The sequence below is a fragment of the Streptomyces sp. NPDC057939 genome (assembly GCF_042887545.1).
Taxonomy (GTDB): Bacteria; Actinomycetota; Actinomycetes; order Streptomycetales; family Streptomycetaceae; genus Streptomyces.
In genome coordinates this window covers 113347-169711 of sequence record NZ_JBHVPG010000001.1, presented here as the reverse complement: position 1 = coordinate 169711, position 56365 = coordinate 113347, and the positions used below count along the sequence as shown (strand labels likewise).

Below are 56365 nucleotides of genomic sequence, written 5' to 3'. Positions count from 1 at the left end.
CGGTCCGGGGCCGCCGCGACCAGGTGATCCTGTCGACCAAGGCCGGCCTGCCGACGGGCGACGGCCCCATGGACGCCGGCACCTCCCGCTCCCGCCTGATCAAGGCGACCGAGGACGCCCTGCGCCGACTCGGCACCGACCACCTCGACCTCTTCCAACTGCACGCCTTCGATGCCGCCACCCCCGTGGAGGAGGTGCTCTCCGCCCTCGACCAACTCGTGCGCGCGGGCAAGATCCGGTACGTGGGCGTGTCCAACTTCGCGGGGTGGCAGCTGATGAAGTCCCTGTCCGCCTCCGAACGCCACGGCTTCCCCCGCTACGTGGCCCACCAGGTCTACTACTCCCTCGTCGGCCGCGACTACGAGTGGGAACTCATGCCCCTGGGCCGCGACCAGGGCGTGGGCGCACTCGTGTGGAGCCCGCTGGGCTGGGGCCGGCTGACCGGCAAGCTGCGCCGGGGCCGTCCGCTGCCGCCCGGCAGTCGGCTGCACGACACCGCCGACTACGGTCCGCCGGTCGACGACGAGCGCCTCTACGACGTGGTCGACGCCCTCGACGAGGTGGCGCTGGAGACGGGCCGGACCGTCCCGCAGGTGGCCATCAACTGGCTGCTGCAACGCCCCACCGTCTCGTCCGTCATCATCGGCGCGCGCAACGAGGAGCAGCTCCGGCAGAACATCGGCGCGGTCGGCTGGTCCCTGACGCCCGAGCAGACGGCCCGTCTCGACGCCGCGAGCCACCGTCCGGCGCCGTACCCGTACTTCCCGTACGAGCGCCAAGAGGGCTTCGCCCGGCTCAACCCCCCGCTGCTCACGCCCCCGCCGGCCCCGGCCGCGCCCGCCTCCGCGGCACCCGTCGAGGCCCCGGCCGTCGCGGCCCCGGCGGTGTGAGCCGGAGCCGCTGGGTCCTGTCGGGCGGGGGCGCCCGACTCCGAAGGCCCGTCCCGCCGGGCCCCGGGTCAGCCGGCGAGGACCGCGCTCAGGTCGATCAGCGCGAGCCGCTCGGGGTCGGTGAGGATGTCCAGCGCGGTGATCCGGCCGTCCCGGATGGTGAACGCCATGACCGACAGCGGCTTGCCGTCCGCCATCGACACCACCCCGGGCGTGCCGTTGACCAGCGCCGGGTGGGCGGACTCGGCGAACCGGGCGAAGGTGATCGCCTGCGACGCCACGTCGGCCGCGCCGCGCCGCAGCAGGCTGGGCAGCACGGACCCGCCGTCGGAGCGGGCCACGATCTCCGGGTCGAGGAGGGCGACCAGGGCCTCGAAGTCCCCGCCGCGCGAGGCGGCGAGGAAGGCGTCCACGACCTTCCGGCGCCGGGTCGGGTCGCCGTCCGGGGCGGGCGCCACGCCCTGGACGCGGCGCCGGGCGCGGCTGGCGAGTTGGCGGGTCGTCGCGGGCGTTCGGCCGAGGATCGGCGCGATCTCCTCGAAGGTCACCGCGAACATGTCGTGCAGGACGAACGCGAGCCGCTCGGCCGGGGACAGGGTCTCCAGGACGACCATCAGGGCGATGCCCACCGAGTCGGCGAGGAGCACCTCCTGCTCGGGGTCGAGCCGGTGGGGACCGCTGACGACCGGGTCGGGCAGCCGCACCGGCGCCTCACCCACCTCCAGGGGTTCCTCGCGCCGGGTGGTGCGGGAGCGCAGCAGGTCCAGGCAGATCCGCCCGGTGACGGTGGTCAGCCAGCCGCCGAGGTTGTCGACGGCGCCGACGTCGGACCGGCTCAGCCGCAGCCACGTCTCCTGTACGGCGTCCTCGGCGTCGCCGAGCGATCCCAGCATGCGGTAGCCCACCGCCCGCAGGTGGGCGCGGTGTTCCTCGAAGCGCAGCGCCAGAAGGTCGTCCCGCTCGTCCCTCTCGGCCCGGCCGCTCCTGTCGCCGCGCTCGCCCTGCTCGGTCGCGCCGACCCGGTCGCCCCGTTCGGTCGCGTCGGCCCGGTCGTTCAGTTCCGTCCTGTCGTCCCGTTCGTCCTGGTTCATCGGTCACATCCCCGTGGTGATCCGTCGCTCGGTCGGCCCGTCGGCCGTCGCCCCGTACGGGGCGTCCGGGCGACGGTAACCGGCGGTCCGCGCGACAGGTGGCGCGAATGTGCCGAACGACCGCCCGGAGCCGGGCGGTCGCGCGATGTCGGGGACGCGGGGTGGCGGAGGGGCCCGCGGGGGGGGGTCAGCCGGTGTCGTCGTCCGGTCGTCCCGCCGCCCGCCGGTACTCGGCGTTGATGCGCTGGGCCTCTTCCAGCTGGTCCTCCAGGATGACGATGCGGCAGGCCGCTTCGACCGGAGTGCCCTGGTCGACGAGTTCCCGGGCCCGGGCGGCGATCCGCAGCTGGTAGCGCGAGTAGCGGCGGTGGCCGCCCTCGGAGCGCAGCGGGGTGATCAGCCGGGCCTCACCGATGGCGCGGAGGAACCCGGGCGTGGTGCCGAGCATCTCGGCCGCCCTCCCCATCGTGTAGGCGGGGTAGTCGTCGTCTTCCAGTCGGTCGCCGAGCGGGTTGTCCGCCGTCATCCGCACCTCCTCGGGGAACGTGTCGGGGCCCCGGCGCCGTACGGCACCGGGGCCCCGAAGGAAATTCAACACCATCCACAGGTCCCGTCGTCGCCCCACCCTCGGGGCAACGCCGGCGTCCCCACCTGCGGGCGGGTTCGGTGGGTCAGGCGGACACCGGCGTTCCGAGTGCCGCCGCGGCCCGCTGGAGGGGGGTGAGGGCGGGTGCGGGCGCGGGTGCGGGCTCGACGGGGAGGGTGCGGCAGGTGAAACCGAGCTGGGTCATGGCCCGGATGACCTCGGCGGCGCTGAAGTCGCGGCGGTCCTGCCGGGTGACGACCTCGCCCACCTGCTTCACGGGGTAGGTGCGGCGTCCGATGATCACGGAGTCACCGGTGACCGGCTCGGGCTTGACGCCCTTCATCTTTTCCAGCACGCCGCTCTTGGTCAGGTCGAAGGGGAAGCGGGCGATGACGCAGCGCATGGGACCTCACAGGGAATAGCAGGGGAGGAAGGGGACGGCCCGGTGGTCGGACCCCGGCCGGTGCCGGGCCCCGGACCGGGGGCCTCGGGGCCGCGGGCCCCTGGCCCCACCGTAGGGCCCGGAGCCCGGGGGCTCACACCGCGGACCTCACGGTGTGGACCCCGCGGGTCGGGCCGGGGACGGGTCGCGGACCTTACGCGGCGGCGTCGAGCGCGGACTGCGCGCGGGCCGGGCGACGCCGGGCCTGCGAAGGGCGGCCGCGTCCGCCGCGGGAGGTGGCGCTGCGCGAGGTGCGCTCGGCGGGCGGCGCGGTGATGACGACCGGCACGCCCGAGGGGGTGCGGGCGCCCGTGATGCGCTGCAGTTCGGCCTCGCCGGAGCGGACCTGGGTGACCGTGGGGCTGATGCCGGCGTCCGACATCAGGCGGGTCATGGCGCGCCGCTGCTGCGGCGTGACCAGGGTGACGACGCTGCCCGACTCACCGGCGCGGGCGGTGCGGCCGCCGCGGTGCAGGTAGTCCTTGTGGTCGGTGGGCGGATCCACGTTGACGACCAGGTCGAGGTTGTCGACGTGGATGCCGCGCGCGGCGACGTTCGTGGCGACCAGCACGGTGACGTGCCCGGTCTTGAACTGCGCGAGGGTGCGGGTGCGCTGCGGCTGGGACTTCCCGCCGTGCAGCGCGGCGGCCCGTACGCCGCTGTTGAGCAGGTCCTGGGTCAGCCGGTCCACCGCGTGCTTGGTGTCCAGGAACATGATCACGCGGCCCTCGCGGGCGGCGATCTCGGTGGTCGTGGCCTGCTTGTCCGTGCCGTGGACGTGCAGCACGTGGTGCTCCATCGTGGTGACGGCGCCCGCGGACGGGTCGACGGAGTGCACGACCGGGTCGTGCAGGTAGCGGCGCACGAGCAGGTCGACGTTGCGGTCGAGGGTCGCGGAGAACAGCATCCGCTGGCCGCCGGGGCGGACCTGGTCGAGCAGGGCGGTGACCTGCGGCATGAAGCCCATGTCGGCCATCTGGTCGGCCTCGTCCAGGACGGTGATGTCCACCTGGTCGAGCCGGCAGTCACCGCGGTCGATGAGGTCCTTGAGGCGGCCCGGCGTCGCGACGACGACCTCGGCGCCGCCGCGCAGCGCGGAGGCCTGCCGGCCGATGGACATGCCGCCGACGACGGTCGCCAGCCGCAGCCGGACGGCGCGGGCGTACGGAGTGAGCGCGTCGGTGACCTGCTGCGCGAGCTCGCGGGTCGGTACGAGGACCAGCGCGAGCGGCTGGCGGGGCTCGGCGCGTCGACCCGCGGTGCGGGAGAGCAGCGCGAGGCCGAAGGCGAGGGTCTTGCCGGAGCCGGTACGTCCGCGGCCGAGGGCGTCACGGCCCGCGAGGGTGTTCGGCAGGGTCGCGGCCTGGATCGGGAACGGAACGGTCACGCCCCCGGCCACGAGGGCCGCGAGGATCGGCTGCGGCATGCCGAGGTCGGCGAACGCCTCGACGGCGGGCAGCGCCGGGGTGATCGTCTCGGGCAGCGCGAACTCCCCCTGCTGGGCGGCGGGCCGACGGCCGTAACCGCCGCTCGGACGGCCGTAGCCGCCGGACCGTCCCTGGCCACCGCCACCGCCGGAGCGGGAGGGGGCGGCCGAACGGGTGGAGGAGGACCAGGAGCCGCCGCCGGAGCGGCCGCGGGAGGATCGTTCATTCGTACGTGTGCGGTTCATGGGGAACCTTCCTTGATGCGGCGCGTATCAAGGAATTCCCGCAGCGAAACGCACCGCGCGGAGAATAGCGAGAACGGGCCGGATGAAAAAACGGAACGGGGTGGGCCGAACGATGCGGCCGGGCGGGCCGCGGAGGCTCTTACGGAATTCCATTCCGGAGCCGTGGGCCACTGCCCCCCGTGTGGAAAAAAGGACGAGCCGGGGCCCGCACCCCAAGGTGCGGGACCCGGCTCGTCCTGCGCTTGCGTCAGGCGGAGACGATGTTCTCGGCCGTCGGGCCCTTCTGGCCCTGCGCGATGTCGAAGTTCACCTTCTGGCCTTCCTGGAGCTCGCGGAAGCCCTGGGAAGCGATGTTCGAGTAGTGGGCGAACACGTCGGGGCCGCCACCGTCCTGCTCGATGAAGCCGAAGCCCTTTTCAGCGTTGAACCACTTCACGGTGCCAGATGCCATTTTAAATCTCCTTCGGGGGCAAAGCCCGGAGTCCGCACTGTGCCGACTCCGTGTCGCCGCGATGATTGCCCCGTCCGGAAAATGCACCGGAAATACAGAAGTGCTTCCACCCGAAAGAATCCGGTGGAGGCACTTGGAGTTTTGGGAACCACAACTGCAACTGGTATCGACAGTAGCACGGTGGGGGCCGTTCCGTGGGATGAATAATTCGGGCCCACCGTATGTGTGAGAAATGTTTACCGGGCCTCGTGGTTAATTCTCACTTCGCGGCGACAGATATCGGAGGCCCCCGGGGGGAGGGTTCGGGCGGCGTGCGGCGCGCCCCGGCGCCGGGGGTGTGTCGGGGCGCGCGCCGGGGGCCGCCGCGGCTCGTGGCGGGGCGACTCCGAACGGAGGGTGTCCGGGTGCGTCACGTGTCGATCGATGCGGATTTAGGCATATGTACTGATAAATCTCGTGCGTCCGCCCTGTCTGGTCCCCCCTGGTCGAGGAAGGCCCCTCCATGAAGCGTTTCCCGGTGATCGCCACGCTGTGCGTCAGCGTGGTGTTCGGTCTGAGCGCCTGCTCGGACGACAGCGACAGTTCGCCCTCCGACGAGGCGAGCAAGGCCACCCAGGCCGCAGCCGACCTCTGCACCGACCTGGCCGCGCTGAAGGCCGACAACGCCAAGCTGAAGGCCCTGAGCCCCGCGAACGCCACCAAGGACCAGGTCAAGGACGCCTACGACGCCGTCCAGAAGGACTGGGCCGGCGTGAAGGAGAACACCGCCGCCCTCAAGGAGGCGGAGCGCAACGCGGTGCAGGCCGCCGCCGACGACCTCAAGAAGGCCTACGAGGGCCTGCCGGGCGACACCACCGGCAAGGACGCCCTGACCCAGCTCCAGCCGAAGATCCAGACCCTCGACGAGGCCACGACGGCCGCCTCCGCCGGCCTCAAGTGCTGACGAGGCCGCCGCACCGTCACGTCCCGCCGGCCGGCGCCGGTGCCGGGCGCCCCGCGGGCAGCAGCTCCGTGACGACGAAGGCGACCACGGCCGCCAGGATCACGACGGGCATCATCGCGGCGCTGCCGAGCAGCAGGACGACGAGGATCACGCTGCTCACCGGCAGCCGCAGCATGGTGGCCGTGGCCGCCGCCATCCCCGCCGCCATCGCGGGGGCGATCCCCAGTCCCGGCAGGGGGGCGAGGAGCACGCCCGCCGCCGCGCCGAGGAACAGCCCGGGGAAGACGGGGCCGCCCCGCAGGCTGCCCAGGCACAACGCGTAGGCGATGCCCTTGAACAGCAGGAGGGCGAGCAGCGCGCCGACGCCCCAGGCGTACGGGTCCGCGGCCAGCGAGCCGAGGGCCGCCTGCCCCGACAACGCGGCCTCGGCCGGCGACCGGCCGGTGATCAGGGCGTAGAGGGCGGCGCAGGCCGCCGCGCCGAGGGCGCACAGCACGGTCCGGGCGAAGGGGCGCCGCGTGACGTAGTCGGCGACCGCCCGGGCCCCGACCGACACGGGGTGCAGGGCGACGGCGAAGACCGCTCCGATGGCCACCGCCCAGAACACGTCCGGCGCGTCCAGCCGGGGGAGCGGCGCGTACAGCTTCAGGGACAGGTCACCGGTGCCCAGCCCCGTCCAGCGCCCCAGCCCCGTGAACACCAGGGAGCCGATGCCGCTCGACAGCAGGGCGGGCAGCATCACGGCGAACAACTGGGGCCCGCCCACGCCCGCCACCTCGATCAGCAGGACCGCGGCGACGAGCGGGTTCCCGAAGATCGCGGCGATGGCCGCGGCGGACCCGGCCGCGCCCAGCAGCGCCAGGCCGCGCGGGGTCGCCGGCGCCCTCGACAGGTCCCGGAACAGCAGGGCCAGGCCGCCGCCCAGGGCGATCAGCGGCGCCTCCGGACCCAGGACCGCCCCGAACGGCAGGCAGGCCGCGGCCGCGAGCAGGATCCCGGGCAGCGCCGCCGACGAGGCGACCCCCGTGTGCAGTCCGGCCCCCGGGACGTCACCGCCCGCGCCGGGCAGGTGCCTCGCGATCAGGCCGACGACGGTTCCGGCGAAGAGCAGCAGCGGGAACGGCCACCACCAGGGCGGGTCCGTCAGGCCCACGGCCGAGGGGAGGTCGGCCCACAGGACGTGCTCCAGCTCGTGCAGGGCCACCAGGAACCAGAACGCGGCCAGGGAGACCGGGATGCCGATGAGGGCGCACAGGACGAGTGTCTTCAGGTAGCCGGGGCTGCGGAGGATGTGCCGCAGGACGTCGGCCTCCTGCGGTTGTCCGCCGCCCTGCGCGGACTCGGAAGGGGTGCGCGGCTCCGCCATGGATCACTTCCTTTCCCGCTTCCTCGATGGTCCACCCGGGTGGCGTCCCGCGCCGCCGGAACCGTCGTCCGGGTCCGTGGGCCCGTGGGCCGCGCGCCGGCGCATCCCGATCTTGACCGCGCCGAACAGCACCTTGGCGATCAGCCCGACCACGATCAGGTCGGCGATCATCTGCATCGTGGTCAGCGCGCGGCCGGTCTGGCTGGTGGGGACGATGTCCCCGAAGCCCACTGTCGCGAACACGGTGACCGTGAAGTACAAGGCGTCGGTCCGGTTCAGCGGCTCGGAGAACGACGGGGGGTCGTTCAGGGAGAGCACGAAGTACGTCACGGAGAAGAGCAGCAGGAACAGCGGGACGGCGGTCGCCAGCGCCTCCACGGCCCGCAGCCGGGGGTGCTTCGCGTGGGTGATGGCGAACACCTGCCAGATGACGAGCGCCCCGAACAGACCGAGCCCGAGGATCAGCAGCAGCACGGTCGTGATCCCGGCCTCGCGGTCCAGCGGCGCCACGTAGAACAGCCAGGTGAGCAGTCCGGCCGAGGCCACCGAGCGGGACAGGGGCGCCAGCAGCATGCGGCGCATCTGCCGGGTGGTGGGGACCTCGTCCGGTGGCGCGGATGCCTCGGGTTCCATGGCTTCAGGAGAAGGCGCCGGCGCGCTCCGCGCGACCCGGGCGACCCGGGCGTCCGCTACGGAGCCGTGGGGGCCGCCCACACCAGCGGATGGGCCCCGGCGCCCGTGCGGTCGACCCGGCGCAGGCGCTCCCGTACGACCGCGCGCCGCTCGGCGGGGCAGCGGGCCTCCAGCCGGGCCAGTAGGTCGCGGAGCCTGCGCAGGGCCATCGGCGAGCCCGCGGCGGCGAACGAGAGCTCGTCGACCGCGGTGGCGACGTACTGCTCCCAGTCGGGGACCGGGACCGTCACCCGCAGCCGGCCCGCCCCGTCGGGGAACCGTCCGATGTCGAGCTCGCGGTCGGCCAGGCGGGTCAGCAGGTCCTCCGTCCGGTCCATGCTCTCGACCGCCGTCGCCGGATCGTTGACGGCCGGGGACAGCGCCCGCAGCGCGATGTCGGCGAGCAGCCGGAACGGCAGGTCGGGGTCCTGGTCGAAGGTGCGCTCGGACCCGGTGGCCACGGCGGCGAGCAGCGCCGACGCGGGCGGCCCGCCGGCGCCCGACACCTCGGCGAGCACCGTGCCCCGCCACACGGGCGTGCCGGGGGTGACGCGGAACGCGATCGCGCAGTCGTGTTCCTCCGCGAGGGCGACCAGGGCGCGCACGTCGATCCGCCGGACCACGGCCGCCGGCCCCGACCAGCGCACGGGTGTGCCCCCGGCGCCGTGCACCGGCGGGGGCCGCGCCTCCCGGCCGGGGTCGTACGGCCGCTCGTACAGGTCGTCGAACAGGAGGTGGGCGCGGTCGCAGATGGCGGTCAGCGAGTGGCCGAGCTGGATCGAGCCGAACGCCTTCATCTGGAGCGTCCGCATGAGACCGATCGCGATCAGCGAGGACAGCATGGCGAGGCAGGGGACGAGGGCGGAGACGCTGTCGCTGACGCCGATGGACAGCCCCGAGGTGACGCAGAAGACGAACACGCCGACGGTGAAGGCGAAGGCGCGCCAGACGATCGGCTCGTCCCGGAACAGCGCCAGGCGCGGGGTGAACGCGCCGGCCGAGAACTGCACGACCAGGAACAGCATCGAGTAGATGATGCTGACCAGGCTGATCACGCCGAACCCGATCGTGAACAGCAGGTTCGCCGCGCGTCCGGCGTCGACCCGGGGCCCCGCCGACATCATCGGCGTCACCAGCCCCAGCAGCAGTCCGAGGACCGCGCACACCAGCTGCGACAGGTCCCGGCGGACCGCGCGCGCGGGCCGCTGGAACAGCGACCCGCGCCCGCGCCGGTCAGGGGCCCGCACGGGCCGCACCCCCGTCCGCCGGCCCTCGCGGGTTCCCCTCGGCGGCCCGGCCCGTGGCGGCCAGCAGGGCGAGCACGGCGAGGACCGCGAGCAGGACCAGCACCAACAGCAGCACCGTGAGCACCGTCGGGTGGTTCCACAGCGCGAACACGAGGGCGAGGACGGTCACGACCACCGCGGTGACCCAGCGCCGGTTCGCCTCGATCCAGGTACCGGCGCGCCCGCCGTGCACGCCGTGGGCGGCGCCCCAGCGGGCGGTGGAGTCGGCGGTGCGTTCCGCCCGGCCGCGGACGCCGCGCGGCAGCCGGCCGGGCCCCGTCAGGTACGCGCCGAGCGCGACGACGACCCCGAGCACCACGGCGGTCCGCAGGGCGACCCGCAGGAATCGCACGAGCGTGTCGAAGACCGCCGCCGCGGCCGCCGGGGACTGCACCTGCGCGGGCAGGTGGTCGAGGTACTGGTGGCGTACGACGACCAGCGCGATGCCGACCAGGACGCAGGCGGCCGCGGCGCAGAGCGCGGTGGTCACCAGGGCCCGGCGGCGGCGCCGGGCGAGCAGCACGCCGGCCGCCGCGAGGGCCACGGTGAGCACGGGCAGCCAGTTGCCGACGACGTCGAGGAGGCGGACCGCGCCCCTGATCTTCTTCAGCTCGTCGGAGTGGAAGAGGACCATCTGCTTGTCGACGTCCGGGATCTTCGCGGCCGGGGAGAGCCCGGCGTCGACGAGTTCCTTCTTGACGGTCTCCACGGCGGTGCCCAGGTCGAGGGTGACGGTGCCGCCGTCGACCTCGATCGCGCCGCGGCCGTGGCCGGTGAGCGCGCGCACCACGGCCCCGTGGGCGAGGCGGTTGGCGTCGGTCCAGAGGGACTCGAACCGGTCGCTCTCGACGAAGCGGGTAGCGACCTTCGAGACGGCCTCGTCGGCGGCTGAGTCGAGGGAGGGTCCGAGCGCCTTGACGGCCGTACCCACCCTCGGCGGCAGCCCCTGCTTCTCCAGCCATTCGGCCAGGTCGGCGGTGATGCGGGCCCCGTCGACCCGTACGTCCGCCGCCTCGCCGATCCGGTGCACGGCGGCCGCCTCGATCGCCGGGTTCGAGGCGAGGGGCGCGACGGTGGACACGTAGCGGCCGGTGTCCAGCACGATGTCGTGCACCCAGACGGTGATCAGGGACAGCGGGACGAACAGGCAGGCGAGGGTGATCATGACCGCCGAGAACGCGCTCCGCACGACGCGCCGCGGCCGGCCCGGCTCGGGCGGTCGGCCCGGCTCGGGCGGTCGCGGCGGGTCCGGCGGGTCCGGCGGGTCCGGCGGCGCGGGCGGGTCGGACGGCAGGGTCATGGCACTCCCGGGAACGGCTGGGGCGGAATGCAGCCTCCTGCCATTGGGCACGTGCCGCCCCGCGCCGCGCACGTCCGGTTGGGCCCATCGGGTGCACGCCCGCCCGCGCCGCCCCGTACTGCCGCGTGCCGGCCGCGCGGTCCGGGCTACGACATGCCCTGGTCGGTGACGGTGGGCAGCGAGAGGCCGTAGACCTGGTTGAGGACGGTGGGCAGCAGGGCGTTGGCCGTCGTCCTGCCGTCGGGCGACAGGGTCAGGTTCGTCCAGATGACGAGCGTGACGTCGTTGACCGGGTCGTGGCCGATGAAGGAATTGAAGCCGGGCAGTTCGCCGCCGTGGTAGTACATCGCGGCGTCCGGGGCGAAGCGCTGGTAGGAGATGCCGTACCCGTACTTCTGCCCGTCGGGCGCGGCCGGGTCCTCGGCCCGCGGGCTGTCGAGCCACTGCTTCTGGACGGCCGGGTCGAGGACCTCGCCCCTGACCAGGGCCCGGATCCAGGTGCCCAGGTCGTCGGCGGTGGAGATGGCGCCGCCGGCGGCGGAGGCGTAGGAGGGGTTCTGGTGGGTGTAGTCGACCGGCTTGAGCTTCCCGGAGCGCGCCGCCGCCGTCAGTTCGGCGGGGTACGGCTCGTCCACCAGCGCGTACGCCGATCCGCCGTACATGTAGCCGTGCGCGTACGGGCTCGGCAGTGCGGTGTCGTCGGCGGCGGGCAGCGAGGTGCCCGCCAGCCCGAGCGGCGCGTACAGCCGGTCGTGGAGCTGCCGGGCCAACGGTCCGCCGCCCGCCTTCTCGGCGACCAGGCCCAGCAGGACGTAATTGGTGTTGCTGTACTCGTAGGACGCGTCGGGCGCGAAGTTCGGGCCGTGCCGGAACGCGATGTCGAGCATCTCGCGCGGTGTCACGGCCCTGCCCGGGTCGGAGTCCATCCGCGCCGCGAGCTCGGGCGCGTCGGTGTGGTTGTGGAGCCCGCTGCGCATCCTCAGCAGGTCGGCGACGGTGATGTGCTCGCCGTTCGGCACGCCGGGGACGTACGCGGACACCGGATCGTCGAGCTTCAGCTTCCCGTCCTGCGCCAGCAGCATGATCAGGGCGGCGGTCATGGTCTTGGTGTTGGATGCGATCCGGAAGTGGTCCGCCGTCGTGGGGCGGTCGGAGGCGCCCAGCTCGGTCGTGCCGACGGTCGTCCGGACCGTGCCCTGCGGGGTGCGGAGCAGCACGACCGCACCCGGCACCATCAACTTCCTCGCCGCCGCCTCGACGGCGGACCTCAGTGCGGCCGGATCGACCGGCTCCGTCGCCCCCGGGAGCCCGGTGCCGGGCTCCGTCGCGCCCGCCGTCGCCGCGGGCCCGGCCGCGCCGCGGTCCGCCGCCGACGCGGCGCCCGCCCCGGGCGGGGCGCCGCCCACGATCAGCACCACCGCGCAGGGGGCGACCACAGCGGTACGGAGAAGGCGGCGGTACGGGGTGCCGTCGGACCGGGGGTTCCTCATGCCGGCATCACAGCCCTCGTGCACGGCGGTCCGGCGCCCCGAACGCGGCCCTCTCGCAGGAGCCCTTCAAAGAGCCCGAATCGCCCGAATGTGGGGCAATCAACTATTCCACAACCGGCGGCGCCCCGTCCGTACCCGTACCGGCATTGGTACCCGCACCCGCACCCGCACCCGCACCCGCACCCGCACCCGCACCCGCACCCGCACCCGCACCCGCACCCGTGTCCGTATCGGTGACGAGATCGGTCCGCAGGCGCTCCAGCAGCGCTCCGGCAGCCGGTCCGGTCGGTCCGGCGGCCCGCCAGGCGAGGGCGACCCGGGCGCGCGGCCGCGGCTCGGCGAAGGCCAGGATCCGCAGGCCCAGGGCCTCGGCGAGGTCCGCCGGAACCCCGGGTACGGCGGCCACCCCGAGCCCCCGGGCGGCCAACTGGCACAGGAACCGCGGATCGGCCGCTTCGAACACCACGCGCGGCCGGAACCCCGCCCGCGCGCAGGCGCGTTCCAGCACGCCGCGGCTGCCGGTGCCGCGGGGCAGGGCGATCACCGGCCGGTCGCGCAGCGCCTCCAGCGGAAGGCCGCGGCCGTCGGTGTCGGCGGCGAGGGCGATCAGGGGGTCGTCGGGGGCGACGGCGGCGACCAACGGCTCGTCGATCAGGACCTTGAGACGGACCCCGGCCGGTGGTTCCTCGTCCGCGAGCCCGATCAGCGCGAGGTCGAGCAGACCTTCCCGCAGTGCGTCGAGCATCCGCTCCGACGAGTCCTCCGTCACCGCGACCTCGATGTGCGGGTGCCGTTCGTGGAACGACGCCAGGACGGCGGCCAGGTCGAACTCGTGGACGGCGGCCCCGGAAAGCACCCCGATGGTGACCCGCCCGCGCAGCAGCCCGCCGAACGCGTCCGCCACCTGCCGGGCCCCCTCGACGGCGGCGAGCGCGGCCCGCGCGTACGGCAGCAGGGCCCGGCCCACCTCCGTCGGCGTCACCGACCGGCCCGACCGGTCCAGCAGCGGCTGCCCGAGTTCCCGTTCCAGTTGCCGTATCTGCGCGCTGATCCCCGGCTGGGCCAGGTGCAGTCGGGCGGCGGCCCGTGTGAAGCCCGCCTCCTCCACCACCGCGACGAAGTACTGCAACTGCCGAAGCTCCATAACCAACGATTCTAGGAACCAGCACAACAGGCTCTTGGACTTCCACCCGCCCCCGCGGTCACCCTGGACGCATGGCGGACACCATGGAACTCGCAGCGGCCATCGCAGCCGAACGCCGGGAGCTGGCAGACCTGTTGGACGGGCTCCCGGCCGGGAGCTGGGACGCCCCCAGCCTGTGCGCGGGCTGGCGGGTGCGTGAGGTCGCGGCCCACATGACGACGGGATTCCGGTACTCCCTCGCGAAGACGGCGCGGGAACTCGTCAGGGCGGGCGGGCGCCTCCACCGGATGACCGACGCGTGCGCACGCCGCGACGCGGCCGCGTACCCGCCCCGCCAACTCGCCTCGTTCCTGCGGGACAACGCGGACCGCCCGTGGACCCCGCCGGTCGGCGGCCTGCCGATGGCGCTGGCCCACGACGTCGTGCACGGTCTGGACGTCACGGTCGCGCTCGGCCTCGACCGCCGGGTGCCCGAGGACCGCCTGCGCGCCCTGCTCGCCCGCGTCGACGCCCGAACCCTCAGGTTCTTCCGCACCGACCTCGGCGGCATCGAACTGCGCGCCACCGACCTCGACTGGTCCTTCGGCGCCGGCGCCCCCCTCCACGGCGCCGCCCAGGACCTCCTCCTCGTCGCCCACGGCCGCAAACTCCCCCCGGGCCGGCTCGCGGAATCCCCCCTGACCACCCGCTTCACCCGCCGCTGAAAGCAGCCGAACGCTCCTCGAACGCCCCTGAACCACGCGGAATGAGATCGTCCCTTTAAGGCATCCCGTTTCGCGCCTCGCACTTCGGACGACTGCCTTCCGTTTTATGTCTCCTCCGCCTTCTCCGCTTTCTCCCTCTTCCGCCTTCGGGCGCATACCCTTCGGGCGTACGGCGAGTTCACGCCGATCCGGGTGAATACCCGTTCTGCGGAGATTGGTTACGCTGCCCTCACGGCGCCCGGTCACCGCCCCGCGCCCGCCCCGCTCCCGCCGCGTGCCACCCCGCCCGCCGCCCCGGGCGCCGCGGCGCGGCGGGCCCCGGCGGAGCCCGCAGCACGGTGACACCAAGGTGCCAGACCCCAAGCTGCCAGCCACATCCCTTGGGCCGCCGCAGTTCCTCGTGCAGGATCGCCACAAGGGGAAAACAGGCCGGAATGTTCTTCGAACCGGCCGACTGCAGTGAGAAAAAACGGGGGAAGTTTCACATGAATTACGTCAAGAATGCCGTCGCTGTCTTTGCCGCACTCGCCGCCATTGCGCTCGGTACGGCCGATTTCGGAGTGAACGGCGAGGGGGCGTCCGCCGCGGTCGGGACCACGGCCGCCGGAGCCGCCATCCCGCTGAGCCTCAACTGGGACTGAACCGGCGCATCGCGCGAACGAGTAGGGAGAAGCAAATGAATGTCTTGGTGTGCCGCTGGGACCGGGTCACGCTGGAGGCCGTCCTCGACCGGGGCGCCTCGGTCACCCTGGTCTTCGACGAGTGGGAGGCCGCCAACCGCGGCGTCGACCCGAAGCTGCTGGAGCGGGTCGACCGTCACTACGTGATCCGCAGCTTCGACGCCATCGACGAGCTGGCGCAGCTGGCCGTGGACATCCGCACTCGCGGTGTGAAGATCGACCGGCTGCTCAGCCTCTCCGAGTTCAGTCAGTTCGGCGCCGCCTACCTGGCCCAGCTGCTCGGGCTGGAGCTGCCCGCCGTGGAGACCTCCGTGCTCATGCGGGACAAGCGTGCGATGAAGGACCGCGCCCGACAGGCCGGCATCCGCTGCGCCCGCTACGTCTCCCTGTCCACCGGGGACGTCGAGGGCTCGGTTCGGCAGGTCGAGCAGGAACTCGGTTTCCCGGTCATCGTGAAGCCCGCCGCCGGTCTCGGCTCGGTCGACACGTCCAAGGTGGAGGACGCGGCCGGGCTCACCGCCGTGCTCCAGGAGGCGGGCCGGGACGCGACGGTCAAGTTCCTGATGGCCGAGGAGGTCCTGGACGGGGACGAGTTCCACGTGGACGCGGTCTGGGCGGAGGGCAAGCCGCGGGTCTTCGGCGTCAGCCGCTACCTCCGTCCGCGGATGACCGTCACGACCCCGGGCCGCGACAACGGTTCGATCCTCCTGCCGCGCGACCGCGAGGCCGCGCTGTACGAGGAGGTCGAGCAGCTGCACGAGCGCATCAACACGGCGTTCGGCATCACCGACGAGATCACCCACCTGGAGATCTTCCGCCGGGCGGACGGCGAGCTGTGGTTCTCCGAGATCGCCACCCGGTTCGCCGGCGGCGCCATCCCGGAGAGCTTCGGCCCGCAGGGTGCCGACCTGCGGGAGCTGTGGATCGCCGCCGCCCTGGGCGGGCCCGGTGCGGAACTGCCGGCCAAGCAGGCGCCGTACCCCTACATCGGCTGGATCAACATCGCGCCCGCCGAGACCGGCCGGATCCTGGAGGAGCCCTCCGACGAGCTGATCTCCCGGTTCCCGTACGTCCTGCGGACGGTACGGAGCCGCCCGGCCGGCTCCGAGATCGGCGAACTGCACCCGTCCGTCTGGTGCACGCTGCTGGTCCTCGGTGCGGACAGCGAGGCCGAGTTCCGCGAGCGGGCGGCCGAACTGGAGGCCGCGCTGCTGCCGGCCTACGTGATGGGGCAGTGAACCGGATGGGCACGGAGCCGCTCGGCTTCGGCCGGCACTTCACCGGGCACATGGCGCTGGCGCGCTGGACGCCCGAGGCCGGCTGGTCCGACGTCGAGCTGAGCGCGCACGCCCCGCTCGCGCTTTCGCCCGCGGCGATGACGTTGCACTACGGACAGGCGATCTTCGAAGGCCTCAAGGCGTACCCGCGGGCCGACGGTTCGCTATCGCTGTTCCGACCCGGGGCCAACGCCGAGCGGTTCAACCTCAGTGCCGCCCGCCTGGCCATGCCCGAGCTGCCCCCGGCGGTGTTCGTCGAGGCCTGCGAGCTGGTCGCCTCGGCCGATGCCGACCAGGTGCCGCGCGGGCCGGGGCAGAGCTTGTACCTGCGCCCGTTCATGATCGCCACGGAACCGTCGCTGGGGGTCCGGCCGGCCCTGGAGTACCTGTTCGCCGTCATCGGCTCGCCCGTCGACCACTTCTTCGCCGACGGCCACCAGGCCATCGACGTGTGGTGTTCCAGCGACCGGATCCGCGCGGCGCGCGGTGGCACCGGGGCGGCCAAGTGCGCCGGAAATTACGCGGGCAGCCTGGCCGTCAAGGCCGAGGCCGTGGCGCAGGGCTGCCACGAGGTGCTGTGGTTGGACGCGGAGGAGCGGCGCTGGGTCGAGGAACTGGGCGCGATGAACTTCTTCTGCGTCACTCGGGACGAGGGCGGTGCACCGCTGCTGGTCACCCCGCCGCTCTCCGGGACGATCCTGGCCGGCAACACCCGTGACAGCCTGCTGCGCATCGCGTCCGACCTCGGGGTGCGGGTCGCCGAACGGCCTGTTTCCCTGGTCGAGTTGACCGCCGGGGACGGCAGGGTCACGGAGGCCTTCGCCTGCGGGACCGCCGCGTCCGTGGTGCCCATCGGAGCGGTGACGACGAAGGAGCGGCGCGTCCGGATCGGCGACGGCCACCCGGGGAAGATCACCACCCGGCTGCGGGACGAGCTGGCCGCCATCCAGTACGGCCTCCAGCCGGACCCGTACGGATGGACGCACCCGGTCCCGGGGGCCACCCCGGCGCCGGTCGGACCGTCCGTCTGACGTGTCGGGCCCCGGTCGAGGCCCGGGGCCCTTCCGATCAGAGCCAGCCGTACTCCACGGCGCGCACTCCCGCCTCGAAGCGGCTGCGCGCCTCCAGGCGGGTCATCAGGTCCGCCATGATCCGTCGGACGCTGCGCAGGGAGAGCCCCAGCCGCTTGCCCGCCGCCTCGTCCGTCAACCCGGAGGCCAGGATGCGCAGGAGTTCGCGCTCCTGGGCGGTGAGTCCCTGGCCGTCGCGCTGGCCCGAGGTGCCGAGGGGGAGACCCGATTCCCAGAGCCGCTCGAAGAGGGTGACGAGGGCGTCGATGACGCTCGCCTCGCGGACGAGCAGCGCCCCGGCGCGGCTGTCCTTGGGATCGATGGGCAGGATCGCCGTCCTGCGGTCGATCACGATGATGCGCATCGGCAGGGTGGGCACCGTCCTGATCTCACCGCCCAGGTCGGTGAGCCAGACCGCGTACTGCTGGGTCGAGGGGTGGTTGCGGACGCTGTCGAGGTACATGGTGCGCAGTGACACCCCGCGGGCGAGCACCTCGCCGTCCAGTTTCTGGCTGGCCTCCATGCTCTCCGGCGAGAGCCCTGCCTTGGGGATCAGGGCGAGGATCTCCGTCTGCACGTCCTTGGACAGCTCGGCGATGCGGTTCCTCGTCGAATCGAGGCTGCGCAGGTACTCGATCCGGCCGCCTTCGCGGGTGCCGAGGGTCGCCTCGTGCTCCCGTATGAGGGACATCATGGAGGTGCGGGCCCGTTGCAGCTCGTGCTGCTCCTTGAGGAGCGCGGCCTCCCGCTGCGATATGAGTGAGCCGAGTCCCAGTTTCGGCTGGACGGCCACCACCCGGTCGGGATTCTCGTGCGACGGCCAGACGAGGCCCAGGCCCGTCAACTCCGCGCGGCCCGTCTCCACGGCGTCCGGCGTGGCGCCGAGCTCCTCGGCCAGTTTGGGCACGTCCCATTCGGGGTGCAGGAGCATCAGCTGGTACAGCGACTCCGCGAGCCGGGTCATGCCGAGGCAGTCGAGCGCCGATTCCGCCGCATCGCTGACGGCGAGCTTCGCGTCCATCGCATTTCACTTTCTTCATTCTCGGCGCCAACCCCGCTGACTCGGACCGTAGTTGGCAGGTTCGAGTCGGTTCCGGGGAGGGCCGAACCGCCGTCTGTTGCAGCGGATTGAATACGTGCGCCCACCGAATTTCGGGACGGGATGGCAGGAGCGTAGCGATCGGGAACCGAGGGTGTCCAGCCCTGTCACGGAACGTGACGTCTCTTGATCGTAGCGATGTCGACCGCGCGAAATGGCTGGTCAAGGCGGCTGGTGGGGGAGGGATTCGGTCGCAGTGCGCCGTGACATCAAGGTGCCGGGCGTCAAGCTGCCGGACGGATCGATTGAGTTCGGAGTGGCCCCGCCGCGAGAATTGTCCTTGAAATGAGTATCCGTTGGGGCGGAAATGCGTGAATTTATCGGATGGATTTCCTCCGGTTTCCGGTCGACGCCTCCCGGCCCAATTCTCGGCATGTGCGTTCCCGTCCGGAAGAAACTGGCGGCGCCGCCCCGACAAGATTTTGAGAGGTGTTTTCGTGCGATTCCTGGTCTGCCGTTGGGAAGTCGGTGCCATCGAGGCCCTGCTGTCCCGTGGCGCGCAAGTCGTCCTGCTCATCGACGCATGGGAGTCCGAACACCGCCACCTCGACCCCGAGGTGGTCGGCCGGCTGGAGCGGCTGATCCGCATCGACAGCTTCGACGCGATGGACGAACTGGCCGTACTGGTCACCGGCCTCCAGGAGGAGGGCCTGACCTTCGACCGGGTGGTCAGCGTCTGCGAGCGCGGCCAGTTCGCGGCGGCCTACCTCGCCGCCCTGCTGGGCCTGGGGCGGCCCACCATCGCCCAGAGCGTCCAGGTCAGGGACAAGCGCGCGATGAAGGCCGCGGTCCGCCGGCTCGGCGTGCCCACGGCGGGCTTCACGACGGTCCCGCCCGGCGACCCCGCTGCCGCCGCCCGCCACGTCGAGCGGGCGGTCGGGTTCCCGGCCGTCGTGAAGCCCGTGGCCGGCGCCGGGGTGGTCAGCACCGCCCGGGTGGAAACGGCCGCCGAACTCGCGTCCTGGCTCACGGAGAACGCCGCCGACGGCCCCTTCATGGCGGAGCAGATGATCGCAGGCGAGGAGTTCCACGTCGACGCGGTCTGGGTGGCCGGCGAGCCCTGGGAGTTCGCCGTCAGCAAGTACCTGCGCCCCAGGATCGAACTCGACGACCCCGGCCACCTCAACGGAGCGATCCAGCTTCCCCCCGCGCGCGAGCCGGAGCTCCACAAGGCCGTCGAGGAGCTCCACCGCCGGGTGAACGAGGCCTTGGACATCACCGACGGCATCACGCACACCGAACTGTTCCGGTCCCCGGACGGCAGCCTCTGGTTCTCCGAGATCGCCACCCGCCCCGGCGGGGGCGGTACCACCCAGGCGTTCCGGGCGCGCGGCGCCGACCTGCGCGAGGTGTGGGCCGAGTCCCTGGTCTCGGCGGACCGCACGTCACAGCCGCTGCCCGCGCCGCCCCACCCCTACATCGGTTGGGTCATGCTGACACCCCACACGCCGGGCCGCATCACCAGCGAGCCGAGCGACGCCGAGATCGAGGCCTTCCCGTACGTCCTTGACGTCGATCGGACCGCTCGTGTCGGCGACACCGTATGGACGAACAGCCTCGCGCCCGGAGTGACGCTGGTCATCGGCGCCGACAGCGAGGCCCAGTTCACCGAGCGGGTCCTCGCCCTCGAAGCGGCGCTCGTCTTCGAGACCGCTTCCGACAGGACCGACAGCGACGCGGACGACGCCGGCGCGGACGACGCCGGGATCGACGCCGATGGGATCGACTCCGACGTGGAGACCGCCGCATGACGGTCGTGCGGGACTTCCGGGAGCTGCCGGCCGCGGCGAAGCTGCTGCTGCTGGCCGGTGGCGTCAGCGCCTTCGGGTCCGGACTCGTGCTGCCGCTGCTCGTCCTCTACCTCGTCCAGGGGCACGGCTTCGGCATATCCGTCGCCACCAACGCGATGGCCGTCACCTCCGTGACCGCCGTCGTCGGCGGTCTGACCGCGGGCTGGGCGGCCGACCGGTTCGGCAGCGTGCGTACGGTGGGCACCGCGATGCTCTTCGCCTCGACCGGCACCGGCCTGTACGCGTGGGTGTCCCAGCCGTGGCACGCCACCGTCGCCGCCGCGGCCTTCGGACTCGGCGTGGGCGGCGCGGGCGTCGCCCAGGGGCTGCTAGCCGAGGTGGTGGCGCCCGACCGTCGCCCGGTCGCCTTCGGATTCAACTTCGGTGTGGCGAACGCCGCGTTGGGACTCGGCGGAGTGCTGTCCGGCCTCGTCGTCAGCAGCGAACACCTGTGGACCTTCCGGGCGGTGTACCTGGCCGACGCCCTCACCTTCGTACTCGCCGCCCTGATCACCGTCGTCGCGGCCAAGAGCCTGCCCACGACCGCGCACCGGGCGAAGGAGGGCGCGCCCCGCGTCTCCTACGTCCGCGTGCTGGCGAACGGGCCGCTGCTCGCGGCGCTGCTCGTCGCCTTCCTGATGTTCGCCATCGGCTACTCGCAGCTGGAGTCGGGCATTCCGGCCGTACTGCTCGCCGTCTCCGACGTCCGGCCGTCCGATCTGGCGATGATGTTCCTGGCCGACACCGCCTTCGCGGTGATCGCGCAGGTCGCCCTGATGCCGGTGATCAAGCGGACCCCGCACCGGGTGTCCTTGGCGATCGCCGCGTCGACCTGGCTGGTGTTCTGGGGCCTGCTGTTCACGGCGATCAACGTCACGTCCAAGCCGCTGATGCTCACGCTGATCTGCGCGGGCGTGGCGCTGGCCTCCGTCGGCGCGGCCTTCTACTCCATGTCGATGCCGACCCTGGTCAACGCCGCCGCGACCAGCGCCGACCGGGGGCGCGCGAACGCCGTACTGGGCATCGCCACCTCGTTCGGGTTCACCGTCGGACCGTTCGCCGCGGGCCTGTTCGCCGATCACGGCCTGGCCCGACTCTTCGTACTGCTGGCCATGGCCGTGACGGCGGCCACCGCGCTGCTGGTCCTGCTGCTGAGGCTGCCCGTCACGGAGGTGACCGAGGTGCCTCGGGATCCGGAGGCATCGGGGGAGTCGAAGGAGAGCGTCACCGAGTTGGTCGCGTAGGGGAGGCGCCCCCGGGGGCGGAGGAAGGAGGACGGCCGGGGAGCCCGCGGGTGCGGGACTCCCCGGCCGTCCTCGTCGTTCATCGCGTCGCGCCGGCATCGGGATCCGAGGCCAGGCGCTCAAGCGCTTCGCCGACCGCGCCCGCCAGTTGGCCCAGGCCCCGTGCGTCGATCCGGGACGGGTCCGCGGTGAACAACAACCGCCGCCCTCCGTAGGGCCGGTCGGCGCGCAGGAGTTCCGCCGTGAGGTCGACCGCGGGCGCCGAACGGAGCATCCGCGCGGGCGCCAGCAGCGCCGGACCGAGACGCAGCGGCCTGGCCGGCGTGCCCGGTTCCACGCACAGGGACGCCTGGACCGGCGGAGCGCCCCCGATGTCGGGCCGTGAGCCGGGCGAGTCGGTCGTCCCGGACCACCAGCCGTGGTCGGCCGAGAGGAGCACCTGGCGGTCGCACCGCCGCAGCAGCGTGACCAGCGGCTCACCGGGCACGGCGCGCACGCGGACCCGCAGCGTGAGCTCCCGGCGCCCGAGTGCCGTCTCCTGCCACGGCTCCACCCGGCCCGACACCGTCAGACCGACGAGGAACTCCGGCCGGCCGGTGAACTCGGCCAGACCGCGGGCGTACGCGGTGAACACGAGCGAGGTCAGGGACACACCCAGGTCGCGGGCCGCGCTGCGGAGCCGGGTCAGGAGCGCTTCGTCCACGGGCAGCACGGACTCGACCGCCGCGTCGTCGCGGCCGTCGGGGTCGTGCGGACGCGCCCGGGCGGGCCAGGCGATGGGGGGCGGCGCGGCGGGCCGGACCTGCCGGTCGGATGCCATGGGGAGCCCGTACGACGGGCCGGCCGCCGGTCCGCGGGCGTCCTCCGGCCGCGGACCCGTGCCGTCGGCATCCACAACGTCCCCGGGGTGGGCTGCGGCGTAGCCGCGCTCCAACTCCCTCTCGAACGCGTCCAAGGACCAGGGGTCGAGCACGCCGCGGTGCAGGTGGACGGCCAGCAGTCGACCGCCGCCCCAGGTGTAGAGGGTGCAGCGCGCCAAAGGCCCGCGCTCGGTGTCGAACTCCTCCCGGGCCGCGCGCGCGGCGAGGTCGAGCGCCTCCTGGAGCGCCTCCCAGCCGGTGTCAGGGACGGGCACGAGGTCGACGTCCAGCAGGCCCCAGTCCGGCAGCCCGCCCGGAGGGCGGGCGGGGCTCCCCGCCCCGATGGGCCGGGTGCGCAGTACGGCCTGACGGGCGGCCAGTCCGCGCAGTGCGGAGGTGAGTCGGGCCGGGGAGATCTCGGAGTCGCCGGTAGCCGTGTAGAGGAGGGACACGCCCTCGGTGGGACGCCCGGCGCCGCCCGGGGCGCCGTCGTCCCAAGCGGTTGAGGGGACGCCGGGGCCGCCGGCGAGGTCGATCCGGCCTGTGATCGGGCTCGTCCCCCGCCCCAGCAGAGCGGCCGCGATGCCGATCGGCGTGCGCCCCGCGTAGACGCCGGCGACGGACAGCGGCAGCCCGAACTCCTGGTACGCGTGCGCCGCCAGCCGGATCGCCCCGCTCGGTTCGAGCCCGACATCCGCCAGATCGGTCGTCACGGCGACCGGGAACTCCAACACCTCGAAGGCCAACTCCGCAATGCTGGAGGCGAGTTCATCGACCCCCCATGCGGTCGTGCGGACCCGGCCGGATGCGTGCGCACCTTCCGTCGCGACGCCCCCCGTGTGGTCCCGGGCGAGCCGGGACCACACGAGCGGTCGCGTCACGGGGTGAGCGCCACGCCGTTGAGGCGGGGGGCGAGCTGGAGTTCGCGGATGTCCTTGTGGTTGAGCACCCACATGAACCAGCGCTCGACGCCCAGGCCGAAGCCCGAGGTGTGCATCGGCGTCTCCTGCTTCATGCGCACGTACCAGTCGTAGGACTCCTCCGGCACGTTGTGGTGCTCCAGTGCGGCCCGGGTCTGCGCGCCGTCCACGTGGCGCTCACCGCAGCCGACCGTTTCGCCGATGCCGAACAGCAGGTCGGCGTTGAGGGCGGTGCGCCGGTCCGCGTCGCCGTAGGCCTGGTAGAAGGGCACCGACAGGTGGTCGTAGTGGGTGACCCACAGGACCGGGCTGATCTCCTGCATCAGCCGGCGCTCGCCGTGCCGGGTCAGGGTCCGCCAGCCGTCGTGCTGCTCCACCGCGTACGGGTCGCCGTCCAGGTGGGCGACCGCCTCGTCGAAGGTCAGGCGGGGGAAGGTGTCCAGGGCGAGCATCTGCTCGATGTGCGCCGTGCTGCCGGCGAGTTCGCGCACCTCGTCGGCGAGGTTGTCCATGACGCCCTGGGCGAGGGAGCGGATGTAGGCGTCCACGACGTCCATGCAGTGGTCGAGGCCGCCGGGCAGCTCGGCCTCGCTGTGGAAGAACTGGTTGAGGTGCGACTCGTCCGCGTCCTCGCCGCGGAAGCTCGGCATCAGGTACCACGCACCGCCGCGGCTGAGCCGGCAGCCGTACTCCAACATGAACTGCATCGAGTCGGCGAGGAAGGTGCGCTCGCCGAACAGGTCGATCTCCACCGGCAGGGAGTCGCTGCCCAGGCCCATCGGGCTGGAGATGCTGTTCGTCGTGATCGGCAGGTGCACCGACTTGACGCCGCGCTCGCTCCAGAAGGATGCCGTCCGCGTGGTCACCAGGTCCTGGAGGTCGACCAGGGTCCGGTACAGCGGCTGGTCCACGATTTCGAGGAACCGGTCCGAGGAGGGACGCCATCCGCCGTGCGAGAAGTCGTTCTTGAGGCTCATTGTTTCTTCCTGTTCGGGTGGCGGAACGGCTGCCGGTGGTTCGAGTGGGTTCTCCGGTGCCGGTCCGCGGCCTATGTGCTGATGGGGAGGAAGAATCGCGAACGCATGTCACGAATGGTCCCGGAAATCGGGATGGGATGATTCCCCCGCCCCACCAATATGACTTCACGGGACACCGGTCACCAAGGACTGCGGCTGGCAGCTACGTTCGTGGCAGCTTGGTGCCCGCCGGTGGTCGCCATTGATCGTTGATGGGCGAAGGTGTCCGGGGCTACAGTCCCGTCATCATCCCTCGGCAAGGCCTTCTTCGGCCGGTTCGCCGAATTCCCGTGTGCCCTTGTGCTCCATGCCGGAGCACGAATGTGTCGCACCGCGTTCACAGGAGATTCCACTTCATGACCGAGACCCTGCTCGCCGACGTCCAGGATTACTTTTCCGTGAAGGCCGACGCCTACGACGACGTCGATCTGCAGCCGTACTGGATGCTGTCCGACCGGCTGTTGGCCGCCGCGCTGAAGGACGAGGTCCTGTCGAAGCTGCCCGAGGGCTTCCGCTTCCTGGACGCCGGCTGCGGCACCGGCCGTTGGACCACGTTCTTCGCCGAGCAGGCCCCGGCCAGCCGCGGTACGTCCTTCGACCTGACCGCCGAGATGCTGGCCGTCGCCGAGGAGAAGGCCGAACGTCGTGGCTTCGCCGACCGCGTCTCGTTCGTCCGCGGTGATCTGGCCGACGTCTCCGAGACCCTCGCCGGCCAGACCTTCGACCTGGCGTTCAACTTCCACAACGTGCTCGGTTTCGTCGCCGACCCCGAGAAGGTCATCGCGGACATCGCGGGCCTGCTCAACCCGGGTGGCCTGCTCGTCTCGTTCCTGCCGAGCGTCTGGCACACCGCGTTCTTCAACATCAGCGTCGGCAACCTGGACGAGGCCGAGAAGGCCCTCGCCGGCCGCGGCCGCTTCACCACGTCGATGCCGGACATGCACCTGTTCGACATCGAGCGCATCGAGCGGATGCACGCGGCCGCCGGACTGGAACTGGACGTGGTCTCCGGCTTCCCGAACGTGATCTATCCGGGCTACCAGGAGACCCAGCTGCACGGCTCCACCGAGAAGCTCGTCGGCATCCTGGCCGGCGAGAACGCCGACCGGATCTTCGAGATGGAGAACGCGCTGCGCAAGACGCCGGGCATCGCCCCGCGCAGCAACAACCTCTTCGTCGTCAGCCGTCGCCCGGCCTGAGCACCCGGTATCGAGCCGAACATGCAAGCGACCATGCAGGTGGACCTGCTGTCCGAGGACTTCGCCCTCGACCCCCACCCCCACTACCGGCGCCTGCGCGAGGAGGCGCCGGTGTGGTGGGACGCGCGGACGGAGTGCTGGTACGTGACCAGCTACCGCGAAGTGAACACCCTGCTGCGGGACTCCCGGCTCTCGGCCCGGATCGGGTCGGGCTTCTTCGGGGAGCTCGACCCGTCCGTCCGGGCGGGAGTCCAGGACGTGGTGGCCTTCTTCGATTCGTGGCCGATGTTCACGGATCCCCCCGCCCACACGCGGGTGCGGGCCGCGGCGGGTCCCGGGTACCGGCCCGGCAGCGTCAGCCCCCTGCGCGACTGGGTCGCCGCGCAGGCGCGGGGGCTGCTGGCCGACTGCGATCCGTACGACGCCGACCTGCTGGGGCGGTTCGTCCATCCCCTCGCCGTGTCGGTGACGTGCCGGTTGCTGGGCATCGACGAGGAACACCGCGAGTCGGTCCTCTCCTGGTCCCGCGACATCATCGAGTTCATCGGTGTCCCGCAGTGCGAGCCGGACCGGGCGCCGCGTTCGCGTGCGGCGATCCGCGAGCTCCAGGACTACCTGCGCACGGTGATCCTGCCCATGGCCCGTGCCGGGCAGGGTCCCCCGCAGATCCGCGCCTTCCTCGACCTCGGGCCGGAACAGGGTGCGGCGCTGTACGCGCAGCTCCTCACCGGCGGCATCGAACCGGTCGCGGCGAGCCTCGGCTCCGCGCTGGTCGGCCTGCTCGACGGGTCCGAGAACGTACTCGACGCCCTGCACGTCGGGCGCGTCGACGCCGCGCAGGTCGCCGAGGAGGCGTTGCGCCACGACGCCCCGTTCCACTTCGTGCCGCGCAGCGCCACCGGACCGATCGAGGTGGCGGGGGAGACCATCCGCGCCGGCGACCGGGTGGCGCTCGTGGTGGCCGCCGCCAACCGGGACCCCGCCGTGTTCGCGGCGGCGGACCGCTTCCGGATCCTGCCGGAGGGGGACCGGGACCGGCCGCACCTGTCCTTCGGGGCCGGGCACCACTTCTGCCTGGGCGCGGGCATCGCCAGGGTGACGCTGACCGAGGCCATCGCGGCGTTCGCCGAGTGGACCGAGGGGCGTCCGGCGGGGCGGCTGACCGCGGACCGGTCGGCCGCGTTCTGCCGCACGGTGTGGGAACGGGTGGCCGTCGGGTTCTGACCCGGCCCCGCCCCCGATCGGGGCGGCCCGTTCGTCGCGAGGGTCCCGGTGGTCCGCCGTCTTCATCGGCGAACCACCGGGGCCCTCGCTTCGCGCGTTCCGGAAGCCGTCGGCTCCACCCGGTCGGCCCCAGGGCGGCGAAGGGCCTCCCACCCGTGTCACGGGTGGGAGGCCCTTCCTCGCAGCGGCGCCGGCCGGCCCACCTCGTACGACCGGCCCGCCGACCGGCCGTACGAGGGTGACCGTCAGACCGAGGCGCCCTCCAGCACCGAGCCCGCGGCGGCGGCCACCTCGGCGAGGGGAGCGGTGATGCCACCGCCCTGTGCGAACCGGGCACTGCCGCCGCCGCGGCCACCGGTGACCGCCAGCACCCGCTCCAACAGGTCCTTGGCGGTGCCCCGCGCGCTCAGCGCGGCGGGCACGCCCACACCGATGCGGGACGAGCCCGTCCCGTCAGGTACGAGGAACAGCACCACGGCGCCCAGTTCGTCGCCTAGCCGGGCGGCCTCGTCCGCCAGTTGCTTGGGGTCCAGGGGCGGATCGACGACCACGACGTGGCGCAGCCCGGACACCGACTCCCGGACCTCCCCGGCCAGCGACTCGGCGCTGATCCGGGCCTGCCGGGCCGGCTTCTGCTCCTTGGCGGTCAGCGCCTCGATCCGGGCGGGCAACTGCTCCGCGGAGACCCGCAGCCGGCCGGAGACCTGCTTGAGGGTCCGGTCGCGGTCCAGGGTGTAGGCCAGCGCGCCCTCGCCGGTGACCGCCTCGATGCGGCGGACGCCTGCGCCGACGCTGCCCTCGCCGACGATCCGGAAGAGGCCGATCTCGGCAGTGGTCGACACGTGCGTGCCGCCGCAGAGTTCGCTGCTGACGCCGGCGAAGGACACGACGCGCACGTCGTCCCCGTACTTGTCGCCGAAGAACGCGATCGCCCCGTCGCGCACCGCCTCCTGGTACGGCTTCACCTGTACGTTCCGGCCCGCGTTGGCCAGTACCCGGGCGTTGACCAGGCGCTCGACGCGGTCCGTCTCGTCCTCGGTGAGGGCCTGGGGGTGCTCGAAGTCGAACCGCAGCCGGTCGGGGGCGACCAGCGACCCGGCCTGGCGCACCTGTTCGCCGAGCACTTCGCGCAGCACCGCGTGCAGCAGGTGGGTCGCGGAGTGGTTGCGCATCGTGGCCCGTCGGCGGTCCGCGTCCACGGACACGCGCAGGGTGTCCCCGGTCCGCAGCACGCCGTTGTCGACCCGGACGAAGTGCACGTGGTGCCCGTCGATCCGGCGGGTGTCCGTCACCTCGGCCGTCAGGTCGGTGCCGGTGATCCGGCCGGTGTCCCCGACCTGGCCGCCCCCTTCCGGGTAGCAGGGCGAGCGGTCGAGGACCACGAGGCCCTCCTCGCCCGTGGCGAGGCTGTCGGCGGGCCCGTCCGGGCCCGAGACGGACAGGACCCGCGCCGAGGCCTCCAGTTCCTCGTAGCCGAGGAACTCCGTGCCGGCGGCGCCGATGGCGGCGACGACCTCGGGTGCGAGGGTCCGCGCGGCGGGCTTCGCGGCGCCGGGCTCGGCCTTGCCCGTGCCTCCCCGGGACAGCTCGCGGTGCTCCGAGAACAGCTCCGTGAAGCGCGCGTCGTCCACGGAGCCGCCCTGCTCCGTCGCGAAGTCACGGATGAGGTCGACCGGCATGCCATGGGTGGCGTACAGGTTGAAGGCCTCCTCACCGGAGATCCGGAACCCGGGCCCCGTGGCCAGCCCGGACAGCTGGTCGAGGCCGCGCCGGACGACCCGGCCGAAGTCCCGCTGCTCCCGGGCGAGGAGTTCCAGCGTGCGGTCGCGGTTGGTGCCCAGCCGGGGGTAGGCGCCCTTCAGGCGGTCGATCACGACGTCGGCCAGCTCGGGTACGTCGATGTCCTGGAAGCCGCTGCGGGTCGCCACGGCGATCGTCTTGCGCAGCAGCCGCCGCGGGATGTAGCCGCGCCCCTCGTTGGAGGGGGCGACGCCCTCGCTCAGCATGAAGGTCGAGGAGCGGATGTGGTCGGAGATGATCCGGACGTCCCGTTCGGAGGCCGCCGCTCCGCCCAGGCCCTCGCGCACCGCCCGGACGACCGGTGCGAGCAGGTCCGTCTCGTACGCCGAGTCGTGGCCCTGGAGCACCATGGCCATGCGCTCCAGACCGGAGCCGGTGTCGACGCTGGGGAACCGGAGGCGCTCGAAGCGGCCGTCCGGTCGCTTGTCGAACTCCATGAAGACGCCGGCGTTCCAGATCTCGATGTACCGGCTCGTGGTGTCGAACTCCCCTCCGGGCCGGTACGTCTCGCCGTGCTCGCTGCCGGTGTCGTAGAACACCTCGGTGCACGGGCCGCAGGGGCCGGTGTCGCCGGTGGACCAGAAGTTGTCCTCGCCGAGGTACACGATGTGGTCGCGGGCCATCCCGACTCGTTCCCAGGCGGCGGCCGAGACGTCGTCCGGGGGCAGCCCGAGCTCCGCGTTGCCCCGGTAGACGGTGACGTACAGCTTGTCCTTGGGGAACCCGAACCGTTCGGTGAGCAGCTCGAAGGCGAGCTCGACGGCGCGTTCCTTGAAGTAGTTGTCGATCGACCAGCTGCCGAGCATTTCGAAGAAGGTCAGGTGGTGGCGGTCGCCCACATCGGTGATGTCATTCGTGCGCACGCACGGCTGGACGTTGCAGAGGTCCGCTGCGGGCGGAATGGCCTCGCCGAGGAAATAGCGCTTCAGCGGAGCCATTCCCGCATTGACGAAGAGGAGCGAGGGATCGTTCACGGGAACGATCGACGCGGAATCGATCCTCGTGTGGTTCTTCTTCACGAAGAACTCCAGGAACGTGTCCCGTATCTCGTCGCTGGTGAATGTTCGGATCATGTGGTCTGCCTGATTCCTGGGGAATGATGCGTACAGGTGGTGGGGCAGGCACGGGACCCGGCCGGGGATCGGCGGCGGGAGGGTCCGAGGAGGATTCGGAGGAATGCGCCGGTGCCCGCGCGGCGCGTGCACCGCACGGGGTGCGCGAACTCCATGAATTGCGCGGCTCGATTGCGTGGAGCGCAGTCCGCGCACCCGCGCGTTCCGGGTGCGCGCGAAGTCCGCCACCCGTCCGCCCGCTCGTGCCGTCCGGCTTCCGTCGGTCCGTCCCACGGTGTGGAGTCCCCCGCCACCGTGGCACCCGACTGCCGTGCCCGCTCGCCACATGATGGCACAACGCGCTGGTTGAAATGGGTAGTTGTTCCCATTTTGCCGCAGCTCGTGGGGTGGTGCGCGACGGGCACCAAGCTGCCAGGCGGGTACGTGCCACAGCGGAGCGCTGTCCGCCGCCCGGCCCGCCGGCGATGCTGGACCGGCCGGGGGATCGAACGATCCCGGCCCGCGACCCGAGTCCCCGGGCGGGGCCCCGGCGCCAAGCGCTCTCTTCAGGGTGGATCACCGACCAAGGAAGACGAACATGATCGACGTCGCCCCCCATCCGATGCGAACCGCGCCGCGGGAACGTGAGCCGGCGATCCGTCAACACATGTTCGCGACGGCTTCGTCGGTCGGCGCGAGCCCGGTGAGCCAGGCCGTGGTGACGGCGTTCCTGGACACCCTGACGGCCCGCGGCTACGAACTGACGCCCGCTGCCCGACTCACCGAGGCGGACTCGTCGGTGACCTTCGTCAACGCGACCATCACGCCGCACAAGGCGGCCCTGGCCCGCGGGGGCCGCATCGGCTCCCTCTGCCACTACCAGCCCTGCTTCCGGGCGCACGGCGAACACCCCTGGCTGTTCGCCTTCGGCATGGTCGGCCTGCTCGCGGACATCGAGGAAGCCGCCGACCTCGACCGGATCGCCGACGACACCCACGAGGCGACCCTGGCCGCGCTCGGCCACCCCCCGGCCGACCGGCTCCACGTCCTCGTCGACAGCCGCGACACCGACCTCCAGGAATCCGTGGGCAGGGCGGCCGCGCGCCACGGCGGAACCCTGCACGTCCTCCCGGACTCGACCGTCAGCACCCGTTGGACGTACGGGGACGACAGCCCGCTCACCGGTCGCGGCATCACCTACTACTACCGGCGACCGGACGTGGGCTGCGAACCCGAGTGCCGGCCTGACTGCCGCTGCCCGCGCTGGCAGCCCCTGTCGAACCTCATAGTCGTCCACAACGGCGAACGGGAGTACGCCGAGGTCGGCCTCGGCGTCGAGGTCACGGCCGCGATCCCGCACGGCCCCAACGCCTTCGCCCTCCCCGAGATCGCCGACCGGGTCACCATCGCCGTCCGGGCGGGCCTGTCACCGGAGGCCGCCGCCGACGCGGTGAACCTGTTCCGCGCCGTCACCATGCTCGTCGAGGACGGCGCCCGCCTCGCCGGCAAGGGCCCCGGCTCGGTGGTCCGCAAGTTCGTCCTGCGGACCCTCGACCTGCTCGACAGCGCGCTCGGCGTCGACGGCGGGGAGCAACTCCTACGCCGCTTCGGAGCCACCAGGCAACTGCTCGACGTCCTGCGCGCTGAACGGCAGCGTCGGGAGCGGGCCCTCGCCGACAACCTGCGCGCGGCCCTCACCCTGCTGGACCGCCACCCGCACACCACCGACGCCGAACTCCGTTCCACCTACGGCGTGTCCGAGGGACAGGCCCGCAGACTGCGAGCGACTCGCCTGCGCCCGCCGCGGCTGAAGGTCGGCGACACGCTCACGGTGATCTCCCCGTCATGGCGGGGCGCGGAGGTCTTCCCGGAGCGCGCCGCACGCGGCATGGCCGAGCTCGCGGCCCGCACCGGCCTCGACGTCGTGACCGCCCCCGGCCGACCCGGCGTCTTCCCGGAGACCCGCGCGGCCCGCGCCGAGGAGTTCAACCGGGCCGTACGGGATCCCTCCACCCAGGGCATCCTGTGGATGATCGGCGGCCTGACCGCCGCCGAACTCCTGCCCCTGATCGACTACGAGGCGTTCGGCGCGCACCCCAAGGTCATGTGCGGCTACTCGGACGCGACGGTGCTGCACCACGCCCTGTACGCACGAACCGGCGCCACCACCTTCTACGGACCGGCCCTGCTGTCACAGTTCGCGGAGAACGGCGGCGTCCCGGAGCTCACCCTCCGCTCCTTCACCGACCTGACCATGCGCGGCTGGACGGGCCGCTTCCCCTCGGAAGCCGAGGTGATCGAGGAGTTCCTCGACTGGTCCGACGACAGCCGCCCGCGCGAAGCCGTGCCGGCCCGCCCCCGCAAGGCCCTGCGCCCGGGCCTCGCCCAGGGCCCCCTGCTCACCGGATGCGTTCCCAGCGCCCTGCAACTGCTCGGTACGCCCTGGCTGCCGGACTACCGGGGCCACGTCCTCGCCTTCGAGTTCACCGACGACAACGGCTACGGCCCGGGACAGGCGGCCCGGGACCTGTGGCAGCTGCGCCACGCGGGCCTCCTCGACGGGGTGAACGGGCTCGTACTGGGCCGCCCGCGCCAGTGGACGGACGAGCAGCGCGCCCAACTGGAGCGCATCGTGCTCGACGTGTGCCACGGCACGTCCTTCCCGATAGCCACCGAGTTCGAGTTCGGCCACACCGACCCCGTTTTGACCCTCCCCACGGGCGTACCGGTCGAACTCCACGACACCACCCTCACCCTGCTGGAACCCCCGGTCCGCTGACCCGACTCCACGAGCCCGGAACGGCACGGGAAAGGCAGGGCAACACAAAAGCCCCAGGTCGCTGACCTGGGGCTTTGCTATGGAGCGGATGACGGGAATCGAACCCGCGCTATAAGCTTGGGAAGCTCATGTTCTACCATTAAACTACATCCGCAATATGGACCAGTTGCCTGGATCCGTACCGTTGCACACTGTACCTCATGATCGACCCGCGGTGAATTCGCCCGCGTGGGCGGTGTCGCGTCGCCGGGGACATCGGGGCGCGTGCGTGCGGGAGTTGGGGCGTAGCCTAGGGCGCGGTGCGGCGGCGGGAGTGGCGGCTGGAGCGCGTCCCGAACATCCCCTAATGTGGCGATTCATCGCAGTACGGCTCGTTGGGGAAAGGGACTCGATGGAGCACACCGTCGTCCGTTGTGCCGAAGGGCACGTTTTCAGTACCGCCTCGTTCCCGCTTCAGCACCTCGGTGCCGGGCGGATCGGGCCCGGACGGCTGCTGAGGTGCCCGCGGTGCGCGCGGCTGAGGCATGCCGTGCCCGTGGGCGGCGCCAAGCGCTAGCCGGGGAGTCCGGGCGGGGCGCGCGGGTCGGCTCTCGATTGGGGGTGGCCCGGGCGCTCTGCGTATCCTCGGGACGTGCTTCTCTCCGACAAAGACATCCGGGCCGAGATCGACAGCGGACGGGTTCGCATTGACCCCTTCGACGAGTCGATGGTGCAGCCCTCCAGCATCGATGTGCGTCTCGACCGGTTCTTCCGGGTCTTCGAGAACCACCGTTACGCCCACATCGACCCCGCCGTCGAGCAGCCCGACCTGACCCGCATGGTCGAGCCGGAGGGGGACGAGGCGTTCATCCTCCACCCGGGCGAGTTCGTGCTCGCGTCGACGTACGAGGTCATCTCGCTGCCCGATGACATCGCCTCCCGGTTGGAGGGCAAGTCCAGCCTCGGCCGGCTGGGTCTGGTGACGCATTCGACCGCCGGGTTCATCGACCCCGGGTTCTCGGGTCACGTCACCCTCGAACTGTCGAACCTCGCCACCCTGCCGATCAAGCTGTGGCCGGGCATGAAGATCGGGCAGCTCTGCCTGTTCCGTCTCAGCTCGCCGGCGGAGTTCCCGTACGGCAGCGAGCGGTACGGGTCCCGGTACCAGGGGCAGCGCGGGCCGACCGCCTCGCGCTCCTTCCAGAACTTCCACCGCACCCAGGTGAGGCACGAGGCATGACTGACGGAGTACGCGAGAACCTCGACTACGAGGGCTTCGGACGCGCCGTGCGCGAGCTCGCGCAGACCATCGCCGACGACGGCTACGAGCCCGACATCATCCTGAGCATCGCCCGCGGCGGGGTCTTCGTCGCGGGTGGGCTGGCGTACGCGCTCGACTGCAAGAACATCCACCTGGTGAACGTGGAGTTCTACACCGGCGTCGGCACCACGCTGGAGATGCCGGTCATGCTGGCGCCGGTGCCCGAGGCGATCGACTTCACGAACAAGAAGGTCCTGATCGCCGACGACGTCGCCGACACCGGCAAGACGCTCAAGCTGGTCCACGACTTCTGCCTCGGTCACGTCGCCGAGGTCCGGTCGGCCGTGATCTACGAGAAGTCCCACTCCCTCGTGAAGTGCGAGTACGTGTGGAAGAAGACCGACGAGTGGATCAACTTCCCCTGGTCGGTCGAACCGCCCGTCGTCAAGCGCGAGGGCCAGGTCCTCGACGCCTGAGGCGGGCGAGCCGGACGTACGGAGGGGCTCGCCGCGCGGTCTGCGCGGCGGGCCCCTCCTGTGCGTACGGGTCCGCGGGTCGGGCCGGGTCCGGAGCCCGGCCGGAGCCCGATCAGAACCCGGTCAGAGCGTGCCCAGCTTGATGATCGACAGCAGGGCGACCAGCTGGATGGCGGATGCGCCGAGCGCCTTCGGCCACGGCAGGTCGTGCGACTTGCTGATCAGCGACGTGAAGAGCGCGCCGGCCGCGAGCCAGGTGACCCACCCCAGCACCTGGACGAACATGTTGTCGCCGCCCAGGAACACCGCGACCAGCAGGCGCGGGGCGTCCGTGATCGTCATGACCAGCATCGACAGTCCGACCGTCGGCTGCCAGGCCCCGTCGCCGCCCAGCTGGCGCGCCAGCGTGTGGGTGACCGCGCCCAGGATGAGGCCGCAGATGACGAACGCCAGCCCCGTGGTGAGGACGATCGGGATCGCCTGGGCGAGGGTCGCCTTGATGGCGTCCTCGCGGGCCTTGTCGAAGCCGAAGACGGCCAGCATGCCGTAGAGGAACGTGACGACCAGCGCCGGACCCCAGACCGAGTGGTCGCGCATCTGGTGGAAGGTCGGCCCCGGCCGCATCACGATGCCGCGCAGGAGCTCCTTCCAGTGCAACCGGGGCCCCACGGGCCCTGCCGCCGCCGCACCCGCCTGGTAGGTCGGGCCCTGGTTGTACGGGTCCTCGCCGAACACGAAGGCCTGGGTGTGTCCCGGGTTGTTCGCGTACGAGGGCTCGTGCGGCGCCGCGTACGGGGCCTGCGGCTGCTGCTGCTGGCCGTACGGGTCGAAGTACTCGGGCTCGCCGTGATGCCCCCCGGCGGCTCCCTGCTGGGGCCACTGCTGTTGCGGGGGTGGACCGGCGGGAGGGTAGGGCTGCTGACCGTACGGTGCCTGCGGCGCTTGGCGCTGCTGCTGACCGTACGGCTGCTGCCGCGGGGGTTGCGGAGGTTGTTGCGGGGTGCGGTTGTTGTCCCGGCCGCGTCCGATCCTGAATCCAGCCACGTGATCGAAAGTACCTGCTCGGCGGGCCGTCGGTGGCCCGGCCGCCGGAACACGCGGCCTTTGCGGCTGAGCTGTGACATCCCCTAGGGGATGCCCGGGTGGGTGTTTTACTCGGCTGCGCGCCAGTCTGCGGGGGTTCGTTACGTTCTCGACGGAATGCCTACGTATCGGGCCCGTAGCTTCGTCGGTGTCGTCGCCACGGAGTCACGAACGAGCAGGAAAGAGCCCGCACCATGCGCAGCACCCGCCGCAGCACCCTTCGTACCGCCGCCGTCCTCACGGGAGCCGCCGCCGTGCTGGCGCTTCCCGTCGGATCCGCCTTCGCGGACTCCCCGACGGCTCCGCAGCCCGAGGTGCTGCCCGGGATCGAGCAGCCGGCCGTGGACCCGTCGGTGGTTCCGACCGTCCCGACGACGACGCCGACGACCCCGCCCGTCGCGAAGCCGACCGCGCCCCCGGTCAAGGCGCGCGGCTACGTCACCACGGTGCGGCTGGCCGACGGTTCCGTCGCGAAGGTCTACCAGGTCGGCGACCACCGCTTCGAGGCCGACATATTCGCCGGTGACCGCAAGGTGGGCACCCTGGCCTGCTCCGACGGCCGGTCGACGAACGGCACGCACAACGGCCTCCACGTCACCCTGCACGGGAACGGGACGGTGACGTCGTGGGTCGAGGGCGGCAAGCCCGTCGAGAAGCCGGTCGCGAAGCCGAAGCCGGACGTCAAGAAGGAGACCCGGGTCCGCGTCACCCTGCCCGACGGGCGGATCGCGAAGCTCGTCGACGGGCGCCACGGCAAGCGCGTCGAGCTCTCCATGCCGGACGGGCTCCCGCCGGTCACGATCGACCTGAAGCACCCGAACGCGCTCCAGGACGGCTGGATGTACAAGCTGGTCCAGGACGGCGGACGGTTCAAGTTCGTCGCCATCGACGGCAGGAGCGGCGGCGACAGCTGGGTCTACGACTTCGGCACCGGCAAGCTGATCGAGACGTACACGGTGGAGAAGGCGAAGCCGGCCCCCGCCCCGGCCCCGGCCCTGCCGGTGAAGCCCGCCGGGACGACGCAGCCCGAGCGGATCGTGCCCAAGGGCGGCGTGCGGGCGGGCGCGGAGGGCGTCGCGCACAAGGGCGACACCCCGGCGCTGGTGGCCGCCGGCGGCGGCATGGCCGCGATGGGCGCGGCCGGCCTGGGCTTCGCGATGCTGCGCCGCGGCCGCGGCTGACCCGCCCGTCCCGTCAACGGGAACGGCCGGCCCCCGATGGGGACCGGCCGTTCCTGCGTACCGCGCCCGCGCTGCCGCGCAGCGGGTGGGGTGGGGCTACTTGCCGCCCTTGGCCCCGGCCTCGTCCTTGGCGTCGTCGCCCTCGGCGTCGTCCACCTTTGCCTCGGCCCCGGAGCTCTCGGCGTCGTCGGCCTTGGCTTCGACCTCGGAGCCCTTGGCCTCGTCGGCCTCGGCCGGCTTGGCTTCCGCCGCGTCGTCCTTGGCCTCGGCCGCAGCGACCGGCCCGGCCTCCGCCTCGGCGGCGGCGGGCTCGTCCTCGACCTTTGCCTCGGCGTCCTCGGCCTTCACCTCGGCCGTGGCCCCGGTCTCGGCGGTCGGCGCGTCGTCAGCCTTCGCCTCAGCTTCGACCTCGTCCTTGGCCTCGTCCTTGACCTCCGCCTCGGCGAGGGAGTCGGCCTTCGCCTCGTCCTCGGCCCCCGCCTGGGCGGCGGGAGCCTCCTCGGCGGTCGCGGTCGGGGAGTCGGCCTTCGCCTCGTCCTCTGCCTTCACCTGGGCGGCGGGAGCCTCCTCGGCCGACTCCGTCTCCGCCCCGGCGGCAGCCGTCGCCGCAGCCGCAGCCTCGGCCTCCGCCGCAGCCTTCGCCTCCGCAGCAGCCTTCGCCTCGGCAGCAGCCTTCGCCTTCGCCGCAGCCTCCGCCTCGGCCTTCTCAGCGGCGGCGGCAGCGGCAGCCGCAGCCGCCGCTTCCTCCGCCTCCTGCGCGGCCAGCGCCTCGGCGAGTTCCTCCGCCGTCGGCTCCGGGGCCTTCACCGATTCCAGCAGCAGCTGCGCCACGTCGACGACCTGCACCGACTCCTTGGCCTGGCCGTCGTTCTTCTTGCCGTTGACCGAGTCGGTCAGCATGACCAGGCAGAACGGGCAGGCGGTGGAGACGATGTCCGGGTTCAGGGACAGGGCCTCGTCGACGCGCTCGTTGTTGATGCGCTTGCCGATCCGCTCCTCCATCCACATCCGCGCGCCACCCGCGCCACAGCAGAAGCCCCGCTCCTTGTGGCGGTGCATCTCCTGCTGCCGCAGGCCCGGCACCGACGACATGATCTCGCGCGGCGGCGTGTAGACCTTGTTGTGGCGGCCCAGGTAGCAGGGGTCGTGGTACGTGACCAGTCCGTCGACCGGGGTAACCGGCAGCAGCCGGCCCTCGTCGATGAGGTGCTGGAGCAGCTGCGTGTGGTGGATGACCTCGTACTCGCCGCCGAGCTGCGGGTACTCGTTCGCGATGGTGTTGAAGCAGTGCGGGCAGGTCGAGACGATCCGCTTCGCCGACTTCGGCTTCTTCGTCGCCGGGTCGTCGTCGTCCTCGCCGAACGCCATGTTCAGCATCGCCACGTTCTCCTGGCCGAGCTGCTGGAACAGCGGCTCGTTGCCGAGGCGGCGGGGGGAGTCACCGGTGCACTTCTCGTCGCCGCCCATGATCGCGAACTTGACGCCCGCGATGTTCAGGAGCTCCGCGAAGGCCTTCGTGGTCTTCTTGGCCCGGTCCTCCAGCGCACCCGCGCAGCCGACCCAGTACAGGTAGTCGAACTCGGAGAGGTCCTCCGCGTCCTTCCCGATGATCGGGACCTCGAAGTCGACCTCCTTCGTCCACTCGACGCGCTGCTTCTTGGCCAGGCCCCAGGGGTTGCCCTTCTTCTCCAGGTTCTTGAGCATCGTGCCCGCCTCCGACGGGAACGCGCTCTCGATCATCACCTGGTAGCGGCGCATGTCGACGATGTGGTCGATGTGCTCGATGTCGACGGGGCACTGCTCGACGCACGCGCCGCAGGTCGTGCAGGACCACAGCACGTCCGGGTCGATGACGCCGTTCTCCTCGGCGGTGCCGATCAGCGGGCGCTCGGCCTCCGCGAGGGCGGCGGCCGGGACGTCCTTCAGCTGCTCGGCGGTCGCCTTCTCGTTGCCCTCCATGTCCTTGCCGCCGCCCGCCAGCAGGTACGGGGCCTTGGCGTGCGCGTGGTCGCGCAGCGACATGATCAGGAGCTTCGGGGACAGCGGCTTGCCGGTGTTCCAGGCGGGGCACTGCGACTGGCAGCGGCCGCACTCGGTGCAGGTGGAGAAGTCGAGGATGCCCTTCCAGGAGAACTGCTCGACCTGGGAGACGCCGAAGGAGTCGTCCTCGCCCGGGTCCTCGAAGTCGATCTCCTTGCCACCGCTGGTCATCGGCTGGAGTGCGCCCAGCGCGACGGCGCCGTCGGCGTTCCGCTTGAACCAGATGTTCGGGAAGCCGAGGAAGCGGTGCCAGGCGACACCCATGTTGGTGTTGAGCGAGACGACGATCATCCAGATCAGCGAGGTGCCGATCTTGATCATCGCGGTGAAGTAGATGGCGTTCTGCAGCGCGCCGAGCGAGAGCCCCTTGAAGGCCAGCACCAGCGGGTACGAGACGAAGTACGCCGGGTCGTACGAGTCCACGTGGTGGATCGCGCCCTCAAGGCCGCGCAGCGCGAGGATCGCGAGGCCGATCGTGAGGATGATGTACTCGACGAAGTACGCCTGCCAGGCCTTCGAGCCGGCGAAGCGCGACTTGCGACCGGCCCGCGAGGGAAGGCTGAGCAGTCGGATCGCGATCAGCACGAGGATGCCGACGACGGTCATCAGGCCGATGAACTCGATGTACATCTCGAACGGCAGGAAGCCGCCGATGATCGGCAGCGTCCAGTCGGCCTGGAAGAGCTGGCCGTACGCCTGGGCGAGGGTCGGCGGCAGCGTCAGGAAGCCGATCGCGACGAACCAGTGCGCGAAGCCGACGATGCCCCAGCGGTTCATCCGGCTGTGGCCGAGGAACTCCCTGACCAGGGTGAGCGTTCGATCCTTCGGGCGGTCCGTGCGGCTGCCCGCCGGCACGGGCTGGCCGAGCTTCACGAAGCGGTAGATCTGCGCCACGGCTCGGGCGAGCAGCGCGACGCCGACCACGGTCAGAACCAGCGACACGATGATCGCGGCGAGTTGCATGGGAGGGCTCCTCGGGCGGGACTTACTAAGCGGTAACTTATTGAGTCAAGGCTTGAGGTTACCCATTCCCCGCGCCGCAATGTAGGTGAGCGTGCGGTGATCTGTGTCGCTCAGGCATGCCTCTGTCGGTAGGCCGCCCGAGGGGTCTGCGCGAGGATCGCGAGATCCATCCCCAGCCAATGGCTCTCCACATAGTGCCGGTCGAGCAGCGCCATCTCCTCCCAGGGGAGGTCGGACCGCGCGCTGACCTGCCACAATCCGGTCATACCGGGACGTACGAGGAGCCGCTCCGGTCGACCCGTGTCGCATTGTGGACGGGGTCCGACCAGCGACATCTCGCCCCGCACCACGTTGAGCAGTTGCGGCATTCCGTCCAGCGCGCACCGTCGGACCGCCGCGCCGACCCGTCCGGCCCCCTCGGTGCGCAGCCGCCAGGTGCGGAACGACCGGCCGCCGAGGCCGACGGCCGGGGTGCGTACGAGGACGCCCGTGCGGCCGGCCGCGTACAGCGGGGCGGCGACCAGCAGCAACGGGACGGCGACCAGGCCCAGCAGCACCAGCGCGCCGGCGAGGTCGAGCACCCGCTTGGCGGGCGGCCTCGCGGGCAGGGTCCACCGGGTCGGGAGCGTGAGCAGCAGGGGCATGCCAGCACCGTGCCGCAGGCCCCCCGCCCGCCCGGCGCGCCGCGCGGCGGCGTTCCCCCGCACGGCCCTGAGTCCGTCGGGTTGCGCGTAAGGAAGGCCTAAAGATTGAGCCCCCTCGACTCAGCTCTGTTGACGGACGGGCGAAGGTGGGGCATTCTTGAGCCTGTTCCACTCAAGTCAGCTGGAGGAATCAAAATGGCACGTGCGGTCGGCATCGACCTGGGCACCACTAACTCCGTCGTCAGCGTTCTCGAAGGCGGCGAGCCCACCGTCATCACCAACGCCGAGGGCGCCAGGACCACGCCGTCCGTCGTCGCCTTCGCCAAGAACGGCGAGGTGCTCGTCGGCGAGGTCGCCAAGCGCCAGGCGGTCACGAACGTGGACCGGACCATCCGCTCCGTCAAGCGCCACATGGGCACTGACTGGAAGATCAACCTGGATGGCAAGGACTTCAACCCGCAGCAGATGAGCGCCTTCATCCTGCAGAAGCTGAAGCGCGACGCCGAGGCCTACCTGGGTGAGAAGGTCACGGACGCGGTCATCACCGTCCCGGCCTACTTCAACGACTCCGAGCGTCAGGCGACGAAGGAGGCCGGTGAGATCGCGGGTCTGAACGTCCTGCGCATCGTCAACGAGCCGACCGCCGCCGCCCTGGCCTACGGTCTCGACAAGGACGACCAGACCATTCTCGTCTTCGACCTCGGTGGCGGCACCTTCGACGTGTCCCTCCTCGAGATCGGTGACGGCGTCGTCGAGGTGAAGGCCACCAACGGTGACAACCACCTCGGTGGTGACGACTGGGACCAGCGCGTCGTCGACTACCTGGTGAAGCAGTTCGCCAACGGTCACGGCGTCGACCTGTCCAAGGACAAGATGGCGCTCCAGCGTCTGCGCGAGGCCGCCGAGAAGGCGAAGATCGAGCTGTCCTCCTCCACGGAGACCTCGATCAACCTGCCCTACATCACGGCTTCCGCCGAGGGCCCGCTGCACCTGGACGAGAAGCTCACGCGCGCCCAGTTCCAGCAGCTCACCGCGGACCTCCTGGACCGCTGCAAGACCCCGTTCCACAACGTCATCAAGGACGCCGGCATCGCGCTGTCCGAGATCGACCACGTGGTCCTGGTCGGCGGCTCCACCCGCATGCCGGCCGTCGCCGAGCTCGTCAAGGAGCTCACCGGCGGTCAGGACGCCAACAAGGGCGTCAACCCGGACGAGGTCGTCGCCATCGGCGCGACCCTCCAGGCGGGCGTGCTCAAGGGTGAGGTCAAGGACGTCCTGCTCCTCGACGTGACCCCGCTGTCCCTCGGTATCGAAACCAAGGGCGGCATCATGACCAAGCTCATCGAGCGCAACACCACGATCCCGACCAAGCGGTCCGAGATCTTCACGACGGCCGAGGACAACCAGCCGTCGGTGCAGATCCAGGTCTACCAGGGCGAGCGCGAGATCGCGGCGTACAACAAGAAGCTCGGCATGTTCGAGCTGACCGGCCTGCCGCCGGCCCCGCGTGGCGTCCCGCAGATCGAGGTCTCCTTCGACATCGACGCGAACGGCATCATGCACGTCACGGCCAAGGACCTCGGCACGGGCAAGGAGCAGAAGATGACCGTCACCGGCGGCTCTTCGCTCGGCAAGGACGAGGTCGACCGCATGCGCCAGGAGGCGGAGCAGTACGCGGACGAGGACCTGCGTCGCAAGGAGGCGGCCGAGTCCCGCAACCAGGGCGAGCAGCTCGTCTACCAGACCGAGAAGTTCCTCGCGGACAACGCGGAGAAGGTCCCGGCCGACGTCAAGACCGAGGTCGAGACGGCCGTCACCGAGCTGAAGGACAAGCTCAAGGGCGACGACGCCGCCGAGATCCGCACCGCGACCGAGAAGCTCGCCGCGGTCAGCCAGAAGCTCGGCCAGGCCATCTACGCCGACGCCCAGGCCTCCCAGGCCGCCGGTGGCGCCGCCGCCGATGACGCCGGTCAGGCCAAGGCCGACGACGACGTCGTCGACGCCGAGATCGTCGACGACGAGAAGCCGAAGGGTGGCGCTGCCTGATGTCGGAGGAGACCCCGGGATTCGACGAGAAGCCCGAAGTCCCCGCCGACGGCACGCCTGACGACGCCGCCGAGTCGAAGGCCGCAGCTTCCTCCGAGGAGGAGGCCGCGGCCCCGGCCGGGGACTCCGCAGCAGCGGACGTCGCTCTGCTGGCGCAGCTGGACCAGGCCCGTACCGCGCTCTCCGAGCGCACCGCGGACCTCCAGCGGCTCCAGGCGGAGTACCAGAACTACCGCCGTCGCGTGGAGCGGGACCGGATCGCCGTCAAGGAGATCGCGGTCGCGTCCCTCCTGACGGAACTCCTCCCGACCCTGGACGACATCGGCCGGGCGCGGGAACATGGCGAACTGGTCGGCGGCTTCAAGTCGGTGTCCGAATCGCTGGAGAGCGCGGCCGCCAAGATGGGGTTGCAGCAGTTCGGCAAGGAGGGCGAGCCCTTCGACCCGACGATCCACGAGGCCCTGATGCACTCGTACGCGCCGGACGTCACGGAGACGACCTGCGTGGCGATCCTGCAGCCGGGCTACCGGATCGGCGAGCGCACGATCCGCCCCGCGCGGGTCGCGGTGGCCGAGCCCCAGCCGGGCGCGGCACCCGCCGCGAAGTCCGAGTCCGCAGACGGCGACACGCCGTCCGACAAGGACACGGATGCCCCCGACAAGGGCTGACGTCGAACATGTAGGGAACCGAGAGGAGGGCCACCGGGGATGAGCACGAAGGACTTCGTCGAGAAGGACTACTACAAGGTCCTCGGTGTCCCGAAGGACGCGACCGAGGCCGAGATCAAGAAGGCGTACCGGAAGCTCGCACGCGAGTTCCACCCGGACGCCAACAAGGGCGACGCCTCGGCCGAGGAGCGCTTCAAGGAGATCTCCGAGGCGAACGACATCCTCGGGGACCCCAAGAAGCGCAAGGAGTACGACGAGGCCCGCGCGCTGTTCGGGAACGGTGGCTTCCGCCCCGGTCCCGGCGGCGCCGGCGGCTCGTTCAACTTCGACCTCGGTGACCTCTTCGGAGGACAGCAGCAGCAGGGCGGTCCGGGCGGCGGCTTCGGCGGCGGCCTGGGCGACGTCTTCGGCGGCCTGTTCAACCGCGGCACCGGCCAGGGTCCGGGAACCCGCACCCAGCCGCGCCGCGGCCAGGACATCGAGTCCGAGGTCACGCTCTCCTTCACGGAGGCCGTGGACGGTGCGACCGTCCCGCTGCGGATGTCCTCGCAGGCGCCCTGCAAGGCCTGCTCCGGCACCGGCGACAAGAACGGCACCCCCCGGGTGTGCCCGACCTGCGTCGGCACGGGCCAGGTCTCGCGGGGCAGCGGCGGTGGGTTCTCGCTGACCGACCCCTGCTCCGACTGCAAGGGCCGCGGCCTGATCGCGGAGACCCCCTGCGACGTCTGCAAGGGCAGCGGGCGCGCCCGCAGCTCGCGGACCATGCAGGTCCGGATCCCGGCGGGCGTCTTCGACGGCCAGCGGATCCGGCTGCGCGGCAAGGGCGCGCCGGGCGAGCGCGGCGGCCCGGCGGGCGACCTCTACGTGGTGGTCCACGTCGACGGCCACCCGGTGTTCGGCCGCAAGGACGACAACCTGACGGTCACCGTCCCGGTGACCTTCGCGGAGGCCGCCCTCGGCGCCGAGATCAAGGTTCCGACCCTGAACGGCCCGGCGGTCACCCTGAAGCTTCCCCCGGGCACGCCCGGCGGTCGTACGATGCGGGCCCGCGGCAAGGGCGCGGTCCGCAAGGACGGCACCCGCGGCGACCTCCTCGTCACGGTGGAGGTCACGGTGCCGACGGAGCTGTCCGACAAGGCCCGCGAGGCCCTTGAGATGTACCGCGACGCGACGGATCCCGAGGACCCGCGCGCCGCGCTGTTCGAGTCGGTGAAGGGAGCATGAGATGGACGGCCGCCGCAGGAGCCACTACCAGCTGACCGACGACACCCCGGTCTACGTGATCTCGGTGGCCGCCCAGCTCTCGGGGCTGCATCCGCAGACCCTCCGTCAGTACGACCGCCTCGGCCTGGTCTCCCCGGACCGTACGGCCGGCCGCGGCCGGCGCTATTCGGCCCGGGACATCGAGCTCCTGCGCACCGTGCAGGCGCTGTCCCAGGACGAGGGCATCAACCTGGCGGGGATCAAGCGGATCATCGAACTGGAGAACCAGGTGGCCGCGCTCCAGCAGCGCGTCGCCGAACTGTCCACCGCCGTGGACGGGGCGGCCGCCGCCCTCCAGGCCCGCGAGGCCCAGGTGCACGCCTCGTACCGGCGCGACCTGGTCCCGTACCAGCCGCCGCAGCCGGGCAGCGCCCTGGTCGTCTGGCGGCCCGGCCCGAAGCGCCCGCAGGTCTGAACGGCCGGCGGCCGGCTTCGGCGCCCCTTCGCCCCGCACGTACGGAAGACCCCGCCCGGAACGCTCCGGGCGGGGTCTTCCCCACGTCGGGGGCATATGCCGTCCAGGAGGCCCCTGGTGGGCCCCTCAGGGCTCCGGGAGCGGCGGCGGGCCCGCGGAGTCGCGCAGGATGCCCGAGCGGGCGATGAGGAAGCCCAGCTGGGCTCGGCTGCCGCTGCCCAGCGCGGTGGCCAGCTTGGCGATGTGCGCGCGGCAGGTCCGTACGTTCATCCCCAGGCGCCGGGCGATGGCCTCGTCCACGTGTCCCTCGACGAGCAGTTGGGCGATGGAGCGCTGCACGCCCGAGATGCCGTCGGGCCGGTGGGTGTATGTAACTTCCTGGCTCAGCGGCACGGCGCGCCGCCACAACTGCTCGAAGACCTTGATCAGGTAGTCGACGAGGCCGGGGTGGCGCAGTTCCAGGGCGACCCTGCGGTCGTCGCTGACGGGGATGAAGGCCACGGTGCGGTCGAACACGATCAGCCGCTCGATGAGCTCTTCGAGGGTGCGGATCTCGACCTTGCCCGTGGAGATGCGGTCCACGTAGGCGAGCGTGCCCTGGCTGTGGCGCGCGGTGTGCTGGTAGAGGGTCCGGATGCTGACGCCCCGGTCGATGAGCGGGGCGTCCCGTTCCAGTGCCTCGGTGAGGGCGTAGGACGGCCGGGCACCACCGGGTTGGACCGTCAGCATCTCCGTGTGGCACTCGGCCGTCGCCAGGTCGAGGGCGGCGTTGATCTGGTCGAACCCCTCCAGAACGGTGATGGCGTGGGTGTTGGCGGGGTTCTGCGCACTGATGGTCAGGAACGGCTCGAATGCATCGGTGAGGTCGATCGCGCTGCGCCGACGGTCCTGGATCTCCCGTTCGAGAGGATGCAGGCGCTGGGCGAGGGCGACCGCCGGGGGAACCGCGCGAAGCTGGTTCGCGTCATCCGGGTCGGGACGCAGCAGAGCGAATTCGAGCAGGCAGGGGATGTTTTCCACCTCGCTACGAGGTACCCGGCCGGTGCTCAGTGCCGCTGCGTAAAGTCGTGCCCCCTCGTCGCACATGGATGTGACGGGGTGGGGATGTGTCGGGTTTGTGTCGTTTATGGGCAAATCTCCACCCCCCAGGGTCCTGAACATGCAAGAACATGATGCATCGTCCCTGTGGCCGTAACGTGCCTGAATGAGCCATGGTCTGACGTGCGGGGGAGAGGATTCCATCAAGTGAGGACGAAGCCGACCATGTACAAGAGAATGCTTCGCTCGGCGCTTGCCGTTGTTTTCTCCGCTGTTGCGGTATTTGGGGCAGTCAGCGCCGTCAATGGCGATGCGGGGAGCGCACTGGCCAGTGACAGCGGCTGGAATATCGTGCCGAAGGGCAAGTCGGACAGCGGTTGGAACGCGGCACCGGTCGACAGCGGCTGGAACGCCGCCCCCGCCGGGGAGCCCGACAGCGGCTGGAACGACACACCCGCAGGTGAACCCGACAGCGGCTGGAACACCCGGCCCGCCGGAGAACCGGACAGTGGCTGGAACTTCGTGCCCGAGAAGGCGCTCTGATGACCCCCGACGACCGCGACTTCCGGCGCGAGATGGCCTCGGCCTACCGGTCCGGGTGGCAGTTCATCGATCTCGCCACCGCCATTCCCTACACGGGCGATTCGTTGATGGTCACCTTGTTCGGCCAGCCGATCGTCGTCGTGCGCGAGGAGGACGAGGACGTCCGTGCGTACCGCTGCCTGCGCCGCCCCCGGGGCGCACCGCAGCCCGTCCGCTGCGAAGTGCGGTACGGCATGGTCTTCGTCAATCTCGATCAGCGCGACCACCAGCTCTTCGAACCCGACATCACCGCCGCCACCCCCCGCAGTGCCTGACGCGATCCCCCCGTCGTTGCAGATCGCCCAGGCGCTTCCCCCACACAACGGCGCCATCGTGGACCTGACCACGATGGCGCCGTTGTGATGTCCGCGTCCAGTGGTTGAACCGGACAATCACTTCGTGTCCGCGGCCCGGGGCCGGCCCGCCGGCACTGCCGCAGCGGGCCCGGGGCGGTCTCAGGCCCGGCCCATGGCCCGGTCGAGGGTGATCTCCATGACGACCCGGTCGGGGTTGGGCGAGGGGGTCCTCCCGTAGCGCTCCGCGTAGCGCTCCACGGCGTCGGCGACCGACGCCCCGTCGGTGCGGATCACCGCCCGGCCCTCCAGGGTGGCCCAGCGCCGCCCCTCCATCTGGCACACCGCCACCCTCGCGGCCCCGTCGGGCGACGCCAGGATGTTGCGCACCTTCTTGCTGTGCCTGTTGCTGATCACCCGGGCCAGCCCCGCCACGGGGTCGTACGTCACGCCCACCGGCACCACGTGCGGGGTGCCGTCGGGTCGGGGGGTGGTCAGGGTGCAGACGTGCCGCTCCCGCCAGAAGGCGAGGTACTCGGGCGTCGGGTTGAGTACGTCATGGGACATGGGCCGAGAGTACGTCCGAAGCGTGCCGCGCTCAGCCTTGAGTGGAATAGACTCAACTTTGCAGACGCTGAATCTGTCAGAGTTACGCGCCCCGTCATCCCCGTCGGAGAGGAGAAGCCGAAAGTGGACGCCGAGCTGACCAACAAGAGCCGTGCCGCCCTGAACGCAGCCACCAGCAGGGCCGTGAAGGACGGCCACGCCGACCTGACCCCCGCCCACCTGCTGCTGGCGCTGCTCGCCGGCGAGGACAACGAGAACGTCACCGACCTGCTCGCCGCGACCGAGGCCGACCAGGCCGCCGTCCGCGCGGGCGCCGAACGCCTGCTCGCCGCCCTGCCCAGCGTCACGGGTTCCACCGTCGCGCCCCCGCAGCCCAGCCGCGACCTGCTCGCCGTGCTCGCCGAGGCCGACGCCGAGGCCGGTCGGCTCGGCGACGAGTACCTCTCCACCGAACACCTCCTCATCGCCATCGCCGCCAAGGGCGGACCGGCCGGTGAGGTCCTTTCCGCCCAGGGCGCGACGGCGAAGAAGCTGCTGTCCGCCTTCGAGAACGCACGAGGAGGACGGCGGGTGACCAGCCCCGACCCCGAGGGCCAGTACAAGGCCCTGGAGAAGTTCGGCACGGACTTCACGGCAGCCGCACGCGAGGGCAAGCTCGACCCGGTCATCGGCCGCGACCACGAGATCCGGCGCGTCGTCCAGGTGCTGTCGCGCCGCACGAAGAACAACCCGGTGCTCATCGGCGAGCCCGGCGTCGGCAAGACCGCCGTCGTCGAGGGCCTCGCCCAGCGCATCGTCAAGGGCGACGTCCCCGAGTCCCTGAAGAACAAGCGCCTCGTCTCCCTCGACCTGGGCGCGATGGTCGCCGGCGCCAAGTACCGCGGCGAGTTCGAGGAGCGCCTCAAGACCGTGCTCGCCGAGATCAAGTCGAGCGACGGCCAGATCATCACCTTCATCGACGAGCTGCACACCGTCGTCGGCGCGGGAGCCGGCGGCGACTCCGCCATGGACGCCGGCAACATGCTCAAGCCGATGCTGGCCCGCGGCGAACTGCGCATGGTCGGCGCGACCACGCTGGACGAGTACCGCGAGCGCATCGAGAAGGACCCGGCCCTGGAGCGCCGCTTCCAGCAGGTGCTGGTCGCCGAGCCGAGCGTCGAGGACACCATCGCGATCCTGCGCGGGCTCAAGGGCCGCTACGAGGCCCACCACAAGGTCGTCATCAACGACAGCGCCCTCGTCGCCGCGGCCACCCTGTCCGACCGCTACATCACCTCCCGCTTCCTCCCCGACAAGGCCATCGACCTCGTCGACGAGGCCGCGTCCCGGCTCCGCATGGAGATCGACTCCTCGCCCGTCGAGATCGACGAGCTCCAGCGCTCCGTGGACCGGCTGCGCATGGAGGAGCTGGCGCTCAAGAACGAGTCGGACGCGGCCTCCCGCGAACGGCTGGAGCGCCTGCGCAAGGACCTGGCGGACAAGGAGGAGGACCTGCGGGGCCTCACCGTCCGCTGGGAGAAGGAGAAGCAGTCCCTCAACCAGGTCGGCGAGCTCAAGGAACGCCTGGACGACCTGCGCGGCCAGGCCGAGCGCGCCCAGCGCGACGGGGACTTCGACTCCGCCTCCAAGCTGCTCTACGGGGAGATCCCCGCGCTGGAGCGCGAGCTGGCCGAGGCCACCGAGGAGGAGGCCGCGTCCAAGGGCGGCGGCGCCAAGGACAGCATGGTCAAGGACGAGGTCGGTCCCGACGACATCGCCGACGTCGTCGGCGCCTGGACCGGCATCCCCGCCGGCCGCCTGCTGGAGGGCGAGACCCAGAAGCTGCTCCGCATGGAGGACGAGCTGGGACGCCGCCTGATCGGCCAGCAGGAGGCCGTACGGGCCGTCTCCGACGCCGTGCGCCGCACCCGCGCCGGCATCGCCGACCCCGACCGCCCGACCGGCTCGTTCCTCTTCCTCGGCCCGACCGGCGTCGGCAAGACGGAGCTGGCCAAGGCCCTCGCGGACTTCCTCTTCGACGACGAGCGGGCCATGATCCGCATCGACATGTCGGAGTACGGCGAGAAGCACAGCGTCGCCCGCCTCGTCGGCGCCCCGCCCGGGTACGTCGGCTACGAGGAGGGCGGCCAGCTCACGGAGGCCGTCCGCCGCCGCCCGTACAGCGTGGTCCTGCTCGACGAGGTCGAGAAGGCGCACCCCGAGGTGTTCGACGTCCTGCTCCAGGTGCTGGACGACGGCCGGCTCACGGACGGCCAGGGCCGCACCGTGGACTTCCGCAACACCATCCTGATCCTGACCTCCAACCTGGGCAGCCAGTTCCTCACGGACCCGGCGACCTCGGCGGAGGACAAGAAGGCCCGCGTCCTGGACGTGGTCCGCGCCTCCTTCAAGCCGGAGTTCCTGAACCGGCTCGACGACCTGGTGGTCTTCTCGGCCCTCGGCAAGGACGAGCTGGCCCACATCGCCGAGCTCCAGATCGGCCGCCTCGCCCGGCGGCTCGCCGACCGTCGCCTCACCCTCGACATCACGCCCGCGGCGCTGGCCTGGCTCGCGGACAAGGGCAACGACCCCGCGTACGGGGCCCGGCCGCTGCGCCGTCTGATCCAGACCGCGATCGGGGACCGGCTGGCCAAGGAGATCCTGTCCGGCGAGGTTCGGGAGGGGGACACCGTACGCGTCGACGTCGCCGGCGAAGACCTGCTGGTCGGAAGGGCCCTGTAAGGGTCACTGCCGCTTACCCCGGTCCTACTCCTGTCCGCCCGGAGCGGATCGCGCGTGCAGGGGTGGACACGGGGTGGGCGCGATGGTGGAGGATGGCTGTATCCGCACGAAGGGAAGTACACGGTGAGCATCGACCCGGCCTCGATTCCGAACTTCGGAGGGCAGCAGCCCGATCCGCAGGCCACAGGACCGGCGGGCCCCGTCGTCCCCGACCAGGACCTGGTCAAGCAGCTCCTGGAGCAGATGGAGCTCAAGTACGTCGTCGACGACGAGGGTGACCTCGCGGCGCCGTGGGAGGACTTCCGCACGTACTTCATGTTCCGCGGCGAGGACGAGCAGCAGGTCTTCTCCGTGCGGACCTTCTACGACCGCCCCCACGCGATCGAGGACAAGCCGCAGCTGCTGGAGTCCATCGACGACTGGAACCGCCGCACCCTGTGGCCGAAGGTCTACAGCCACACCCACGACGACGGCTCGGTCCGTCTGATCGGTGAGGCGCAGATGCTGATCGGCACCGGCGTCAACCTGGAGCACTTCGTGTCCTCCACGGTCAGCTGGGTCCGCGCCTCCATCGAGTTCGACAAGTGGCTCCTGGAGCAGCTCGGCCTGGAGAAGGAAGTCGACTCCGCCGAGGGCGACGACAAGAAGGACGACGGCGACAGCAACTAGTCGCCCGCGGCCTTCGCTGCGCAACCCGGCCACGCACCCGGTCATCCCGACCGCGGTGCGTGGCCGGCCGCGTTCCGGGCGCCTCCCGCCCCGGACGCGCCTTCGCAGGCGGGGTCAGGCCGTCAGCCGACCGAGGCGGGCCACCGCCTCCTCCAGGACGTCCGTCCGCTTGCAGAAGGCCCAGCGGACCTGGGTGGCGCCCGCGGAGACGTCGTCGTAGAACACCTGGTTCGGGATGGCGACCACGCCGCAGCGGTCCGGCAGGGAGCGGCAGAAGGCCAGGCCGTCCTTCTCGCCCAGCGGTGAGACGTCCGTGGTGATGAAGTACGTGCCCTGCGGGCGGAAGACCTCGAAGCCGGCCGCCGTCAGGCCGTCCGCGAGGAGGTCGCGCTTGGCCGCGAGGTCCGCGCGGAAGGTGTCGTAGTAGGAGTCCGGCAGGGCCAGGGCCTCAGCGATCGCGTACTGGAACGGCCCCGACGCGACGTACGTCAGGAACTGCTTCGCCGACCGCACCGCCGAGACCAGCGCGGGCGGGGCGGTGAGCCAGCCGACCTTCCAGCCGGTGAAGGAGAACGTCTTGCCGGCGGAGGAGATCGTCACCGTGCGCTCGCGCATGCCGGGCAGCGATGCCAGGGGGATGTGCGAGCCCTCGAAGACCAGGTGCTCGTACACCTCGTCCGTGACGACGAGGAGGTCCCGCTCCACGGCGAGCTCCGCGATCGCGGACAGTTCCTCGCGGGTGAGTACCGTGCCCGTCGGGTTGTGCGGGGTGTTCAGCAGGAGCAGCCGGGTGCGCGGGGTGATCGCGTCCCGCAGGGCGTCCAGGTCGGGGCGGAAGTGGGGCGCGCGCAGCGTCAGCGGGACGCGTACCGCCCCGGCCATCGCGATGCAGGCCGCGTACGAATCGTAGAACGGTTCGAGCGCGATGACCTCGTCACCCGGCTCCAGGAGGGCCAGGAGGGACGCCGCGATGGCCTCCGTCGCACCCGCCGTGACCAGCACCTCGGTGTCCGGGTCGTACGTCATCCCGTAGAAGCGCCACTGGTGCTCCACGACGGCCGTACGGAGCTCGGGGACGCCAGGACCCGGCGGGTACTGGTTGCCCCGGCCGTCGCGGACGGCCCGGACGGCCGCCTCGGCGATCTCGGCGGGGCCGTCGGTGTCGGGGAACCCCTGGCCCAGGTTGATCGACCCGGTGCGGGCGGCCAGGGCCGACATCTCCGCGAAGATCGTGGTGCCGAAGGCCGCCAGGCGGCGGTTGAGGAAGGGGCGGCTGCTGCTGCTCGCGGATGCGGTCATGGGCGCCATCCTGCGGGGAAGCTCTGGAGTTGCTCAAGTGTGCTTTGACGCGATCGGCCGGGGGGCATCCCCCCGTCACGCGGGACGAGGGGATCCCGCACCCCGGGGGACCGGGTTTCCGAGAGGAGGCGAGGACCGTGGTCCTGGTCTTTGTCCTGGTTCTGGTGTTCGTGGTGGCGGCCTGCGCGGTCGTCGGGATCCTGATCTCGAAGGCGAAGCGGGCGGCCGCGTACCGCCCGTACTCCGCGCGGTCGTCCTCGCGGTCGTCCTCGCGCGGCCGGTCCGGTACGGACGGGTCCGGCAGCTGGTGGGCCGCATCGGGCGGCGCGGGCGTGAGCCACTCGTGCGGCGGTTCCCCGTCCGACTCGGGCCCCTCCGGCGGGACCTCGACGTCGTCCTGCGGGTCGTCCTCGTCCTCGTGTGGCGGATCGTCCTCGTCCTGTGGTGGCGGGGGCGGCTGCGGCTCCGGCTGATCCTTCGGGAAGGCCCGCCGACGAGTGTTGAACAGGGCGCCCGTGGGGGACAACTTCCCTCGGGCGTCTACTTGTTCGGCCGGGCGTTACGGCGTACGGGCGGCATGCTGTTGAACACGTGAACTGAGTAGCCCCCGGGGGGATGTAAACCCCGTCAAGTTGGGTAAAAACGCTGTGAGTGCCGTGCCTTTCATGATTCCCTCGGTTGAGTAGACCAGTCCTCGGACCTCCCTGGACTTCCTGTGGACCCGTGCCGGTGTCCCCCCACCCGTTGACTACCGCTGGCGGGCTCCGGCCCATCTCCCTCGCGCGTTTGCGGAGCCGACTCATGCTCACGACCCTCCAGACCACCTATACCGACACGCGTGCCGCCGATCTCGCCTGGGCCCTGGGACGGGACCGGCTGCCCGCCCTGGCCGTACTGAACCTCCAGCTCGCGGACGCGAAAGTGGAACTCCGCCTGCTCGGGGCCTCTCACCAGGTGCTCCTGGAGGAGGGGGAGGTGCTCTGTTCGGAGACCGTCGCCTGCATGCCCGGAAGCAGTACCCCGCTTCCGCTCGGCGTGGCCAAGCGCGTCGGTGACTGGGAGTACGAGTTCGCCGCGCGCGTCGAGAACCTCTCCCGGGGCTCGTTCGCGGGCCGCGCCCAAGAACTCCTCGCCCTCGTCGCCGATCACCCGAACGGGCTGGCCGGCACCTTTCCCGGCAGCCCCCACGCGTTCACCGCCATGCTGGCCCAGCGCTACGAGGGCCAGGTCCGGTGGCGGACCTGGCACGCCTACCCCCAGGAAGGTCAGCTCGTCGCCACCCGCACCCGGGTGGGCGTACGCATGGGCGCTCCCGTCTAGCTCCGGTCCAGCTCTCGTCCGGCGCCCGTCCGGCTCCCGTCCGCCTTCCGCTCCGGCGTGCGCACGGGCGCCTCCGGGGCGCCCTCGGGGGCGGATTGCGGGGCGGTTACGCCAACTGGCCGGATTGGGACGGTACTTACACCCATGTGGGTGACAGGGTGTCGGTGGGCGGTAACGTACGGTTCGCTTCATGATCGACCGATCCGCCCCCCGCGGGGTGCTCCCGGCGCCGGAGCCCCGGGGCGTGCAGAACGCCCCGGCCGCCCTGCCCGTACAGCCACGGACCGGCCGACTCCTCGTCCTGGCCACCGTCTTCGTCTGCGCCGCCTGCGGGCTCGTGTACGAGCTGGAACTGCTCGCCCTCGGCTCCTACCTGATCGGCGACTCGGTCACCCAGGCCTCCGTGGTGCTGTCCGTCATGGTCTTCGCCATGGGAGTCGGCTCCCTCCTCGCGAAACGGCTGCGCGGCCGGCCCGCCCTCGGCTTCGCCGCCATCGAGGCCGCGCTCGCACTGCTCGGCGGGTTCTCCGCCATGGCCCTGTACGCGAGCTTCGCCTGGCTGGGCGAATCCCGGACCGCGCTCGTCGGCTTCTCCTTCGCCATCGGCGTCCTCATCGGCGCGGAGATCCCGCTGCTGATGGTGCTGATCCAGCGGATCCGCCGGCAGGACGCCGGAGGGGCGGTCGCCGACCTGTTCGCCGCCGACTACGTGGGCGCCCTCGTCGGCGGACTCGCCTTCCCGTTCCTGCTGCTCCCGGTGCTCGGCCAGCTCAACGGCGTCATGCTCACCGGCACCATCAACGCCGTCGCCGGCGGCGGGCTCGTCCTGTGGCTGTTCCGCCGCGACCTCAGCCCCCGCTGCCGCTGGCTGCTCATCGCCACCAACGCGGCCGTCCTCGCCGCGCTCGGCTCCGCGACCCTGCTCGCCGACGACTTCGAACGGGTCGCCCGCCGCGCCGTCTACGGCGGGGAGGTCCGGGTCGCCGTCCGGACCGAGGTGCAGGAACTCGTGCTGACCGGCCCGGCCACCGGATCCCCGCGCTCCCTCGACCTGTACCTCGACGGACGGCTGCGGGTCAGCGGCTACGACGAGTACCGCTACCACGAAGCCCTGGTGCACCCCGCGATGACCGGCCCGCACACCCGCGTCCTGGTCCTCGGCGGCGGCGACGGGCTGGCCGCCCGCGAGGTGCTGCGCTACCGGGACGTCGCCTCCGTCACCGTCGTCGAGCTCGACCCCGGCGTCGTCCGGCTGGCCCGCACCGACCCGATGCTCTCCGCGCTCAACGGGCGGGCCTTCGAGGACCCCCGCCTCGGCGTCGTCACGCAGGACGCCTTCCGCTGGCTGCGGGGTCCCGCCGCCCGGGACCGGTTCGACGTCATCGTCTCCGACCTCCCCGACCCCGGCATCACCCCGAGCACGAAGCTGTACTCGCAGGAGTTCTACGGGCTCGCCGCGCGGGCCCTGAACCCCGGCGGGAGGATCGCCGTCCACGCGGGAGCCCTCACCGCCCGGGCCCGTACGTACTGGACCGTCGACACCACCCTGCGCGCCGCCGGGCTGCTCACCACCCCCTACAGCACCGGAGGCCGCCTCTCCGGCTTCGCCGCCGGACCCGACCGCACGCTCGGCGGCGCCGGGGCGCCCCCGCAGGACTGGGGCTTCGTCCTCGCCTCCCGCGAGCGGACCCCCGAACTACGGGTCGACCGGGACACGCCCGCACTGCGCGCGGTGTCCACGCAGGCCTTGCAGGACGCGGCCCGGGACGCGGCCCGGACCCGGATCGACGGCCTGCCGCCCTCCACGTTGCCGTCCCCGCGCTACTCCTGAGCTGCGACGACTGTCGTGTCCGTGTGCACCGGCGGCTCTCCTCGGTAGGCTCGGCCGCATGGAGCATCAGGTGTTCGTTCCGGTCCCCGCGGAAGACCTCCGTGCCGTGCTGCGCGATCCGGCTCGCGTGGCGCGCTGCGTGCCCGGGCTCCAGCAGGACGCCGACGCCGCCGCCGGACCGACGGCCGGGCGGCTCAAGCTGCGGGTGGGCGGGCACACCGTGACCTACCGGGGCGCGCTGACCGTCGCCGAGAGCGGTCCGGACCGGTTCACCGCCGAGGGCACGGGCACCGAGGTGCGGGGCAACGGCACCGTCACGCTCTCCCTCGGGCTGACGCTGGTCCCGGACGGGGGCGGGACCCGGCTGGAGTTCACCTGCGGCGCCACCGCCGACGGGCGGGCCGCCGCCTTCGCACCGGAGGCCACAGCCGTCGCCGGGCGGCGCCTGCTGGACCGGGTGGGCGCGAACCTGGCGGCGGAGGCGGCCTCGGTGGTCGAGGGCGACGATGCCGATCCGCACGATCCCGTCGCCGAGGCCGAGGAGGCCGCCGACGCCGAAGGGGTCGGGGACGCGGGCGACGCCGGTCCCGTCGACGCGGTCAGCGCCTCCCTGTTCGACACCGAGGTGCCGCCCCCGTCCCTCGATCCCTTCCTGGAGGGCGACTTCGCGGAAGCCGCCGGCCCCGCCGCGGCGGCCCGCCCGCCCGCCGAGGCCGCCCACGCCCGGCGCACGATGATCGGCCGGAGCGCCGAGGAGGTGGACCACGCGCCCCCGCGCGGCCGCTACGCCCCGGTCCCGGCGCCCTCCACCGTCGGCGCGGCCGGCGGACTGCGCTGGGTCGCCCCGGCCGCGGCCCTCGCCATCGCCTCCGCGGTCGTGGTCGGAAGGGCGTTGCGCCGCCGTCGCTGACTCGCCGTAGGGTCGCCGTATGAGCACGCAACTGAGCGCCGGCGGCGCCGACATCACCATCGACCAGGAGAACGGCTGCCGGATCAGCAGTCTGCGCGTCGACGGGACGGAGCTCCTGCGCCAGGGGCCGCACTTCGGCGCCTTCCCGATGGTCCCCTGGTGCGGACGCACCGCGGACGGCCGGTTCCGTGACGGTGCGACCGTCCACCAGCTGCCCCTGAACCACCCGCCGCACGCCATCCACGGCCTCGGTCGTGACACGTCCTGGCGTCCGGCCGGAGCGAGCGCCACCCGCGCCGCCTTCGCGTTCGACCTCGTCGACCCCTGGCCGTACGCCGGTCGGGTGACGCAGATCTTCGAGCTGTCCGAGGACTCCCTGACCCTCACCATGGGCGTGGAGACCTACGAGAACTCCTTCCCGGCGCAGGCCGGCTGGCACCCCTGGTTCAACCGGACCCTCACCGCCGACGGCGCCGAGGTGCAGGTCGCCTTCGACCCCGCCTGGCAGGAGGAGCGCGGCGCCGACCACCTCCCCACCGGCCGCCGCATCGAGCCCGCGCCGGGCCCTTGGGACGACTGCTTCGGCATGCCCCACGGCGTGGACGTCACCCTCACCTGGCCCGGGGAACTGGAGCTCAAGGTCGCCAGCCGGGCCGAATGGGTGGTCATCTACGACGAGCAGCCCGAGGCCGTCTGCGTCGAGCCCCAGTCCGGCCCGCCGAACGGGCTGAACACGCTTCCGCAGCTGGTCACGCCCGTGGACCCGCTGGAGATGTCCAGCACCTGGACGTGGCGGCGCCTGGCGTAGCCGCACGGCCGCGGTGTGCGGGCGGGCCGTGCGGGGGCCGCCCGGGGCGCATCTAAGCTCGGGGGTATGACTGACGTACGCGATGCGCTTCTGCAGCAGATCAAGGACAAGGCCGTCGTGCACGGCAAGGTGACCCTCTCCTCCGGCAAGGAGGCCGACTACTACATCGACCTCCGCCGGATCACCCTCGACGGCCAGGCGGCCCCGCTGGTCGGGCAGGTCATGCTCGACCTCACCGCGGAGCTCGACTTCGACTGCGTC

The 56365-nt window shown here is 71.7% G+C and carries 48 protein-coding genes, 1 tRNA gene and 1 pseudogene (2 of these 50 running past the window's edge); 28 read left to right on the top strand and 22 right to left on the bottom strand.

The window, feature by feature from the left end; translation table 11 throughout:
• Positions 1 to 890: the 3' portion of an aldo/keto reductase gene (locus tag ACFVS6_RS00755; protein ID WP_389699788.1), read on the top strand. 220 nt of this gene lie to the left of the window's left edge; the window shows 890 of its 1110 coding nt (coding positions 221-1110); its start codon lies off the left edge, out of view; the stop codon is at positions 888 to 890.
• Between the two features lie 68 nt (positions 891 to 958).
• Here ACFVS6_RS00755 and ACFVS6_RS00750 read toward each other — a convergent pair whose 3' ends face one another.
• The 5 genes from ACFVS6_RS00750 to ACFVS6_RS00730 form a co-directional block, all read right to left on the bottom strand.
• Positions 959 to 1981, bottom strand: a complete 1023-nt coding sequence (locus ACFVS6_RS00750) for a sigma-70 family RNA polymerase sigma factor (protein ID WP_389699787.1) — start codon at positions 1979 to 1981, stop codon at positions 959 to 961.
• Between the two features lie 187 nt (positions 1982 to 2168).
• Positions 2169 to 2507 carry a MerR family transcriptional regulator gene (locus tag ACFVS6_RS00745; protein WP_281207462.1) on the bottom strand — a complete coding sequence of 113 codons (339 nt, stop codon included), beginning with the start codon at positions 2505 to 2507 and terminating at the stop codon, positions 2169 to 2171.
• A gap of 145 nt (positions 2508 to 2652) precedes the next feature.
• Complete coding sequence (locus tag ACFVS6_RS00740) at positions 2653 to 2970, bottom strand: SCO5918 family protein (protein WP_389699786.1); 318 nt, start codon at positions 2968 to 2970, stop codon at positions 2653 to 2655.
• 193 nt (positions 2971 to 3163) lie between these two features.
• Positions 3164 to 4681, bottom strand: coding sequence for a DEAD/DEAH box helicase (locus tag ACFVS6_RS00735; RefSeq protein WP_389699785.1), 1518 nt, complete (start codon positions 4679 to 4681; stop codon positions 3164 to 3166).
• 247 nt (positions 4682 to 4928) lie between these two features.
• Positions 4929 to 5132 carry a cold-shock protein gene (locus ACFVS6_RS00730; RefSeq protein WP_030206327.1) on the bottom strand — a complete coding sequence of 68 codons (204 nt, stop codon included), beginning with the start codon at positions 5130 to 5132 and terminating at the stop codon, positions 4929 to 4931.
• Positions 5133 to 5634: 502 nt separating this feature from the next.
• Here ACFVS6_RS00730 and ACFVS6_RS00725 point away from each other — a divergent pair.
• On the top strand, positions 5635 to 6075 hold the full coding sequence (locus ACFVS6_RS00725) for a hypothetical protein (RefSeq protein WP_389699784.1): 441 nt from the start codon (positions 5635 to 5637) through the stop codon (positions 6073 to 6075).
• 16 nt (positions 6076 to 6091) lie between these two features.
• On the opposite strand, the gene ACFVS6_RS00720 is transcribed toward ACFVS6_RS00725, so the two are convergent.
• The 6 genes from ACFVS6_RS00720 to ACFVS6_RS00695 all read right to left on the bottom strand — a co-directional run bounded on the left by ACFVS6_RS00720 (position 6092) and on the right by ACFVS6_RS00695 (position 13333).
• Entirely contained in the window at positions 6092 to 7441 is a 1350-nt protein-coding gene (locus tag ACFVS6_RS00720; protein ID WP_389699783.1) for a chloride channel protein, read from the bottom strand.
• A 3-nt stretch (positions 7442 to 7444) separates the two neighbouring features.
• Positions 7445 to 8074, bottom strand: coding sequence for a potassium channel family protein (locus ACFVS6_RS00715; protein ID WP_389699782.1), 630 nt, complete (start codon positions 8072 to 8074; stop codon positions 7445 to 7447).
• Between the two features lie 56 nt (positions 8075 to 8130).
• Positions 8131 to 9360: a DUF2254 family protein gene (locus ACFVS6_RS00710; protein WP_389699781.1), complete on the bottom strand. Its 1230-nt coding sequence runs from the start codon at positions 9358 to 9360 to the stop codon at positions 8131 to 8133.
• Positions 9347 to 10699 carry a hypothetical protein gene (locus tag ACFVS6_RS00705; protein WP_389699780.1) on the bottom strand — a complete coding sequence of 451 codons (1353 nt, stop codon included), beginning with the start codon at positions 10697 to 10699 and terminating at the stop codon, positions 9347 to 9349. The genes ACFVS6_RS00710 and ACFVS6_RS00705 overlap by 14 nt, the downstream gene beginning before the upstream one ends.
• A gap of 146 nt (positions 10700 to 10845) precedes the next feature.
• Positions 10846 to 12189: a serine hydrolase domain-containing protein gene (locus tag ACFVS6_RS00700; protein ID WP_389699779.1), complete on the bottom strand. Its 1344-nt coding sequence runs from the start codon at positions 12187 to 12189 to the stop codon at positions 10846 to 10848.
• A gap of 103 nt (positions 12190 to 12292) precedes the next feature.
• Positions 12293 to 13333 (bottom strand): LysR family transcriptional regulator, encoded by a 1041-nt coding sequence (locus ACFVS6_RS00695; RefSeq protein ID WP_389699778.1) that lies wholly within the window; start codon positions 13331 to 13333, stop codon positions 12293 to 12295.
• 71 nt (positions 13334 to 13404) lie between these two features.
• Between ACFVS6_RS00695 and ACFVS6_RS00690 the strand changes: the two genes are divergently transcribed.
• The 4 genes from ACFVS6_RS00690 (at position 13405) to ACFVS6_RS00675 (ending at position 17025) form a co-directional block, all read left to right on the top strand.
• The gene (locus tag ACFVS6_RS00690) at positions 13405 to 14037 is read left to right on the top strand and encodes a maleylpyruvate isomerase family mycothiol-dependent enzyme (protein WP_389699777.1); all 633 of its coding nucleotides are present in this window, start codon (positions 13405 to 13407) and stop codon (positions 14035 to 14037) included.
• Between the two features lie 434 nt (positions 14038 to 14471).
• Complete coding sequence (locus ACFVS6_RS00685; protein WP_389699776.1) at positions 14472 to 14678, top strand: hypothetical protein; 207 nt, start codon at positions 14472 to 14474, stop codon at positions 14676 to 14678.
• 35 nt (positions 14679 to 14713) lie between these two features.
• Positions 14714 to 15955 (top strand): acetyl-CoA carboxylase biotin carboxylase subunit family protein, encoded by a 1242-nt coding sequence (locus ACFVS6_RS00680; protein ID WP_389699775.1) that lies wholly within the window; start codon positions 14714 to 14716, stop codon positions 15953 to 15955.
• Positions 15956 to 15960: 5 nt separating this feature from the next.
• Positions 15961 to 17025 carry a branched-chain amino acid aminotransferase gene (locus ACFVS6_RS00675; protein WP_389699774.1) on the top strand — a complete coding sequence of 355 codons (1065 nt, stop codon included), beginning with the start codon at positions 15961 to 15963 and terminating at the stop codon, positions 17023 to 17025.
• 37 nt (positions 17026 to 17062) lie between these two features.
• Here the strand turns inward: ACFVS6_RS00675 and ACFVS6_RS00670 are convergent, their stop codons facing one another.
• On the bottom strand, positions 17063 to 18085 hold the full coding sequence (locus tag ACFVS6_RS00670) for a LuxR C-terminal-related transcriptional regulator (RefSeq protein WP_389699773.1): 1023 nt from the start codon (positions 18083 to 18085) through the stop codon (positions 17063 to 17065).
• A 515-nt stretch (positions 18086 to 18600) separates the two neighbouring features.
• Between ACFVS6_RS00670 and ACFVS6_RS00665 the strand changes: the two genes are divergently transcribed.
• Positions 18601 to 19914: an acetyl-CoA carboxylase biotin carboxylase subunit family protein gene (locus tag ACFVS6_RS00665; RefSeq protein ID WP_389699772.1), complete on the top strand. Its 1314-nt coding sequence runs from the start codon at positions 18601 to 18603 to the stop codon at positions 19912 to 19914.
• Positions 19911 to 21197, top strand: coding sequence for an MFS transporter (locus ACFVS6_RS00660; protein WP_389699771.1), 1287 nt, complete (start codon positions 19911 to 19913; stop codon positions 21195 to 21197). The genes ACFVS6_RS00665 and ACFVS6_RS00660 overlap by 4 nt, the downstream gene beginning before the upstream one ends.
• A gap of 79 nt (positions 21198 to 21276) precedes the next feature.
• Here the strand turns inward: ACFVS6_RS00660 and ACFVS6_RS00655 are convergent, their stop codons facing one another.
• Entirely contained in the window at positions 21277 to 22938 is a 1662-nt protein-coding gene (locus tag ACFVS6_RS00655; RefSeq protein WP_389699770.1) for a hypothetical protein, read from the bottom strand.
• A complete protein-coding gene (locus ACFVS6_RS00650; protein ID WP_389699769.1) occupies positions 22935 to 23954 on the bottom strand; it encodes an amino acid--tRNA ligase-related protein in 1020 nt (339 codons plus the stop codon). Before ACFVS6_RS00650 ends, ACFVS6_RS00655 begins: the two co-directional genes overlap by 4 nt.
• A 395-nt stretch (positions 23955 to 24349) precedes the next feature.
• On the opposite strand from ACFVS6_RS00650, the gene ACFVS6_RS00645 reads away from it, so the two are divergent.
• Complete coding sequence (locus ACFVS6_RS00645) at positions 24350 to 25192, top strand: class I SAM-dependent methyltransferase (protein ID WP_389699768.1); 843 nt, start codon at positions 24350 to 24352, stop codon at positions 25190 to 25192.
• A 21-nt stretch (positions 25193 to 25213) separates the two neighbouring features.
• A complete protein-coding gene (locus ACFVS6_RS00640; protein ID WP_389699767.1) occupies positions 25214 to 26416 on the top strand; it encodes a cytochrome P450 in 1203 nt (400 codons plus the stop codon).
• A 245-nt stretch (positions 26417 to 26661) separates the two neighbouring features.
• On the opposite strand, the gene alaS is transcribed toward ACFVS6_RS00640, so the two are convergent.
• Positions 26662 to 29289, bottom strand: coding sequence for an alanine--tRNA ligase (gene alaS / locus ACFVS6_RS00635; RefSeq protein ID WP_389699766.1), 2628 nt, complete (start codon positions 29287 to 29289; stop codon positions 26662 to 26664).
• A 577-nt stretch (positions 29290 to 29866) separates the two neighbouring features.
• Here alaS and ACFVS6_RS00630 point away from each other — a divergent pair.
• Complete coding sequence (locus ACFVS6_RS00630; RefSeq protein ID WP_389699765.1) at positions 29867 to 32047, top strand: LD-carboxypeptidase; 2181 nt, start codon at positions 29867 to 29869, stop codon at positions 32045 to 32047.
• An 80-nt stretch (positions 32048 to 32127) separates the two neighbouring features.
• On the opposite strand, the gene ACFVS6_RS00625 is transcribed toward ACFVS6_RS00630, so the two are convergent.
• Positions 32128 to 32201: transfer RNA gene (locus tag ACFVS6_RS00625), tRNA-Gly, on the bottom strand.
• Between the two features lie 477 nt (positions 32202 to 32678).
• On the opposite strand from ACFVS6_RS00625, the gene dcd reads away from it, so the two are divergent.
• Both dcd and ACFVS6_RS00615 read left to right on the top strand, forming a co-directional pair.
• Positions 32679 to 33266: a dCTP deaminase gene (gene dcd / locus ACFVS6_RS00620; protein ID WP_351824564.1), complete on the top strand. Its 588-nt coding sequence runs from the start codon at positions 32679 to 32681 to the stop codon at positions 33264 to 33266.
• A complete protein-coding gene (locus tag ACFVS6_RS00615) occupies positions 33263 to 33763 on the top strand; it encodes a phosphoribosyltransferase (protein ID WP_281208127.1) in 501 nt (166 codons plus the stop codon). Before dcd ends, ACFVS6_RS00615 begins: the two co-directional genes overlap by 4 nt.
• Positions 33764 to 33886: 123 nt before the next feature.
• Here the strand turns inward: ACFVS6_RS00615 and ACFVS6_RS00610 are convergent, their stop codons facing one another.
• A complete protein-coding gene (locus ACFVS6_RS00610) occupies positions 33887 to 34807 on the bottom strand; it encodes a Yip1 family protein (protein WP_389699764.1) in 921 nt (306 codons plus the stop codon).
• Between the two features lie 233 nt (positions 34808 to 35040).
• On the opposite strand from ACFVS6_RS00610, the gene ACFVS6_RS00605 reads away from it, so the two are divergent.
• A complete protein-coding gene (locus ACFVS6_RS00605; RefSeq protein ID WP_389699763.1) occupies positions 35041 to 36027 on the top strand; it encodes a hypothetical protein in 987 nt (328 codons plus the stop codon).
• A 780-nt stretch (positions 36028 to 36807) separates the two neighbouring features.
• Here the strand turns inward: ACFVS6_RS00605 and ACFVS6_RS00600 are convergent.
• Positions 36808 to 39030, bottom strand: a pseudogene (locus tag ACFVS6_RS00600) ((Fe-S)-binding protein); the annotation flags it as partial.
• A gap of 110 nt (positions 39031 to 39140) precedes the next feature.
• Complete coding sequence (locus ACFVS6_RS00595; RefSeq protein ID WP_389699762.1) at positions 39141 to 39674, bottom strand: sugar transferase; 534 nt, start codon at positions 39672 to 39674, stop codon at positions 39141 to 39143.
• A gap of 195 nt (positions 39675 to 39869) precedes the next feature.
• Between ACFVS6_RS00595 and dnaK the strand changes: the two genes are divergently transcribed.
• The 4 genes from dnaK to ACFVS6_RS00575 are packed head-to-tail and all read left to right on the top strand — an operon-like array spanning position 39870 to position 44066.
• Positions 39870 to 41720, top strand: a complete 1851-nt coding sequence (gene dnaK, locus ACFVS6_RS00590) for a molecular chaperone DnaK (RefSeq protein WP_389699761.1) — start codon at positions 39870 to 39872, stop codon at positions 41718 to 41720.
• Entirely contained in the window at positions 41720 to 42388 is a 669-nt protein-coding gene (grpE, locus tag ACFVS6_RS00585) for a nucleotide exchange factor GrpE (protein WP_385575268.1), read from the top strand. The genes dnaK and grpE overlap by 1 nt, the downstream gene beginning before the upstream one ends.
• Before the next feature lie 39 nt (positions 42389 to 42427).
• The gene (gene dnaJ / locus ACFVS6_RS00580; RefSeq protein WP_389699760.1) at positions 42428 to 43612 is read left to right on the top strand and encodes a molecular chaperone DnaJ; all 1185 of its coding nucleotides are present in this window, start codon (positions 42428 to 42430) and stop codon (positions 43610 to 43612) included.
• Between the two features lies 1 nt (position 43613).
• Positions 43614 to 44066 (top strand): heat shock protein transcriptional repressor HspR, encoded by a 453-nt coding sequence (locus ACFVS6_RS00575; RefSeq protein WP_281208135.1) that lies wholly within the window; start codon positions 43614 to 43616, stop codon positions 44064 to 44066.
• Between the two features lie 126 nt (positions 44067 to 44192).
• Here the strand turns inward: ACFVS6_RS00575 and ACFVS6_RS00570 are convergent, their stop codons facing one another.
• The gene (locus ACFVS6_RS00570; RefSeq protein WP_281208136.1) at positions 44193 to 45227 is read right to left on the bottom strand and encodes a helix-turn-helix transcriptional regulator; all 1035 of its coding nucleotides are present in this window, start codon (positions 45225 to 45227) and stop codon (positions 44193 to 44195) included.
• 102 nt (positions 45228 to 45329) lie between these two features.
• Here ACFVS6_RS00570 and ACFVS6_RS00565 point away from each other — a divergent pair, with 102 nt between their 5' ends.
• Together ACFVS6_RS00565 and ACFVS6_RS00560 are read left to right on the top strand one after the other, a co-directional pair.
• On the top strand, positions 45330 to 45647 hold the full coding sequence (locus tag ACFVS6_RS00565) for a hypothetical protein (RefSeq protein WP_389699759.1): 318 nt from the start codon (positions 45330 to 45332) through the stop codon (positions 45645 to 45647).
• The gene (locus ACFVS6_RS00560) at positions 45647 to 45961 is read left to right on the top strand and encodes a (2Fe-2S)-binding protein (protein ID WP_362125672.1); all 315 of its coding nucleotides are present in this window, start codon (positions 45647 to 45649) and stop codon (positions 45959 to 45961) included. The genes ACFVS6_RS00565 and ACFVS6_RS00560 overlap by 1 nt, the downstream gene beginning before the upstream one ends.
• Positions 45962 to 46141: 180 nt before the next feature.
• On the opposite strand, the gene ACFVS6_RS00555 is transcribed toward ACFVS6_RS00560, so the two are convergent.
• Positions 46142 to 46546 carry a pyridoxamine 5'-phosphate oxidase family protein gene (locus tag ACFVS6_RS00555; protein ID WP_389699758.1) on the bottom strand — a complete coding sequence of 135 codons (405 nt, stop codon included), beginning with the start codon at positions 46544 to 46546 and terminating at the stop codon, positions 46142 to 46144.
• A gap of 123 nt (positions 46547 to 46669) precedes the next feature.
• Here ACFVS6_RS00555 and clpB point away from each other — a divergent pair, with 123 nt between their 5' ends.
• Together clpB and ACFVS6_RS00545 are read left to right on the top strand one after the other, a co-directional pair.
• Positions 46670 to 49267, top strand: a complete 2598-nt coding sequence (gene clpB / locus ACFVS6_RS00550) for an ATP-dependent chaperone ClpB (RefSeq protein ID WP_389699757.1) — start codon at positions 46670 to 46672, stop codon at positions 49265 to 49267.
• A 123-nt stretch (positions 49268 to 49390) separates the two neighbouring features.
• Entirely contained in the window at positions 49391 to 49936 is a 546-nt protein-coding gene (locus tag ACFVS6_RS00545) for a YbjN domain-containing protein (RefSeq protein ID WP_385575282.1), read from the top strand.
• A gap of 114 nt (positions 49937 to 50050) precedes the next feature.
• Here ACFVS6_RS00545 and ACFVS6_RS00540 read toward each other — a convergent pair whose 3' ends face one another.
• Entirely contained in the window at positions 50051 to 51244 is a 1194-nt protein-coding gene (locus ACFVS6_RS00540; RefSeq protein WP_389699756.1) for a pyridoxal phosphate-dependent aminotransferase, read from the bottom strand.
• Positions 51245 to 51578: 334 nt separating this feature from the next.
• On the opposite strand from ACFVS6_RS00540, the gene ACFVS6_RS00535 reads away from it, so the two are divergent.
• The 6 genes from ACFVS6_RS00535 to pyrE form a co-directional block, all read left to right on the top strand.
• Entirely contained in the window at positions 51579 to 51830 is a 252-nt protein-coding gene (locus ACFVS6_RS00535; RefSeq protein ID WP_389699755.1) for a hypothetical protein, read from the top strand.
• A gap of 206 nt (positions 51831 to 52036) precedes the next feature.
• Positions 52037 to 52555, top strand: coding sequence for a DUF2617 family protein (locus ACFVS6_RS00530; RefSeq protein ID WP_281208144.1), 519 nt, complete (start codon positions 52037 to 52039; stop codon positions 52553 to 52555).
• A 190-nt stretch (positions 52556 to 52745) separates the two neighbouring features.
• The gene (locus tag ACFVS6_RS00525) at positions 52746 to 54386 is read left to right on the top strand and encodes a polyamine aminopropyltransferase (RefSeq protein ID WP_389699754.1); all 1641 of its coding nucleotides are present in this window, start codon (positions 52746 to 52748) and stop codon (positions 54384 to 54386) included.
• Positions 54387 to 54444: 58 nt separating this feature from the next.
• Complete coding sequence (locus ACFVS6_RS00520) at positions 54445 to 55296, top strand: SRPBCC family protein (protein WP_389699753.1); 852 nt, start codon at positions 54445 to 54447, stop codon at positions 55294 to 55296.
• A gap of 19 nt (positions 55297 to 55315) precedes the next feature.
• Positions 55316 to 56104 carry an aldose 1-epimerase gene (locus ACFVS6_RS00515; protein ID WP_389699752.1) on the top strand — a complete coding sequence of 263 codons (789 nt, stop codon included), beginning with the start codon at positions 55316 to 55318 and terminating at the stop codon, positions 56102 to 56104.
• A gap of 66 nt (positions 56105 to 56170) precedes the next feature.
• On the top strand, positions 56171 to 56365 hold the beginning of the coding sequence (gene pyrE / locus ACFVS6_RS00510) for an orotate phosphoribosyltransferase (protein WP_389699751.1). Its footprint extends 345 nt past the window's final position; 195 of the gene's 540 nt are visible here — the first part of the coding sequence; its start codon is at positions 56171 to 56173; its stop codon lies beyond the right edge, outside the window.

What these genes read in the sequence shown, in the direction of transcription:
- ACFVS6_RS00720 (WP_389699783.1), bottom strand. Translation starts at nt 7,441, where the DNA reads ATGGCGGAGCCGCGCACCCCTTCCGAGTCCGCGCAGGGCGGCGGACAA.
- ACFVS6_RS00695 (WP_389699778.1), bottom strand. Translation starts at nt 13,333, where the DNA reads ATGGAGCTTCGGCAGTTGCAGTACTTCGTCGCGGTGGTGGAGGAGGCG.
- ACFVS6_RS00540 (WP_389699756.1), bottom strand. Translation starts at nt 51,244, where the DNA reads ATGGCGCCCATGACCGCATCCGCGAGCAGCAGCAGCCGCCCCTTCCTC.
- ACFVS6_RS00650 (WP_389699769.1), bottom strand. Translation starts at nt 23,954, where the DNA reads ATGAGCCTCAAGAACGACTTCTCGCACGGCGGATGGCGTCCCTCCTCG.
- ACFVS6_RS00675 (WP_389699774.1), top strand. Translation starts at nt 15,961, where the DNA reads ATGGGCACGGAGCCGCTCGGCTTCGGCCGGCACTTCACCGGGCACATG.
- ACFVS6_RS00670 (WP_389699773.1), bottom strand. Translation starts at nt 18,085, where the DNA reads ATGGACGCGAAGCTCGCCGTCAGCGATGCGGCGGAATCGGCGCTCGAC.
- ACFVS6_RS00645 (WP_389699768.1), top strand. Translation starts at nt 24,350, where the DNA reads ATGACCGAGACCCTGCTCGCCGACGTCCAGGATTACTTTTCCGTGAAG.
- ACFVS6_RS00530 (WP_281208144.1), top strand. Translation starts at nt 52,037, where the DNA reads ATGCTCACGACCCTCCAGACCACCTATACCGACACGCGTGCCGCCGAT.
- ACFVS6_RS00575 (WP_281208135.1), top strand. Translation starts at nt 43,614, where the DNA reads ATGGACGGCCGCCGCAGGAGCCACTACCAGCTGACCGACGACACCCCG.
- ACFVS6_RS00750 (WP_389699787.1), bottom strand. Translation starts at nt 1,981, where the DNA reads ATGAACCAGGACGAACGGGACGACAGGACGGAACTGAACGACCGGGCC.
- ACFVS6_RS00515 (WP_389699752.1), top strand. Translation starts at nt 55,316, where the DNA reads ATGAGCACGCAACTGAGCGCCGGCGGCGCCGACATCACCATCGACCAG.
- ACFVS6_RS00700 (WP_389699779.1), bottom strand. Translation starts at nt 12,189, where the DNA reads ATGAGGAACCCCCGGTCCGACGGCACCCCGTACCGCCGCCTTCTCCGT.
- ACFVS6_RS00685 (WP_389699776.1), top strand. Translation starts at nt 14,472, where the DNA reads ATGTTCTTCGAACCGGCCGACTGCAGTGAGAAAAAACGGGGGAAGTTT.
- ACFVS6_RS00690 (WP_389699777.1), top strand. Translation starts at nt 13,405, where the DNA reads ATGGCGGACACCATGGAACTCGCAGCGGCCATCGCAGCCGAACGCCGG.
- ACFVS6_RS00740 (WP_389699786.1), bottom strand. Translation starts at nt 2,970, where the DNA reads ATGCGCTGCGTCATCGCCCGCTTCCCCTTCGACCTGACCAAGAGCGGC.
- dnaK (WP_389699761.1), top strand. Translation starts at nt 39,870, where the DNA reads ATGGCACGTGCGGTCGGCATCGACCTGGGCACCACTAACTCCGTCGTC.
- ACFVS6_RS00570 (WP_281208136.1), bottom strand. Translation starts at nt 45,227, where the DNA reads ATGTTCAGGACCCTGGGGGGTGGAGATTTGCCCATAAACGACACAAAC.
- ACFVS6_RS00730 (WP_030206327.1), bottom strand. Translation starts at nt 5,132, where the DNA reads ATGGCATCTGGCACCGTGAAGTGGTTCAACGCTGAAAAGGGCTTCGGC.
- ACFVS6_RS00595 (WP_389699762.1), bottom strand. Translation starts at nt 39,674, where the DNA reads ATGCCCCTGCTGCTCACGCTCCCGACCCGGTGGACCCTGCCCGCGAGG.
- dnaJ (WP_389699760.1), top strand. Translation starts at nt 42,428, where the DNA reads ATGAGCACGAAGGACTTCGTCGAGAAGGACTACTACAAGGTCCTCGGT.
- grpE (WP_385575268.1), top strand. Translation starts at nt 41,720, where the DNA reads ATGTCGGAGGAGACCCCGGGATTCGACGAGAAGCCCGAAGTCCCCGCC.
- ACFVS6_RS00630 (WP_389699765.1), top strand. Translation starts at nt 29,867, where the DNA reads ATGATCGACGTCGCCCCCCATCCGATGCGAACCGCGCCGCGGGAACGT.
- ACFVS6_RS00715 (WP_389699782.1), bottom strand. Translation starts at nt 8,074, where the DNA reads ATGGAACCCGAGGCATCCGCGCCACCGGACGAGGTCCCCACCACCCGG.
- ACFVS6_RS00615 (WP_281208127.1), top strand. Translation starts at nt 33,263, where the DNA reads ATGACTGACGGAGTACGCGAGAACCTCGACTACGAGGGCTTCGGACGC.
- ACFVS6_RS00640 (WP_389699767.1), top strand. Translation starts at nt 25,214, where the DNA reads ATGCAAGCGACCATGCAGGTGGACCTGCTGTCCGAGGACTTCGCCCTC.
- ACFVS6_RS00680 (WP_389699775.1), top strand. Translation starts at nt 14,714, where the DNA reads ATGAATGTCTTGGTGTGCCGCTGGGACCGGGTCACGCTGGAGGCCGTC.
- ACFVS6_RS00555 (WP_389699758.1), bottom strand. Translation starts at nt 46,546, where the DNA reads ATGTCCCATGACGTACTCAACCCGACGCCCGAGTACCTCGCCTTCTGG.
- ACFVS6_RS00605 (WP_389699763.1), top strand. Translation starts at nt 35,041, where the DNA reads ATGCGCAGCACCCGCCGCAGCACCCTTCGTACCGCCGCCGTCCTCACG.
- ACFVS6_RS00565 (WP_389699759.1), top strand. Translation starts at nt 45,330, where the DNA reads ATGTACAAGAGAATGCTTCGCTCGGCGCTTGCCGTTGTTTTCTCCGCT.
- ACFVS6_RS00735 (WP_389699785.1), bottom strand. Translation starts at nt 4,681, where the DNA reads ATGAACCGCACACGTACGAATGAACGATCCTCCCGCGGCCGCTCCGGC.
- alaS (WP_389699766.1), bottom strand. Translation starts at nt 29,289, where the DNA reads ATGATCCGAACATTCACCAGCGACGAGATACGGGACACGTTCCTGGAG.
- ACFVS6_RS00525 (WP_389699754.1), top strand. Translation starts at nt 52,746, where the DNA reads ATGATCGACCGATCCGCCCCCCGCGGGGTGCTCCCGGCGCCGGAGCCC.
- ACFVS6_RS00520 (WP_389699753.1), top strand. Translation starts at nt 54,445, where the DNA reads ATGGAGCATCAGGTGTTCGTTCCGGTCCCCGCGGAAGACCTCCGTGCC.
- ACFVS6_RS00660 (WP_389699771.1), top strand. Translation starts at nt 19,911, where the DNA reads ATGACGGTCGTGCGGGACTTCCGGGAGCTGCCGGCCGCGGCGAAGCTG.
- ACFVS6_RS00560 (WP_362125672.1), top strand. Translation starts at nt 45,647, where the DNA reads ATGACCCCCGACGACCGCGACTTCCGGCGCGAGATGGCCTCGGCCTAC.
- ACFVS6_RS00745 (WP_281207462.1), bottom strand. Translation starts at nt 2,507, where the DNA reads ATGACGGCGGACAACCCGCTCGGCGACCGACTGGAAGACGACGACTAC.
- ACFVS6_RS00725 (WP_389699784.1), top strand. Translation starts at nt 5,635, where the DNA reads ATGAAGCGTTTCCCGGTGATCGCCACGCTGTGCGTCAGCGTGGTGTTC.
- ACFVS6_RS00705 (WP_389699780.1), bottom strand. Translation starts at nt 10,699, where the DNA reads ATGACCCTGCCGTCCGACCCGCCCGCGCCGCCGGACCCGCCGGACCCG.